The 54,644-nt window shown below is 65.9% G+C and carries 56 protein-coding genes and 1 other RNA gene (2 of these 57 only partly in view); 38 read left to right on the top strand and 19 right to left on the bottom strand.

What is annotated here, in order from left to right:
- From lpxA to IE100_RS11005, 9 genes are all read left to right on the top strand, one after another.
- Nucleotides 1-418: the 3' portion of an acyl-ACP--UDP-N-acetylglucosamine O-acyltransferase gene (gene lpxA, locus IE100_RS11045; protein ID WP_189374159.1), read on the top strand. The gene continues 359 nt to the left of window position 1, outside the view; 418 of the gene's 777 nt are visible here — the last part of the coding sequence; the start codon falls outside the window, past its left edge; the stop codon is at nt 416-418.
- Between the two features lie 2 nt (nt 419-420).
- A complete protein-coding gene (gene lpxB / locus IE100_RS11040; protein ID WP_189374157.1) occupies nt 421-1,590 on the top strand; it encodes a lipid-A-disaccharide synthase in 1,170 nt (389 codons plus the stop codon).
- Nucleotides 1,584-2,168: a ribonuclease HII gene (gene rnhB / locus IE100_RS11035; protein ID WP_189374155.1), complete on the top strand. Its 585-nt coding sequence runs from the start codon at nt 1,584-1,586 to the stop codon at nt 2,166-2,168. The genes lpxB and rnhB overlap by 7 nt, the downstream gene beginning before the upstream one ends.
- Nucleotides 2,169-2,178: 10 nt before the next feature.
- Nucleotides 2,179-2,664 (top strand): DNA-deoxyinosine glycosylase, encoded by a 486-nt coding sequence (locus tag IE100_RS11030; RefSeq protein ID WP_189374154.1) that lies wholly within the window; start codon nt 2,179-2,181, stop codon nt 2,662-2,664.
- Between the two features lie 42 nt (nt 2,665-2,706).
- Complete coding sequence (locus tag IE100_RS11025) at nt 2,707-2,922, top strand: hypothetical protein (protein WP_189374152.1); 216 nt, start codon at nt 2,707-2,709, stop codon at nt 2,920-2,922.
- A 74-nt stretch (nt 2,923-2,996) separates the two neighbouring features.
- On the top strand, nt 2,997-4,184 hold the full coding sequence (locus tag IE100_RS11020) for a molybdopterin molybdotransferase MoeA (RefSeq protein WP_189374150.1): 1,188 nt from the start codon (nt 2,997-2,999) through the stop codon (nt 4,182-4,184).
- Complete coding sequence (locus tag IE100_RS11015) at nt 4,181-4,525, top strand: 2Fe-2S iron-sulfur cluster-binding protein (RefSeq protein ID WP_189374148.1); 345 nt, start codon at nt 4,181-4,183, stop codon at nt 4,523-4,525. The genes IE100_RS11020 and IE100_RS11015 overlap by 4 nt, the downstream gene beginning before the upstream one ends.
- A 68-nt stretch (nt 4,526-4,593) precedes the next feature.
- Complete coding sequence (locus tag IE100_RS11010; protein WP_189374147.1) at nt 4,594-4,797, top strand: hypothetical protein; 204 nt, start codon at nt 4,594-4,596, stop codon at nt 4,795-4,797.
- Nucleotides 4,794-5,396: a 3'-5' exonuclease gene (locus tag IE100_RS11005; protein ID WP_229800343.1), complete on the top strand. Its 603-nt coding sequence runs from the start codon at nt 4,794-4,796 to the stop codon at nt 5,394-5,396. The genes IE100_RS11010 and IE100_RS11005 overlap by 4 nt, the downstream gene beginning before the upstream one ends.
- A gap of 4 nt (nt 5,397-5,400) precedes the next feature.
- On the opposite strand, the gene IE100_RS11000 is transcribed toward IE100_RS11005, so the two are convergent.
- The 4 genes from IE100_RS11000 to IE100_RS10985 form a co-directional block, all read right to left on the bottom strand.
- Nucleotides 5,401-7,098: a cation:proton antiporter domain-containing protein gene (locus tag IE100_RS11000; RefSeq protein WP_189374145.1), complete on the bottom strand. Its 1,698-nt coding sequence runs from the start codon at nt 7,096-7,098 to the stop codon at nt 5,401-5,403.
- A gap of 471 nt (nt 7,099-7,569) precedes the next feature.
- Nucleotides 7,570-7,934, bottom strand: a transfer-messenger RNA (tmRNA) gene (gene ssrA / locus IE100_RS10995).
- 58 nt (nt 7,935-7,992) lie between these two features.
- Nucleotides 7,993-9,579 (bottom strand): diguanylate cyclase, encoded by a 1,587-nt coding sequence (locus tag IE100_RS16555; protein ID WP_189374143.1) that lies wholly within the window; start codon nt 9,577-9,579, stop codon nt 7,993-7,995.
- A gap of 4 nt (nt 9,580-9,583) precedes the next feature.
- Nucleotides 9,584-11,128: a FecR family protein gene (locus tag IE100_RS10985; RefSeq protein ID WP_189374141.1), complete on the bottom strand. Its 1,545-nt coding sequence runs from the start codon at nt 11,126-11,128 to the stop codon at nt 9,584-9,586.
- Between the two features lie 233 nt (nt 11,129-11,361).
- Between IE100_RS10985 and IE100_RS10980 the strand changes: the two genes are divergently transcribed.
- Nucleotides 11,362-11,532, top strand: coding sequence for a DUF3330 domain-containing protein (locus IE100_RS10980; RefSeq protein WP_189374139.1), 171 nt, complete (start codon nt 11,362-11,364; stop codon nt 11,530-11,532).
- Nucleotides 11,533-11,602: 70 nt separating this feature from the next.
- On the opposite strand, the gene IE100_RS10975 is transcribed toward IE100_RS10980, so the two are convergent.
- Both IE100_RS10975 and ilvA read right to left on the bottom strand, forming a co-directional pair.
- Entirely contained in the window at nt 11,603-12,253 is a 651-nt protein-coding gene (locus IE100_RS10975) for an HAD family hydrolase (protein WP_189374137.1), read from the bottom strand.
- A gap of 72 nt (nt 12,254-12,325) precedes the next feature.
- Nucleotides 12,326-13,855 (bottom strand): threonine ammonia-lyase, biosynthetic, encoded by a 1,530-nt coding sequence (gene ilvA, locus IE100_RS10970; RefSeq protein ID WP_189374135.1) that lies wholly within the window; start codon nt 13,853-13,855, stop codon nt 12,326-12,328.
- A gap of 234 nt (nt 13,856-14,089) precedes the next feature.
- Here ilvA and IE100_RS10965 point away from each other — a divergent pair, with 234 nt between their 5' ends.
- From IE100_RS10965 to lipA, 4 genes are all read left to right on the top strand, one after another.
- The gene (locus IE100_RS10965) at nt 14,090-15,232 is read left to right on the top strand and encodes a D-alanyl-D-alanine carboxypeptidase family protein (RefSeq protein WP_189374133.1); all 1,143 of its coding nucleotides are present in this window, start codon (nt 14,090-14,092) and stop codon (nt 15,230-15,232) included.
- A 71-nt stretch (nt 15,233-15,303) separates the two neighbouring features.
- A complete protein-coding gene (locus tag IE100_RS10960) occupies nt 15,304-15,573 on the top strand; it encodes an HP0495 family protein (protein ID WP_189374132.1) in 270 nt (89 codons plus the stop codon).
- Nucleotides 15,574-15,576: 3 nt separating this feature from the next.
- Nucleotides 15,577-16,200, top strand: coding sequence for a lipoyl(octanoyl) transferase LipB (lipB, locus tag IE100_RS10955; RefSeq protein WP_189374130.1), 624 nt, complete (start codon nt 15,577-15,579; stop codon nt 16,198-16,200).
- Nucleotides 16,197-17,144 (top strand): lipoyl synthase, encoded by a 948-nt coding sequence (gene lipA / locus IE100_RS10950; RefSeq protein ID WP_189374129.1) that lies wholly within the window; start codon nt 16,197-16,199, stop codon nt 17,142-17,144. The genes lipB and lipA overlap by 4 nt, the downstream gene beginning before the upstream one ends.
- A 460-nt stretch (nt 17,145-17,604) precedes the next feature.
- Here lipA and IE100_RS10945 read toward each other — a convergent pair whose 3' ends face one another.
- Nucleotides 17,605-18,198, bottom strand: a complete 594-nt coding sequence (locus IE100_RS10945; RefSeq protein WP_189374127.1) for a TIGR02466 family protein — start codon at nt 18,196-18,198, stop codon at nt 17,605-17,607.
- Nucleotides 18,199-18,442: 244 nt separating this feature from the next.
- On the opposite strand from IE100_RS10945, the gene IE100_RS10940 reads away from it, so the two are divergent.
- The 4 genes from IE100_RS10940 (at nt 18,443) to IE100_RS10925 (ending at nt 24,885) form a co-directional block, all read left to right on the top strand.
- Nucleotides 18,443-20,404: an autotransporter family protein gene (locus IE100_RS10940; protein WP_189374125.1), complete on the top strand. Its 1,962-nt coding sequence runs from the start codon at nt 18,443-18,445 to the stop codon at nt 20,402-20,404.
- Nucleotides 20,405-20,469: 65 nt separating this feature from the next.
- Nucleotides 20,470-22,290: a hypothetical protein gene (locus IE100_RS10935; protein ID WP_189374123.1), complete on the top strand. Its 1,821-nt coding sequence runs from the start codon at nt 20,470-20,472 to the stop codon at nt 22,288-22,290.
- On the top strand, nt 22,287-24,026 hold the full coding sequence (locus IE100_RS10930) for a hypothetical protein (RefSeq protein ID WP_189374121.1): 1,740 nt from the start codon (nt 22,287-22,289) through the stop codon (nt 24,024-24,026). Before IE100_RS10935 ends, IE100_RS10930 begins: the two co-directional genes overlap by 4 nt.
- Nucleotides 24,019-24,885, top strand: coding sequence for an alpha/beta hydrolase (locus IE100_RS10925; protein ID WP_229800342.1), 867 nt, complete (start codon nt 24,019-24,021; stop codon nt 24,883-24,885). Before IE100_RS10930 ends, IE100_RS10925 begins: the two co-directional genes overlap by 8 nt.
- A 295-nt stretch (nt 24,886-25,180) precedes the next feature.
- Here the strand turns inward: IE100_RS10925 and IE100_RS10920 are convergent, their stop codons facing one another.
- On the bottom strand, nt 25,181-25,681 hold the full coding sequence (locus IE100_RS10920; protein ID WP_229800341.1) for a transporter substrate-binding domain-containing protein: 501 nt from the start codon (nt 25,679-25,681) through the stop codon (nt 25,181-25,183).
- 219 nt (nt 25,682-25,900) lie between these two features.
- Between IE100_RS10920 and IE100_RS10915 the strand changes: the two genes are divergently transcribed.
- The gene (locus IE100_RS10915; RefSeq protein WP_189374119.1) at nt 25,901-26,548 is read left to right on the top strand and encodes a hypothetical protein; all 648 of its coding nucleotides are present in this window, start codon (nt 25,901-25,903) and stop codon (nt 26,546-26,548) included.
- 42 nt (nt 26,549-26,590) lie between these two features.
- On the opposite strand, the gene IE100_RS10910 is transcribed toward IE100_RS10915, so the two are convergent.
- Both IE100_RS10910 and tyrS read right to left on the bottom strand, forming a co-directional pair.
- The gene (locus IE100_RS10910) at nt 26,591-29,110 is read right to left on the bottom strand and encodes an EAL domain-containing protein (protein ID WP_189374117.1); all 2,520 of its coding nucleotides are present in this window, start codon (nt 29,108-29,110) and stop codon (nt 26,591-26,593) included.
- 264 nt (nt 29,111-29,374) lie between these two features.
- Nucleotides 29,375-30,649, bottom strand: a complete 1,275-nt coding sequence (gene tyrS / locus IE100_RS10905) for a tyrosine--tRNA ligase (protein WP_189374115.1) — start codon at nt 30,647-30,649, stop codon at nt 29,375-29,377.
- Between the two features lie 197 nt (nt 30,650-30,846).
- Between tyrS and IE100_RS10900 the strand changes: the two genes are divergently transcribed.
- A complete protein-coding gene (locus IE100_RS10900; RefSeq protein ID WP_189374113.1) occupies nt 30,847-31,527 on the top strand; it encodes a cytochrome b/b6 domain-containing protein in 681 nt (226 codons plus the stop codon).
- A gap of 68 nt (nt 31,528-31,595) precedes the next feature.
- Here IE100_RS10900 and IE100_RS10895 read toward each other — a convergent pair whose 3' ends face one another.
- Nucleotides 31,596-32,024, bottom strand: a complete 429-nt coding sequence (locus tag IE100_RS10895) for a c-type cytochrome (protein ID WP_229800340.1) — start codon at nt 32,022-32,024, stop codon at nt 31,596-31,598.
- Between the two features lie 93 nt (nt 32,025-32,117).
- On the bottom strand, nt 32,118-32,549 hold the full coding sequence (locus tag IE100_RS10890; RefSeq protein WP_189374111.1) for a c-type cytochrome: 432 nt from the start codon (nt 32,547-32,549) through the stop codon (nt 32,118-32,120).
- A gap of 173 nt (nt 32,550-32,722) precedes the next feature.
- On the opposite strand from IE100_RS10890, the gene IE100_RS10885 reads away from it, so the two are divergent.
- The 6 genes from IE100_RS10885 to IE100_RS10860 are packed head-to-tail and all read left to right on the top strand — an operon-like array spanning nt 32,723 to nt 36,838.
- Nucleotides 32,723-33,157 (top strand): Fur family transcriptional regulator, encoded by a 435-nt coding sequence (locus IE100_RS10885; RefSeq protein WP_189374109.1) that lies wholly within the window; start codon nt 32,723-32,725, stop codon nt 33,155-33,157.
- Nucleotides 33,145-34,089, top strand: coding sequence for a CobW family GTP-binding protein (locus tag IE100_RS10880; protein WP_189374108.1), 945 nt, complete (start codon nt 33,145-33,147; stop codon nt 34,087-34,089). The genes IE100_RS10885 and IE100_RS10880 overlap by 13 nt, the downstream gene beginning before the upstream one ends.
- The gene (locus IE100_RS10875; protein WP_189374106.1) at nt 34,086-34,328 is read left to right on the top strand and encodes a hypothetical protein; all 243 of its coding nucleotides are present in this window, start codon (nt 34,086-34,088) and stop codon (nt 34,326-34,328) included. Before IE100_RS10880 ends, IE100_RS10875 begins: the two co-directional genes overlap by 4 nt.
- Entirely contained in the window at nt 34,325-35,065 is a 741-nt protein-coding gene (locus IE100_RS10870) for a metal ABC transporter ATP-binding protein (protein ID WP_189374105.1), read from the top strand. The genes IE100_RS10875 and IE100_RS10870 overlap by 4 nt, the downstream gene beginning before the upstream one ends.
- Before the next feature lie 50 nt (nt 35,066-35,115).
- The gene (locus tag IE100_RS10865; RefSeq protein ID WP_189374248.1) at nt 35,116-35,940 is read left to right on the top strand and encodes a metal ABC transporter permease; all 825 of its coding nucleotides are present in this window, start codon (nt 35,116-35,118) and stop codon (nt 35,938-35,940) included.
- 25 nt (nt 35,941-35,965) lie between these two features.
- Nucleotides 35,966-36,838 carry a metal ABC transporter substrate-binding protein gene (locus IE100_RS10860; protein WP_229800339.1) on the top strand — a complete coding sequence of 291 codons (873 nt, stop codon included), beginning with the start codon at nt 35,966-35,968 and terminating at the stop codon, nt 36,836-36,838.
- Here IE100_RS10860 and IE100_RS10855 read toward each other — a convergent pair.
- Nucleotides 36,822-37,493 carry a sulfite exporter TauE/SafE family protein gene (locus tag IE100_RS10855; protein ID WP_189374103.1) on the bottom strand — a complete coding sequence of 224 codons (672 nt, stop codon included), beginning with the start codon at nt 37,491-37,493 and terminating at the stop codon, nt 36,822-36,824. The two genes, IE100_RS10860 and IE100_RS10855, sit on opposite strands and share 17 nt — an antisense overlap.
- A gap of 299 nt (nt 37,494-37,792) precedes the next feature.
- On the opposite strand from IE100_RS10855, the gene IE100_RS10850 reads away from it, so the two are divergent.
- Complete coding sequence (locus IE100_RS10850) at nt 37,793-38,578, top strand: enoyl-CoA hydratase (protein ID WP_189374101.1); 786 nt, start codon at nt 37,793-37,795, stop codon at nt 38,576-38,578.
- A gap of 85 nt (nt 38,579-38,663) precedes the next feature.
- Here IE100_RS10850 and IE100_RS10845 read toward each other — a convergent pair whose 3' ends face one another.
- The 4 genes from IE100_RS10845 to IE100_RS10830 are packed head-to-tail and all read right to left on the bottom strand — an operon-like array spanning nt 38,664 to nt 40,820.
- On the bottom strand, nt 38,664-39,440 hold the full coding sequence (locus IE100_RS10845; protein ID WP_189374098.1) for a peptidylprolyl isomerase: 777 nt from the start codon (nt 39,438-39,440) through the stop codon (nt 38,664-38,666).
- Nucleotides 39,441-39,455: 15 nt separating this feature from the next.
- Complete coding sequence (locus tag IE100_RS10840) at nt 39,456-40,247, bottom strand: peptidylprolyl isomerase (protein WP_189374097.1); 792 nt, start codon at nt 40,245-40,247, stop codon at nt 39,456-39,458.
- Nucleotides 40,248-40,257: 10 nt separating this feature from the next.
- A complete protein-coding gene (locus IE100_RS10835; RefSeq protein ID WP_189352417.1) occupies nt 40,258-40,521 on the bottom strand; it encodes a BolA family protein in 264 nt (87 codons plus the stop codon).
- A complete protein-coding gene (locus IE100_RS10830; protein WP_189352416.1) occupies nt 40,518-40,820 on the bottom strand; it encodes a YciI family protein in 303 nt (100 codons plus the stop codon). Before IE100_RS10830 ends, IE100_RS10835 begins: the two co-directional genes overlap by 4 nt.
- 322 nt (nt 40,821-41,142) lie before the next feature.
- Between IE100_RS10830 and IE100_RS10825 the strand changes: the two genes are divergently transcribed.
- Nucleotides 41,143-42,078, top strand: a complete 936-nt coding sequence (locus IE100_RS10825; RefSeq protein WP_189374095.1) for a DHH family phosphoesterase — start codon at nt 41,143-41,145, stop codon at nt 42,076-42,078.
- On the opposite strand, the gene IE100_RS10820 is transcribed toward IE100_RS10825, so the two are convergent.
- Nucleotides 42,075-42,737 carry an HAD family hydrolase gene (locus IE100_RS10820; RefSeq protein ID WP_189374093.1) on the bottom strand — a complete coding sequence of 221 codons (663 nt, stop codon included), beginning with the start codon at nt 42,735-42,737 and terminating at the stop codon, nt 42,075-42,077. The genes IE100_RS10825 and IE100_RS10820 overlap by 4 nt on opposite strands.
- A gap of 124 nt (nt 42,738-42,861) precedes the next feature.
- On the opposite strand from IE100_RS10820, the gene IE100_RS10815 reads away from it, so the two are divergent.
- From IE100_RS10815 to IE100_RS10805, 3 genes are all read left to right on the top strand, one after another.
- The gene (locus IE100_RS10815; RefSeq protein ID WP_189374091.1) at nt 42,862-43,485 is read left to right on the top strand and encodes a nucleotide-binding protein; all 624 of its coding nucleotides are present in this window, start codon (nt 42,862-42,864) and stop codon (nt 43,483-43,485) included.
- A 206-nt stretch (nt 43,486-43,691) separates the two neighbouring features.
- The gene (locus IE100_RS10810) at nt 43,692-44,642 is read left to right on the top strand and encodes a GMP reductase (RefSeq protein WP_189374089.1); all 951 of its coding nucleotides are present in this window, start codon (nt 43,692-43,694) and stop codon (nt 44,640-44,642) included.
- 90 nt (nt 44,643-44,732) lie between these two features.
- Nucleotides 44,733-45,083 (top strand): VanZ family protein, encoded by a 351-nt coding sequence (locus tag IE100_RS10805; protein WP_229800338.1) that lies wholly within the window; start codon nt 44,733-44,735, stop codon nt 45,081-45,083.
- 40 nt (nt 45,084-45,123) lie between these two features.
- Here the strand turns inward: IE100_RS10805 and gntR are convergent, their stop codons facing one another.
- Nucleotides 45,124-46,146: an HTH-type transcriptional regulator GntR gene (gene gntR, locus IE100_RS10800; RefSeq protein ID WP_189374088.1), complete on the bottom strand. Its 1,023-nt coding sequence runs from the start codon at nt 46,144-46,146 to the stop codon at nt 45,124-45,126.
- A 198-nt stretch (nt 46,147-46,344) separates the two neighbouring features.
- On the opposite strand from gntR, the gene IE100_RS10795 reads away from it, so the two are divergent.
- From IE100_RS10795 to IE100_RS10765, 7 genes are all read left to right on the top strand, one after another.
- Complete coding sequence (locus IE100_RS10795; protein ID WP_229800337.1) at nt 46,345-46,857, top strand: gluconokinase; 513 nt, start codon at nt 46,345-46,347, stop codon at nt 46,855-46,857.
- A gap of 9 nt (nt 46,858-46,866) precedes the next feature.
- Nucleotides 46,867-47,385 carry a TRAP transporter small permease gene (locus IE100_RS10790; RefSeq protein ID WP_229800336.1) on the top strand — a complete coding sequence of 173 codons (519 nt, stop codon included), beginning with the start codon at nt 46,867-46,869 and terminating at the stop codon, nt 47,383-47,385.
- Nucleotides 47,386-47,395: 10 nt separating this feature from the next.
- A complete protein-coding gene (locus IE100_RS10785; protein ID WP_189374086.1) occupies nt 47,396-48,673 on the top strand; it encodes a TRAP transporter large permease in 1,278 nt (425 codons plus the stop codon).
- Between the two features lie 50 nt (nt 48,674-48,723).
- A complete protein-coding gene (locus tag IE100_RS10780; RefSeq protein ID WP_189374084.1) occupies nt 48,724-49,737 on the top strand; it encodes a TRAP transporter substrate-binding protein in 1,014 nt (337 codons plus the stop codon).
- A 378-nt stretch (nt 49,738-50,115) separates the two neighbouring features.
- Entirely contained in the window at nt 50,116-52,413 is a 2,298-nt protein-coding gene (locus IE100_RS10775; RefSeq protein WP_189374083.1) for a TonB-dependent receptor, read from the top strand.
- A 21-nt stretch (nt 52,414-52,434) separates the two neighbouring features.
- Entirely contained in the window at nt 52,435-53,838 is a 1,404-nt protein-coding gene (locus IE100_RS10770) for a Y4yA family PLP-dependent enzyme (protein WP_189374082.1), read from the top strand.
- A 4-nt stretch (nt 53,839-53,842) separates the two neighbouring features.
- A protein-coding gene (locus tag IE100_RS10765; protein WP_189374081.1) for a PLP-dependent cysteine synthase family protein crosses the window boundary here: on the top strand, nt 53,843-54,644 show its 5' portion. 239 nt of this gene lie beyond the right edge of the window; only the first 802 of its 1,041 coding nucleotides appear in the window; it begins with the start codon at nt 53,843-53,845; its stop codon lies beyond the right edge, outside the window.

Raw genomic sequence — 54,644 nt, 5'->3', positions numbered from 1 at the left:
CGACTGCCAGGTCGGCAACCACACCATCTTCGCCAACAACGCGACGCTGGCCGGCCACGTGCACATCGGCGACTGGGTGATCCTGGGCGGTTTCACCAGCGTGCACCAGTTCTGCCATATCGGCGCCCACGCGATGACCGCGTTCTCCAGCGCGGTGGCGCAGGACGTGCCGCCGTACGTGATGGCGCACGGCAACCGTGCGGTGCCGTCCGGCATCAATGCCGAGGGCCTCAAGCGCCGCGGCTTTACCGCCGAGCAGATCCGCAACATCCGCAACGCCTACAAGTCGCTGTATCGCAAGGGCCTGTCGTTTGACGAGGCCAAGGCCGAGATCACGGCGCAGGCGGCGGAAGGCAAGAGCGAGCTGGCGCTGTTCGTGCAATTCTTCGACACCGCGGGCCGGGGCATCATCCGTTAACCATGACTGACACGCTGTTTGCCCGTCCGGCCCGGCTCAGGGTCGCCATGGTGGCCGGCGAGGCCTCCGGCGACCTGCTCGGTGCCCACCTGATGGATGCGCTGAAAGCTGCGCATCCCGACATCGCCTTCGCCGGCATCGGCGGTCCGCGCATGCTGGCGCGCGGTTTCGTCAGCCAGGTGCCGCAGGAGCGGCTGGCGGTGCGCGGCTATGTCGAGGTGCTGTCGCGCCTGCCTGAGCTGCTGCGCATCCGTCGCCGCCTGCGCGACACCCTGCTGGCGGAAAAACCGGACGTGTTCATCGGCATCGACGCGCCGGACTTCAACCTGCAGCTGGAAAAATGGCTGAAGCAGGCCGGCATTCCCACCGTGCACTACGTCAGCCCGTCGGTGTGGGCGTGGCGCCCGGAACGGGTGGTGAAGATCGGCGAATCGGCGGATCAGGTGTTGTGCCTGTTCCCGATGGAAAAGCCGCTGTACGACGCGGCCGGCGTCAACGCCACCTTCGTCGGCCATCCGCTGGCCAGCGAAATTGCGCTAGCGCCGGACCGCGAGGCGATGCGCGACCGGCTCGGCCTGCCGCGTGACGTGCCGGTGTTTGCCTTGCTGCCGGGCAGCCGCAAGAGTGAGCTGGACTACATGGGTGGGCTGTACATCGAGACCGCGCGCCTGCTGTTGCAGCAGTTTCCCGATGCGCAATTCCTGGTGCCGCTGGCGACGCGGCCAACCCTGGACCAGTTCGACCGCCTGCTGACCGAGCACAAGGCGTGGGACCTGCCGATCCGCAAGCTGATCGGCCACGCGCAGATGGCGATGATCGCCGCCGACGTGGTGCTGGTCACCAGCGGCACCGCGACGCTGGAGGTGGCGCTGACCAAGCGCCCGATGGTGATCAGCTACAAGCTGTCGTGGCTGACCTACCAGCTGGTCAAGCGCAAGCTGAAGCTGCCCTACGTCGGGCTGCCCAACATCCTGGCCAAGCGCTTCGTGGTGCCCGAGCTGCTGCAGAAAGAAGCGACGCCGGCCAAGCTGGCCGCGGCGGTCGCCAACCTGTACCAGAACACCGAGGTGCGCGACGAGGTGGTCAGCACCTTCACCGAGCTGCACCGCTCGCTGCAGCAGGATTCGGCGCGTCTGGCGGCGCAGGCCATCCTCAAGTTGGCCGCATGCTGATCTGCGGCGTGGACGAGGCCGGGCGCGGGCCGCTGATCGGCTCGGTGTTCACCGCCGCAGTGATCCTCGATCCGGCGCGACCGATCGCCGGCCTCGCCGACTCCAAGAAGCTGAGCGAGGCCCGGCGCGAGGCGCTGGCGCTGGAGATCAAGGACAAGGCGCTGGCCTGGTGCATCGCCTCCGCCTCGGCCGCCGAGATCGACCAGCTGAACATCTTCCAGGCCACCATGCTGGCGATGGTGCGCGCCGTCGACGGTCTGGCGGTCACGCCGGGCAAGGTGCTGATCGACGGCAACAAGACTCCCAAGACGCTGACGCTGCCGGCGGAGGCCATCGTCAAGGGCGACGCCAAGGTGCAGGAAATCTCCGCCGCCTCGATCCTGGCCAAGACCGCGCGCGATGCGGAAATGATCGCGCTCGACCGCGAGCACCCGCAGTACGGCTTTGCCCGCCACAAGGGCTATCCCACCGCCGAGCACCTGAAGGCCTTGCAGGAACTGGGGGCGCTGGCCGAGCACCGGCGCAGCTTCGGCCCGGTACGCCTGCAACTGGCCGCGCAGCAGGGCAGCCTGTTCTAAGGTTGGCCGCATGCGCAAGAGCAGCTTCCCGCCGGTCGTCGACGCCGACACCCGCCTGCTGATCCTCGGCTCGCTGCCGGGCGATGCCTCGCTCGCGGCGGCGCAGTACTACGCGCACCCGCGCAACCAGTTCTGGCGGCTGCTGTCGGCGATCGGCGCGGTGGAGCTGACCGCGCTGCCCTATCCGCAGCGGCTGGCGGCGCTGCAGGCGCTGGGCGTCGGCTTGTGGGACGTGGTGGCCTCGGCGCGGAGGCGCGGCAGCCTCGACAGCGACATCCGCGACGTGGCGTTCAACCCGCTGTCCGAACTGCTGGCGACATTGCCGGCGCTGCAGGCGGTGGCTTTCAACGGCAAGACCGCCGCCCGGGCGGCGCCGACCCTGGCCGCCAGCGGCCTCGACATCCTGCTGCTGCCGTCGTCCAGCCCGGCGCTGACCACGCCGTTCGAGAAAAAACTTGCCGAGTGGCAGGTGCTTGGCCGGTATATCCTTCAATAATCAACCCGTTGCCGTGCGCGCGGCGGGGAGGGAGGAAGGGCCATGAATCACTACTGCATCTGGTTTGTCAGTCCCGATGACGCCGCCACCCGCCGTGCCGAGGTGACGCTGGACGGCACCATCCACAGCCATCGCGTGCTGGAGGAGATCGAGGCGCGCATCGCACGCGACTGCGGCCTCAGTACCATCCTGATCACCCACTGGCAGCGCTTCGAGGAGCCGCCGGCGACGCTGCCGCTGGGCCGCGCCGCCGCCTGATCCGCCAAGCGGCGGATGTCCGCCATGCCGCGTCTGTGAGAAGATGCGGCTTTCTCTTGCCCGGTTTTCCCATCATGCAAACAGTTGACCAAACCCGTGACTGGCTGCTCTCGCGTGCCCGTGTCGTCGCTGATATCGAGCAGGTGCCGCTGCTGGACGCCGCCGGCCGCGTGCTGGCGCGCGAACTGGTCTCGCCGCTGAACGTCCCCCCCCACGACAACAGCGCGATGGACGGCTACGCCGTGCGCGCCGCCGATGCGGCCAACGTTTTGCCGGTCAGCCAGCGCATACCCGCCGGTACGCTGCCGCAGGCACTGGCCGCCGCCAGCGCGGCGCGCATCTTTACCGGCGCGGTGATCCCGCCGCAGGCCGACGCGGTGGTGATGCAGGAGCAGGCCGAGCTGCAGGCTGACGGCGGCGTGCGCTTCACCGCGCCGGTAACGGCCGGGCAGAACATCCGCCGCCGCGGCGAGGACATCGCCGTCGGCCAGGTGGTGCTGGCCTGCGGCCAACGTTTGCGCGATGCCGACCTCGGCGTCGCCGCCGCCATCGGTCAGCCGCAGCTGGCGGTGTATCGCCGCCTGAAGGTGGCGGTGTTCTTCACCGGCGACGAGCTGGTGGAGCCGGGTGAGGCGGCACCGGCCGGCAAGATCTACAACTCCAACCGCTACTGGCTGGTGCCGGCGCTGCGCCAGCTCGGCTGCGAGGTGATCGATCTGGGCATCATCGCCGACCGGCTGGATGCCACCCGCGCCGCGCTGCGCGATGCCGCCGCGCGTGCCGACGTGGTGATGACCTGCGGCGGGGTGTCGGTGGGGGAGGAGGACCACGTCAAGGCGGCAGTGGAGGCCGAGGGCGAGCTGCAGCTGTGGAAGATCGCGATCAAGCCGGGCAAGCCGCTGGCCAGCGGCCGCATCGGCGATGCCGACTTCATCGGCCTGCCCGGCAACCCGGTGTCCGGCTACGTCACCTTTGTGGTGCTGGTGCGCGATTTCCTGCGCGCGCGCATGGGCGAAACGGTACAAGGTTGGCCGCAACCGCGCCTGCTGCCGGCCGCCTTCGACTGGCTCAAGCCGGACCAGAAGCGCGAGGAATTCCTGCGCGTGCGCATCGTGGAACAGGACGGCGTCCAGCAGCTGCAGCGCTTCGCCAACCAGGGCTCCGGCGTGCTGACCTCCTGCGCCTGGGCCGACGGCCTGGTGCGCCTGCAGCCGGGGCAGAGCGTGCAGCCGGGCGACCTGCTGCCGGTGTACCCGCTGTGACCACGCTGCAATTCCTGCGCGACGGGCAGCCGCTGGCCGAGGTCGACGCCTGTGCTGGCGACCTGCTGATCGACGTGGCGCGCTTTCACGAGGTGCCGCTGCACTGGCGCTGTGGGCAGGGCACCTGTGGCACCTGCGCGGTGCACATCGCGCATGCCGGCCAGCCGGCCACGGTCAAGGTTGGCCGCAAGGAGCGCAACGTGCTGTTGCGCGCCGGCTTGATCGATGCCGCGCAGGCGGCGGCCGATACCTGGCCGGACACGACGCAGACGGTGCGGCTGGCCTGCCATCTGCTGGTCACGGACGAGCCGTGGCAGGTCACCTTGCCGCAAGATAGTTAAGCCGTTCCCGCCAAAGCCGCGTACAATGCGCGGCTATTTTTATGTTGACGATTCAAGAGGATACGGCGATGGCCAAGAAGAAAGACCACGATCTGGACGACGAAACCCTGGCGCTGCTGGCCTGGTGCGAGGAGGTCGAAGGCTTCCTGGTCGCCGGTGGTGCCACCCTGGCGCAGGCGCAGGAACACATCGAGGAGCAGGCCGAGTGGTTCACCGACCAGTTCTACGACGGCCTGACTCCGGAAGAAGCCGCCAAGGCGGCGCTGGCATGATCGAACGTGTGGCCGTGATCGACTTCGAAACCACCGGCATCACGCCGGGGCGGGAAGGGCGGGCCACGGAAATCGGCATCGTGATGCTGGAGGGCGGCGTCATCGTCGACCGTTTCCAGAGCCTGATGAATGCCGGCGTGCGCGTGCCGCCGATGATCGAGCAGCTGACCGGCATCAGCAACGCCATGCTGCGCGCGGCGCCGCCGGCGGCGGGCGTGATGCGCGATGCGGCCAACTTCGTCGGCCGTACCCCGCTGGTGGCGCACAATGCCAGCTTCGACCGCAAGTTCTGGGATTTCGAGCTGGCGCAATGCGATCTGGCGCGGACGCAGGACTTCGCCTGCACCCTGCTGCTGTCGCGCCGGCTGCTGCCGCAGGCACCGGATCACAAGCTAGGCACGCTGACGCGCTGGGCCGCGCTGCCGGCCACCGGCCGCGCCCACCGCGCGCTGGCCGATGCCGAGATGGCGGCCAACCTGCTGCTGCACCTCGGCCAGACCATGGCGCGCAGTTGCCGCCAGCCGGTGACGCATGCGCTGCTGTGCAAGCTGCAGGCCGTCACCGCGGCCAAGGTGCCGCAGTTCCTGCAGCAGCACTGAGTCCTCAGTGCAGCACCGGCCGGAAGCGCCCGGCAATGTGCTGCGCCATGCCGTCGGCCAGCACCTGTTTTTCCAGGAACACATGGCCGCGGTGCTCGCTCTCCAGCAGCATGCCTTCCTCCTCGTTGCCGGTGCGCAGGATGACCTCGATCGCCGGGTTCAGGGTGCGGGCGATCTGGATCATCTGCCGGGTCTTGAAGATGTCCGGTGAGGTCACCACCAGCATGCTGGCGCGGGCGACATGCGCCTGGATCAGCACCGCCGCCTCGGCGGCGTCACCGCATACCGCCGGAATGTGGCTGGCGCGCAGCAGTTCGATCAGCTCGCGGTTCTCGTCGGCCACCACGTACGGGATCGCCAGCCGGTCGAGCTGGCTGGCGATGCGCTGCCCCACCTGACCGTAGCCCACCAGCACCACCTGGCCCGTGAGCAGCGCCTGGTCGACCGACATCGGCAGCTCGGCCAGCGGGTCGTCGCGCCGTTCCAGCTTCTGCGCCAGCGGCGAGTGCCGGCGCAGCCAGTTCTGCAGCGGCGCGATGCTGCCGAACAGCGCGGCGTTGAGCGCGATCGAGATCAGCGCGCCGGCCAGGATCAGGCTTTGCCCGGCCGCCGACAGCAGGCCCAGGCTCATGCCGAGGCCGGCCAGGATGAAGGAAAACTCGCCGATCTGCGCCAGGCTGACGCCAACCGTCAGCGCGGTATTCAGCGGGTAGCGGAACAGCAGCACCAGCGCGATGGCGGCGACCGTCTTGCCCAGCATGATGATGGCGACCACTGCCAGCACCTTCAGCGGCTCCTGCAACAGGATCGCCGGATCGAACAGCATGCCCACCGACACGAAGAACAGTACCGAGAAGGCGTCGCGCAGCGGCAGCGACTCGTCGGCGGCGCGGTGGCTGAACTCCGACTCGCGCATCATCATGCCGGCAAAGAAGGCGCCCAGCGCGAACGACACGTCGAACAGCTTGGCCGAGCCCAGCGCCACGCACAGCGCCGCGGCGATCACGCACAGCGTGAACAGCTCGCGCGAGCCGGTGCGGGCCACCAGCCACAGCAGGCGCGGAAACAGGCGGCGGCCGACGATCAGCATCAGCGCGATGAAGGCCGCGACCTTGGCCAGCGTGATCAGCAGCGTCATGCCCACGCCGTTGCCGGCGCCGCTCGCGGCCTCGCCGCCGAGCAGGCCACTCAGCGGCGGCAGCAGCACCAGCACCAGCACCATGGCGAGGTCTTCCACGATCAGCCAGCCGACGGCGATGCGGCCGTTGACGCTGTCCAGCACCCCCCGGTCCTCCAGCGCCCGCAGCAGCACCACGGTACTGGCCACCGACAGGCACAAGCCGAACACCAGTGCCTCGCCCGCCGGCCAGCCCCACCACAGCGCGGTCGCCGCCCCCAGCGCGGTGGCCACCGCGATCTGCACGACGGCGCCCGGCACCGAGATACGCTTCACCGCCATCAGGTCCGATAGCGAGAAGTGCAGGCCGACGCCAAACATCAGCAACATCACGCCGATCTCGGACAATTGACCGGCCAGCGCCACATCGGCGACAAAACCGGGCGTGGAAGGGCCGATCAGCACCCCGGCCAGCAAATAGCCGACCAGCGGCGGCATGGCCAGGCGCGTGGCGGCATAGCCGAACAGCATGGCCAGGCCCAGCCCGGCGGCGATAGTGGAGATCAGGGAGATATCGTGCGGCATCGCTTTCCTTTTACGAATCGAACAGTCAATTACAAGAGCCGTTAACCCGGTGTAGTCCGGGAAAGGCCTGTTGGCCAGCGCGGATGTGGCCCTGTTGGCTGTTCTTGGTTTGCGTGGGTTGATTGTTGATTGACTGTGTCAGGCTGACAAGTTCCTGAAATATCGTGAAATTATCGTGCTAATCATGAAAAAACAGGTTTTCTGGCGACATATATCGCGTTATGGCTTGTTTTGACGGTTTATGAAGATGGAGAGCAAAACGGGCAGGGTGGGGGGGCGTCGTGGCGACGACTCCGGGTGCGACGGCAAGGCCTGATGGCGGCAGGCTTGGTCGTGACAAAGGCGGCGCAAAACGGAAGTGGAAATAAGGCGAGATTACAGCCGGTACTGATGTCCGCAGCTGCAAAAAAGGTGGATGGAAAATGAAAACCGCCTGAATTTCTTTCGAAAAATCAGGCGGTTACGAGTTGGTGGTGGAGGCGGCGGGAATCGAACCCGCGTCCGGAAATCCTACACAGAGAGTTCTACATACTTAGTCGTGTCATTTGGATTTAACCTCCACTACGCCGACGGACAGGCTGAGCTTTGGCGAGTTACCTTTTGGTTCGCATTGTGCCAAGTAACCCGACACAACACTAGCAGATGTAGAGTGACACTACAGGGTTTTGACGCCCCCGGCCCATCTGCGAACCGTTGTAGTGTCTAGCCGGCCGTTAGGCTGCTAGAGCGTAGTTTTCGTCGTTTGCGACTAAATAAATTCAGTGTTTTACGGGAAGTCTGAGATCCCGGTATGCCCTCTTCTGCTTCGCAACCCCCGTCGAAACCAGGTCGCCCCCACATCTGAAGAACTTCAGTATACCTGAAGGTATAGCCACGCGCCAGTAGTGGCTTGATTCAATTCGCGATTTCGGCGCAGTCACGGCCCTTGTGCTTGGCTTGGTACAGCGCCTTGTCGGCTTTTTCGAAAAGGCTGCGCACGGTGTCGCTGGCCTGCGGCACTTGTGACAGCACGCCGATGCTGCACGAGGCGCGGCCAACAGGGCTTTGCTGGTGGGGAATCTGCAGCAGCAGCAGTTGCTGGCGCAGGGTGGCGGCAATGTCCAGCGCCTGCTCGCGGCTGGCGCCGGGCAGCAGGATGGCGAACTCCTCGCCGCCGATGCGCGCGGCGAGGTCGTGGCTGTTGCGGGTGGCCTGTTCGACGACGGCGGCGATCTTTTTCAGCACGTCGTCACCGGCGGCGTGGCCGTAGTGGTCGTTGTAGCGCTTGAAGTAGTCCACATCGATGATGAGCAGGGCCAGCGGTTTGCGCGCCAGTTGCGCCTGTTGCAGGGTGAAGATGAAGCGGTCGTCGAAGTGGTGGCGGTTGGCAAGACCGGTCAGCTTGTCGGTGAGGGCGAGGCGCTTGAAGTGGCTCTGCTGCAGGAAGTAGTCGGTCACCGTGGCCAGTAGGAGCAGCGTGATCAGCGAAGCCAGCGGCAGGTACAACTGCTGCAGTTGCAGCAGCAATACGCCGCCGGCCAGCAGGGCGGCACTGTAGATGGCGGCCGCATGGATGCTTTTTTCGCGGTAGCGCCACCGCAGCAGGCATTGCCACAGCAGGGTCAGCCCGAGCAGTAGCGGCGGCAGGTAGGCAGCGTCCAGCGGTCTGACCAGGCTCCGGTTTTGCAACGCCTGGGTGGTGGCGGCGTTGATGACGACGCCGCTGGTTGCCGGCCAGTCTGGCTGCATCGGCGTCAGGTGGCTGTCGCCGAGGCCGGAGGCGGTGGCGCCGATGAGCACGGTCTTGTCGGCGAGCGCTGCGATGGGGCCGTTGTGGTTGAGGATGTCGACAAAGGAGAGGCTGGGAAAGCCGAGCTTGCCGTCCAGATGGGGCAGCAGCCGTTCGTCGCGGCGCTGCCAACGGTTGTTGAGCACCGGCGTGTCCAGCTGCATGGGCGGTGGCGGCAGACCGGCCAGCAGGGCGGTAAACGCCGGCCAGCGTGGCTGGCCCAGGCCGCTGGCGAGGTAGGTACGCCGGATCAGGCCGTCCTGGTCCAGCGGGTAGTCCATCATGCCGATGCCCTTGGCGGCCTCGGCGAACATCCGTAGCGGCAGGGTTTCCACCAGCTGGTTGTTGCTGACCTCGGGGACGGCGGGCAGGAATACCTTGCCGTTGCGGCGCAGGGCCTCAACCAGCGCCTGGTCGGATTCGGGGTTGGCCGAGGGTTCGGCCAGCACCAGGTCCAGGCCGACGGCGCGGGCATTGCCCAGCTTGTCGAGGGCGCCGGCCAGCAGCTCGCGCGGCCACGGCCAGCGCCCCAGTTCGGCCAGGCTTTTCTCGTCGATGGCGACGATGACGATATCGTTACTGGCCTCTTGCGCCAGCAGCTGCCCGAGCCGGTCCTGGAACCAGAGATCGAGGCGGTTGGGCAGCAGGCTGGCCAGCACGACCAGTACCGGCAGGATGAAGGCGGGCAGGCGCCTGGGCGTGTGCGGACGCATGGGTTCAGTCTATCAACAGGATGTCATCCGGCTCTTGTGCCAGATAGCCATCGGGGGTGGTGACGCGATAACTGACCCGGTAGCGGCCGGGGAACAGACGCTCCGCCAGCTGCCAGCGCGGGGTGTCGCCATCCAGTTGCAGCGGTGCCTGCGGCTGGTCGAGCTGGGTCAGCCGCAGCTGGTAGCGGGCGTTGGCCAGCGGGTAGGGGCGGGCGCTGAGCGGGGTGCCGCGGTAGTGGCTGGCCCGCCACCAGCCGGTGTCGGCCTGCAGGCGGTAGGTCTGGCTGTAGGGGCCGGCCTGCTGGCTGGCGTCCAGGCGGGCGATCTGCCAGAACCAGTGGCCGCCCTCCGGCAGGGTGAGGCGGTTGTCCTGCCGCGAGAAGTCGTGCAGCCGCGGCTGGCTGAACGCCGCGTCCCGCGCCAGCCGCAGCCGGTAGCGGCTGCCGGCGTCGCCGCTGACCACAAAGCGCACGTCAAGGCCGCGCAGGCGGGCGTCCGGTGCCGGGCTGACGACCAGCGGCGGGGTCGGGAAGGCGTGCACGCGGAAATTCTGGCTGGCAACGCGGCCCTGCAGGCCGTTGTCCAGCTCGCTGCGCGCCAGCAGCCGGTACTCGCCGTTGTCCAGCGCCGGGTAGCTGCGATTGGTGGTGGCCGTCGTGTCGCCGACGATGCGGCGTTCCGGGGCGGTGCGCAGCAGTTGCAGGGGATAGCGGCTGACGCCGGCCACCGTCGGCCAGTGCAGGATGGCGGGCGAGAACGCCTGCGTGCCGTCCAGCTGACCCAGTTCTGGTGGCGGCGGCAGCGCCGTGCTCCTGCCCGGCACCTCGCCGCGGCGGGTGACGCTGCCGAAGCCGCCGCCGATGTGTTCGCTGTGGCCGGCGGCGCTGACCTCCACCAGTCCCTCGCTCACCTCGGTAGCGGAGCGGCTGTCGCCGTCGACATTGACTCGGAAGATGGTGCCGCGCACCGCGGTAATCGCGCTGGGGGTCTGGATGGTGTGGCGGTTGGGCATCAGCGGGTTCTTGCTGACATGGCTGTCGACGCTGCCGCGCTCGATATTCAGCCAGGTGGCGTTGGCGCCGGTGCTCGGGTAGTGCACCGCCTGCTGGATGGTGAAGCGCGCATTGGCGCCGATGCTGACCAGGCTGCCGTCTTCCAGCAGCAGTTTCAGCTGGCTGTTGGGGCCGGTGCTGATGGTGTGGCCGGCCTGCAGCGGATAGCTGTTGCCGTTGACCAGCGCCGTTTGCTGCTTGCCGTCGCCGAGGCTGGCGCTGCCGATCAGGTCGGTGACCGTGGCCTTGCCGGTGTGCTGCCGCAGCCACTGCGTCGGGATGCGCACCACGCTGCCGGGCGTCAGCACGTAGGGATCGCGGATGACGTTTTTCTGCTGTAGCGCCGGGACGTGGGCAATCGAGCGCAGGTGCTGGCGGGCGATGCTCCACAGCGTGTCGCCACGCTGCACGCTGTAGCGCCACTCCTCGGCGTCGGTGGCCTGGGCCAGGTGGGGGAGGCACAGCAAAAGCGGCAGCAGGGTCGGTAGATAACGCATGGGTCGGGTTGGTAGGCTGTTTTTATCAACTTGGCATTATAAGTGCTTGAAGCGTGCCGTGGTGGATATCGCTGCGCGACACAGTGACGGCTGGCCGGGGCGGCGCGCTTCGCGCAGGCCGGTAGACGGTCGTTTCGCGGCTAAGCTATTGACGGCATTGCGATAATCGATTTCCCGGACCGTGCCGGCTGGCCTAGCGTTAAAACAGGGTTGTTGTTGGCGGGGAGTGTGTCATGGATACCGTACTGGATTGCAGCGTCTGTCTGGACAGCCTGCCGCCCGATAGCGGCGAGTGCGAGGTGACCGACTATGTGGCGCACTACTGCGGGCTGGCCTGCTATGTGCGCTGGCACCAGCATGAAGTGCCGGGCGAGCCGCCGCCGGTGGTGGAATTGCCCGGCTGAGACGCCGTACGGAGGGTGAGGGGAAAAGGTTGGCCGCCATGCCGCAGGGCGTTGCGGCCAACCTTGCTGTTCAGGGTAGGTGGGACAGCAGCGCCAGCGGCTGGTCGATGGTGATGTCGGCCTGCCAGCTGTCGGTGTCGTCGCTGTCGGCGATGTAGCCCCAGTTGACCAGCACCGTTTTCATGCCGACCGCCCGGCCGGCCTGGATGTCACGCTCGGCGTCGCCGACGTAGAGGCAGTGCTCCGGCGCGATGTCGATCTGCTGCGCCGCGTGCAGCATCGGCGCCGGGTTCGGCTTGGCGACGCCGACGGTGTCGCCGCTGACCACCACCGCCGGTGGCACCGCGAACGGCAGCGCCGGCACCAGCCGGTCGGTGAAGCGCATCGGCTTGTTGGTGACGATGCCCCACTTCAGGCCGCGGGCGTCGATCTCGCGCAGCAGCGCGTTGATGTCGTCAAACAGCACCGTCTCGTCGGCAAAGCTGTGCTCGTACAGGTCCAGGAAGCGCAGGCGGTATTCCTCGAAGCGCGGGTGGCTCTTGTCGATGCCGAAGCCGAGGCTGACCAGGCCGCGCGCGCCGTGGCTGGCGATCGGGCGCACCGCGGCGTACGGCTGCGGCGGCAGGCCTTCTTCGGCCAGCAGGCGGTTGAGGGCGGCGCCCAGGTCGCGGGCGGTGTCGGCCAGGGTGCCGTCAAGGTCAAACAGTACGGCCTTGATCATGATTGCTGCAATCTCCGGTAATGGCTTGCGGCCAACCCTGGGGCAAGGTTGGCCGCAAGCGGGCGGGGCGGTTCAGCGGACGGTCTTGCCGAGGAACAGCTTGTACGCCGGGTTGTTGGTTTCTTCCACGCACGGGTAGCCGAGGCTGTCGAGGAATTGCTGGAACGCGGCATTGTCCTCGCTGGGCACCTGGATGCCGACCAGCACGCGGGCGTAGTCGGCGCCGTGGTTGCGGTAGTGGAACAGGCTGATGTTCCAGTTGGTGTGCATCGCCTCCAGGAAGCGCATCAGCGCGCCTGGGCGCTCCGGGAACTCGAAGCGGAACACGCGCTCGTCCTTCAGTTGCGGCGCGTGGCCGCCGACCAGGTGGCGGATGTGCAGCTTGGCCAGCTCGTTGTCGGTGAGGTCCAGCCCGTCCAGTTCGTTGCTCTGCAGGTCGGCCACGATGCGGCCAACGTCTTCCTTGCCGCTGATCTGCACGCCGACGAACACGTGGGCGATGCTCGGATCGGCAAAGCGATAGTTGAACTCGGTGATGTTACGGTTGCCGACCACGCTGCAGAACTTCTTGAAGCTGCCCGGCTTCTCCGGGATGGTGACCGCGATCACCGCCTCGCGCCGCTCGCCCAGCTCGGAGCGCTCCGACACGTGGCGCAGGCGGTCGAAGTTCATGTTGGCGCCGCAGTTGATGGCGACAAAGGTCTTACCGCTACAGCCTTCGCGCTCGATGTAGGTCTTGACCGCCGCCACCGCCAGCGCGCCGGCCGGTTCGGTGATGGAGCGGGTGTCCTCGAAGATGTCCTTGATCGCGGCGCAGATGGCGTCGGTATCGACCAGCATGATCTCGTCCAGCAGCTCGCGGCAGATGCGGAAGGTTTCCTCGCCCACCAGCTTCACCGCCACGCCGTCGGCGAACAGGCCGACGTCCTTCAGCTCGACACGGTGGCCGGCCTCGATCGACTGCCTCATGGCGTCGGAATCGACCGGCTGCACGCCGATGATCTTGATTTCCGGCTTCAGGCGCTTGATGTAGCTGGCCACGCCGGCGGCCAGACCGCCACCGCCGATGGCGACGAACACCGCGTCGATCGGGCCGGGGTGCTGGCGCAGGATTTCCATGCCGATGGTGCCCTGGCCGGCGATCACGTCCGGATCGTCGAACGGCGGGATGTAGGTCATGCCGTTTTCGGCCACCAGTTTCATGGTGTGCTGGTAGGCGTCGCTGAACGATTCGCCGGCCAGCACCACCTTGCCGCCGCGGCGGGTGACGCCGTCGATTTTCACCTGCGGGGTGGTGACCGGCATCACGATGGTGGCTTCACAGCCGATGCGCTGCGCCGACAGCGCCACGCCCTGCGCGTGGTTGCCGGCGCTGGCGGTAATTACGCCGCGGGCCAGCTGCTCCGGCGTCAGCTTGGACATCTTGTTGTAGGCGCCACGCAGCTTGAACGAGAACACCGGCTGCAAGTCTTCGCGCTTGAGCAGGATGGTGTTGCCGGTGCGGCGGCTGAGGTTGGCCGCCACGTCCAGCGGGCTCTCGATGGCCACGTCGTAGACGTTGGAAGTAAGAATGCGTTCTAGATAGTCCTTGGGATGCGGCATGGTGATCGGTGTCCGGATGATGTCTTTTTTTGTGAATCACCAGATTAACAGGAACCAAGTGCCAGCGAAAAGCGCCGTAAGGCAAAGATTGCTGCATTGCGGCGGCGGTCGGCGCGGCGCGCGGGCTTGTTTTGTAAAGAAAAACCTGCGCGGCGGCGCGAATGAAGCGCGGGCTTGGGTGTATAATCCCCGCCTGCTTTGCCTTGAACCCACCCTAATCGTGTTTTGCCTCTGATGAAAAAGATTACCTCTGCACTGCTTGTAGCCGCCCTGTCTCTCTCCACGCTGGCCCAGGCCAGCACCGCTTTTGTGCCGCCGGTTCCGGAAATCGCGGGCAAGGCGTATTTTCTGATGGACTATCAGAGTGGCCAGATCATCGCGGCCCGCGATCCGGACCTGCGTGTCGATCCTGCCTCGCTGACCAAGCTGATGACGGCCTATCTCACCTTCAAGGCGCTGAAGGAAAAACGCCTGACGCTGGAGCAGACGCTGACCGTGTCGCAGGTGGGCTGGAAGCAGGAAGGCTCGCGCATGTTCCTCGACCCGAAAGTGCCGGTGACGGTCGACAACCTGATCAAGGGCATGATCGTGCAGTCCGGCAACGACGCCTGCGTGACGCTGGCCGAGGCCATTGCCGGCTCCGAAGAGGTGTTCGCGCAGATGATGACCGCCGAGGCCAAGCGCCTGGGCATGAAGGCCAGCAACTTCAAGAATTCCACCGGCCTGCCGGACCCCGAGCACTTTACCTCGGTGCGCGACCTGGCGACGCTGTCGGCCGCGATCATCCGTGATTTCCCGCAGTACTATCCGACCTATTCGATCAAGTCGTTTACCTATAACAACATCACCCAGCCTAACCGCAACCTGCTGCTGTACCGCGATCCGAACGTGGACGGCATGAAGACCGGCCACACCGAAGCCGCCGGCTACAACCTGATCGCCTCCAGCCGCCGCGACGGTCGCCGCGTGCTGTCGGTGGTGGTCGGCACCGCCAGCCCGGAAGCGCGCGCGGTGGAAAGCTCGAAATTGCTCAACTACGGCTTGCAGTTTTTCGAAACGCCCAAATTGTATACTGCCGGACAAGCCGTCTCGACACTGCCGGTCTACAAGGGTGCCGCCTCGACGCTGGCCATCGGCTTTGACCGCGACGTGCACATCACCGTCGCCAAGGGCGCAACCAGCCGCCTGAAGGCGGAGATGAAGACGCTGCAGCCGGTGATCGCACCGATCAAGCAGGGCCAGGAAGTCGGCAAACTGACCGTGTCGCTGGACGGCAAGGTGCTGCTGGAGCGCCCGGTACAGGCCCTGAAGGCGGTGGAAGAGGGCGGCTTCTTCAGCCGCCTGTGGGACAGCATCAAGTTGTGGCTGGGCTGGTAAGCCGCCACGCAAGCTTGGCCGCAGCGGATCGCGGCCAAGCTTGAATCTCAGGAATAGTCGAGTACAGAGCAATGAGTGAAGAGCAGAAAGAGTTGATGGAGTTTCCGTGCCGCTTCCCGATCAAGGTGATGGGCGAGCAGCATCCGGACTTCCACCCCACCATTTTCGAAGTGGTGCGCGTGCACGCGCCGGATCTGGACATCACCGACATCGTGGCGCGTGACAGCTCCAGCGGCCGTTACGTGTCGCTGACCGTCACCGTGACCGCGGTCTCGCGCGAGCAGCTGGACGACATCTACCGCGCGCTGTCCAGCCACGCCCTCGTCAAGTTTGCGCTGTAAGTCATGAGCCGCCTCGTCAAACAGCTGGGTCTGGTCGACTACACGCCGACCTGGCAGGCCATGCAGGCCTTCACCGACAGCCGCACGCCGGCGACGCCGGACGAGCTGTGGTGCGTCGAGCACCCGCCGGTGTACACCCTGGGTCTGGCCGGCAAGCCGGAGCACCTGATCATGCCCAGCAGCATCGAGGTGGTGAAGTGCGATCGCGGCGGCCAGGTCACCTATCACGGCCCCGGCCAGCTGGTGGTCTACCTGCTGATCGACTTCAAGCGCATGGGCATCGGCGTGCGCGAGCTGGTGCGCCGCATCGAACAGGCGATCATCGACATGCTGGGCGAGCTGGGCATCGCCGCCTACGGCGACGTCAACGCGCCCGGCGTCTATGTCGCGGGCGAGAAGATCGCGTCGCTGGGCCTGCGCATCAAGAACGGTGCCGTCTACCACGGGCTGAGCCTGAACGTGGACATGGACCTGACGCCCTTCCTGTGGATCAACCCTTGCGGCTATGCCGGCCTCAAGGTCACGCAAATCAAAGAACAAGGCGTTGCGCTGACCGTTGCGCAAGCCGCCGAACGGCTGCTGCCGCAGCTGGAGCGACACCTGACGGTGATGAAGGAGACAGCATGAAACTGGAAAACCAGGTTGGCGTAAAACACAAGGGCGCTGACAAGACGGCACGCATTCCGATCAAGATCGTGCCGCTGGACGAAAAGCTCAAAAAGCCGGAGTGGATTCGCGCCAAGCTGCCGAACGGCCAGCGCTTCAACGAGATCAAGCAGATCCTGCGCGAGCAGAAGCTGCACACCGTCTGTGAAGAGGCGACCTGCCCGAACATCGGCGAGTGCTTCAGCAAGGGCACCGCCACCTTCATGATCATGGGCGACATCTGCACCCGCCGCTGCCCGTTCTGTGACGTCGGCCACGGCCGCCCGAACCCGCTGGACGCGCAGGAACCGATCCACCTCGCCGAAACCGTGGCCGCGCTCAAGCTGCGCTACGTGGTGATCACCTCGGTCGACCGCGACGATCTGCGCGACGGCGGTGCCCAGCACTTTGCCGATTGCATTACTGAGGTGCGCAAGCAGTCGCCGGGCACCCAGATCGAGGTGCTGGTGCCGGACTTCCGCGGCCGTCTCGACATCGCGCTGGACATCCTCAGCGCCACCGCGCCGGACGTGATGAACCACAACCTGGAAACCGCACCGCGCCTGTACAAGCAGGCCCGTCCCGGCTCCGACTACCAGCACTCGCTGACGCTGCTGAAGGAGTACAAGGCGCGCAATCCGGAAGTGCGCACCAAGTCCGGCATCATGGTCGGCCTCGGCGAAACCGATGAAGAAGTGTACGAAGTGATGGCCGACATGCGCGCCCACGATATCGACATGATCACCATCGGCCAGTACCTGCAGCCGACCGACGGCCACCTGCCGGTGCTGCGCTACGTGCACCCGGACGTGTTCAAGCAGTACGAAACCCGTGCCTACGAAATGGGCTTCAAGCACGCCGCCGTCGGCGCCATGGTGCGTTCCAGCTATCACGCTGACGTGCAGGCGCACGAGGCTGGCGTGTAAGGTGACACTTCCAACGCTTGAGTGTACTGAACAACGATAATTTGTACTCTACATTGCGACTGGCCGATACAGATCATTAATGCATCTTTAATAGTGTTTTTTGGGCGCTGGCTGTCAGGTTTTCTAAAAAGCCGACCTTTTGGTCGGCTTTTTATTTTGCATGAAGTGTTGCTACGCATGTGGAGCAACGCCAGGGCTGCTTGTGCGGATTTTCGTCGATACGAATCCTGCTAGGTAGCGCGGCGTGATTTTCGGACAGGCTCATGTACTGACGAGCAGGACAAGCCAGTCTTCGACGTTGGGCAAATATTGGTGCGGATTTCCGGTGGGCCCTGGCATTGGCGGATCCGATAACGCTTCATCAAGCGAGATGGCTATCTGCCGCAACAGGCTAGCCGCCAGCTTAAGTGAGAACCCATGTGGCCTTGGAGATACCGGAAACGATAATGTCGGCTGCGGCTCAAGGACCCAAGATGGCATTGATCGGAATGGAGATGCGCGACTCGCTGCCGGCATGGGCTTCGGTGCCATGTTCCAGCCAGTTGGGGAACACCAGTAGCTGGCCGGCTTCCGGGGCAATGGAAATCTCGCTGCCGGCGTTGGGGCGCAAGCTGCCTTGCCACGGTGACAGCAGCGCGCCGGGGCGCGGGTCGCGCAGCACGATGGGTCCGCTGCCGGCGGGGACCTTCAGGTAGTAACAGGCGCTGAGCAGGGCACCGGCGTGATTGTGAAAGGTGTTGTAGCCGCCGGCGTCATGCACATTGGCCCAGGCTTTCAGCTGATAGCGGTGCAGTGGCGGGCCCATTTCGTTGAAGATGAAATCGAAAACGCTCCGTACCGCCTGTGCCAGCGGCAGAAAATGGGGGGCGTCAAACAGTGTCTGTGCACTGTTCCAGCCCATGCGGTTGGAGCGTCCCTCCGCAACCGGATGCTGCTGCCGCCACGATTCGATCTGTGCCGTCCATTGCGGCACGTGTTCGTTCAGGGCTGACAGGCTGACCGACCAGACCCGGGTCGGAAACAGCTCCATGTGGGCAAGATTGAGTTGTTGCATCGAGGTATTTTTCAATGTTTGTTTATAAAATGTGCTGGATAACAGCAGTTTTGCTGTGAGGGCTGTGTGCCGACAGTTTGGGCAATTGGCGGCGTAACGCCTGTATTGACAGCCTTTTGCCCCCGATTTTCGGGTGCGAAAAACCACAGTCTGGATAATAAGGCGGCCGTTGCTATGACATTTTATTTTCAAGTTGTCCTTATGTAATCACAATGTCGCCACCCGTACCAGACTAGGAATCGCTATGCCTACCCCATTCTCCACCCGTCCTGCCTGCGGCCAACCTGCCAGCAAGCAAAAACCGCTGGTGCTGGCCACCGCCGCCGCCTTCTTCGCCTTGGCCGCCGGTTCGGCGCAGGCGACTCCTTGCACCACCTCCGTCACCACCGAGACGACTACGGCGGAGACGGTATGCAGCGACCTGACCGTTAGCTCTGCCGGTGCCATCGATGTGAGCGGCAATACGGCCGTTACCATCAGTACGGGCAACGAGTTTTCTACTTCCATTGACAACAGTGGCCGCATTACCGGTAGCACGGCGATCTACTTGCAGGATGATTCAAGCTCTCATGAGACCCAGATTTACAACCGCAGCAGCGGCGTGATTGTGGGGCAGAGCTATGCCGTGAACCGTGCCGGCGGCTTGGAAGCGCAGGACATCAGTATCTATAACCAGGGCCAGATCGCCGGCTCCATCGTCGCCACCGACCTGCTCAACTACAACGGCGGGGTGGTGACGCTCAAGAATGGCGCCGACAGGAATGACCTGCGTAACAGCGGTACTGCCGGCGGCGCACAGCTGAGCGGCACCTTCAGCCAGGAGTCCGGTGCCACGCTGCGGGTCGCCATCGTCTCCACCAGTGACGAGGGCAGCTACAGCTACCTGCAGGCGGCCAACGTTAACCTGAACGGCACGCTGGATGTGGACGTGAAGGCCAACAGCGGCCTGAGCCTGAGCTCGGGCCTCAGCTCCTTCGGCATCATCCACGCGACGAATACCTTCAACGGCACCTTCTCGCAGATCACCGACAACAGCGCGCTGTTCAACTTCGAACAGCGGGTGGTCTCCAACACCCTGTACATCGATGCCGTGCGCGCGCTGACGGTCGAGCAGGCGGCGCGTGACAACAGCAATACCCCGGGGCTGGGCGCGGCACAGGTGCTGGATTCGGGTGCCGCCGGTCTGCAAGAAGTGGTCGATGCGCTGGGCCAGCTGGCTACCGCGCAGGAAGTGTCCGACGCGGTGTCGCAGACCCTGCCGCTGCATACCGGTGCTTCCATCGCCGCGACGCAGGATGCGCTGGCCAGCGTCAACCAGATCGTGCAGGCCCGTATCGAAGGCAGTACCGGTCTGTCGGCCGGTGACCAGGCGTTCAGCGATCGCCATGTGTGGGTCAAACCGTTCGGCTCCTGGGCGGAGCAGGAAAACCGTGACGGCGTGGCCGGCTATGATGCGCGCACCCGTGGCCTGACGGTGGGGATCGACGGCGCCCTGTCGCCGCAGCTGCGCCTGGGTGGCGCGCTGGCCTATGCCAATATCGACATCGACGGCAAGTCCACGGTCGCGAAGCAGAGCAGCGAAGTGGATGTCTATCAGCTGGTCGGCTACGGCAGCTACAGTCTGGACGAGCGCACCAACCTGAATTTCCAGGTGGATATTGGCCAGGGCAACTCGCAGGGCGAACGCCGGATCGCGTTCACCCAGTCCACGGCCTCTTCCGACTATGACAGCTTCACCGCGCATGCCGGCCTGGGTATCGGCCGCAACTATGTGCTGGATGAGCGCACTAGCATCACACCATCGCTGCGTGCCGACTACACCTGGATCAAGGATCAGGCCTACAGCGAAACCGGTGCCGGCGCACTGAACCTGCAGGTGCAAAGCCGCAAGTCGGATGCGCTGGTACTGGCGCTGGAAGGCAAGCTGATCAGGGATCTTGGCAACGGCACCCAGCTGCAGGCCAACCTCGGCGTCGGTTACGATACGCTCAACGAGCGCTCGTCCATCGTGTCGGCCTTTGCCGGCGCGCCCAATGCGGCGTTTGTCACCTACGGAGCGGAACCCAGCCCGTGGCAGGTGCGTGGCGGTTTCGGCCTGACCCACAAAACTGCCAGCGGGATGGAAATCACCGGCCGTTACGATGCGCTGTACAAGAGCGACTTCCTGAACCAGACCGTGTCGGTCAAACTGCGCTGGATGTTCTAAGCCAGCCGCATGCATGACTGACCATGGCAGTGGCTCGCGCCACTGCCATTTTTTATGTTTTTTTCATGACCTACATTCTCAAGTTGCAGCCTGTCCGTTCGCCGGTTTACCGCTACGGGCTGTCCCAGCCGGTACAGGCTCTCCGCTTCCGCTCTGCGGCGCTGGCGCCAGACTCCGACTGGCTGGCGGCCGACCGCTGGCTGGCGGAGACATTCCGGCTGGCGGTTACGCCCGCTGCCATGGACCCCTTGTGGTCTGAGGACGAACAGCGCGTGGCGCAGTGGGCCTGGCGCGTGTTGCAGTTGGCCGCACAGCTGCAGCGGCTGGCGCGCATCCCGGTATTCACGCCGGGGGTGATCACGCGGCTGCTGCCGGTGGCGCCTGATGGCTGGGAGGTAGAGGCGGCGATTGCGCAAGTGACGTATTTCCCGGCGGCGGATGTCACACGCTGTTACGAAGCCGCCGCCATCGTGCTGAGCGGCTACCTCGCCAACCCCGGCCACTTTGCCGCCAGCGAAGTGTTGTACCGGCAATTAGAGGCGACCCTGATCGGGCCGTTGTGCCGGCACAATCCGACTGACGACACCACCTTGTCGCTGCTGGCCGCCGCCACTGCGGCCAAACTGCCGTGGCAGCATCTGGGGCAGGGCTGCTACCAGATCGGCTGGGGCTGTCATGCACGACGGCTGCAACAGGGCGGGCTGGAGACGGATTCGATGCTCGGCATCCAGGTCAGCGGCAACAAGGTGCTGACCCGGCGCTGGCTGGCCAGTGCCGGTATGCCGGTACCGGAGCAGCGGCTGGTGGCGACGGAGGCCGATGCGGCGCTGGCATGGCGCGACATGGCGGCACCGCTGGTGTTCAAGCCGGCAAGCGGCGAGGGCGGGCAGGGGGTGAGCGTCGGCGTGGCGAGCGAGGCTGACGCCCGCCAGGCCTTCCGGCTGGCGGCAACCGTGGCCGGCGAGGTGATTGTCGAACGTCAGGTCGCCGGCGATACCCATCACCTGCAGGTGGTGGATGGCGAACTGCTGTTCGTGATGCGCCGCCGGCCGGCGGCGCTGGTTGCCGATGGTCACCATGATCTCGCGCACTGTCTGGCTGCGGAGAATCGCCGGCGACAGGGGGAGATGCTGTGGTGGCGCCTGCCGCCGCTGCCGAAGGATCAGGCCGCAAGCGCTTGCCTCGCCCGGCAGGGCTATGGCTGGCACAGCATCCCGCCCGCCGGCACGGCGCTCTACCTGCGCGACATCCCCAGCAATATCGACGGTGCGCAGGACGAGGATGTGACCCGGCTGGTGCATCCGGACAACATCGCGCTGGCCTGCCGTGCCGCCCGCCGGCTGGGGCTGGCGATGGCCGGGGTGGATATCATTTCGCCTGACATCCGGCGGCCGTGGCATGAAAACGGCGCGGTGATCAACGAGGTCAATCATGCGCCGCAGCTGGGCGCCGGCACGTGGTACCGGCGCTATCTGACCTCCATGTTGCGGCAGCTGTGGCCTGCTGGCGGCCGCATCCCGGTCGAGGTTTATATCGGCGCCGCGGCCGCGCTGGCAGCGGCACGCCAGCGGCAGGCAGCGTGGACGGCACAGGGCGTCAGCTGCTTTATCTGTTGCGATGACTTCTGTCTCGATGCGCACGGCCAGCCACTGGCGATGACGGGAGACGCAGCTCACCGGCTGCAGGCGCTGCTGCTGGAGCGGCGGGTGCAGGCCGTGCTGCTGGTGAGCAATGGCCACTGGCTGGCAGCCGGGCTGCCGCTCGACCGCATTTCGCGGCTGGAGGTGGTGGCCGAGGCTCCGTGCGGCCAGCCGCCGGCGGAGGCCGGGTATTGGCTGGCGCTGCTGCAAGCGTACCTGCCACCCGCAAAAGAGGCGCAGCGATGACGACCTTGCCTTCCCTTGCTGACAGTACGCTCCGGCAACCACAACAGGTGTTGAGCATCCGCCTCGGCCCGCTGCCGGCCGACATGAGTTGGCCTTTACTCGATGCCTGGCTGCATGCCTGGCTGGAGTCGCCGTTGGTCGAGCCCGCGCGGCCGGACACACCGCACGACCCGGTCGAGGCGCAGCTGCAGCGTCTTGCCTGGCGCATTGCCGTCGCCACGCCGGCGCTGTTGCGCGGCTGCGGCATACCGCTGCTGGCCGACGGCAAGGTGCTGGCCATGGTGCCACCGCAGGATGCGGCAGCACCATGGCAGTGCGACATCGCCTTTGCACAACTGGATGGCGTAGCGGCCACGCTGCTGCTGCAGGCCTGTGATTGCTGTGTCCGCTGGCTGCAGGCGGTGGCATGGCAGGCGGCGGGCAGTGATCCGCTGTCCGCGTTTTTCCAGTCGCTGGCGCAGGACATCCTGCCGCGGCTTCTGCCGCACGCCATCGCCGCGCCGTCGAGCATGGCTCTGCTGCAGGCTGCGGCCAACCTTGGCATCCCGTGGCGGCACGAGGGCAACGGCGTGTTCCAGCTGGGCTGGGGCGTGCATCTGCGGCACGCCTTCACCAGCCGGCTGGATAGCGACTCCTCGATCGGCATCCGCGCGGCTGGCAACAAGCAGCTGGCCGCGCAGTGGTTGCGGCAGGCGGGGCTGCCCACGGCGGTGCAGCGGCTGGTCGGCAATGGCGAACAGGCCAGCGCCGCGGCGCAGGAGCTGGGCTGGCCGCTGGTGGTGAAACCGCTGGCGCGCGATCGTGGCGAAGGGGTCAGCACCGGGATCGGCAACCACTCGCAGCTGCAACTGGCGCTGGACAAGGCTGCGCATTATGGCTGGCCGCTGCTGCTGGAGCAGCAGGCCCCCGGCGTCTGCCATCGCATTCTGGTGGTCGGCGGCCGGGTGATGTATGTGGTCAAGCGCCTGCCGGTGGCGGTGCAAGGCGATGGCGTGCGCAGCATCCAGGCGCTGATCGACGCGGCCAACTCGCAGCAGCTGGCCCTGCCGCCGTGGCGGCGCGCGCCGCCGTTGCGGGCCGACGACGACACCCGTGCCTGCCTGCGCGAGGCGGGATTGCAGCTGGCGTCGGTGCCGGCGGCGGGGGCGTGGATAGCCTTGCGCGCGATCGAATCGTCGGCCGATGGAGGCCGCGACGAAGACATGCTGGCTGCCGCCCACCCGGGTAATCTGGCGCTGGCGCTGCGTGCGGCGGCGCTGTTTGGTCTGGAGGTGGCCGGCATCGACATGATCACGCCTGATATCGGCCAGCCCTGGCATGTGAACGGTGCGATCATCAACGAGGTCAATGCCGCGCCGGCGCTGGGTGCCAGCCAGAGTTCGCGCGACGCGATGCCGCTGCTGATGCAGCAGCTGTTCCCGACAGGAGGGCGTATCCCGGTCGAACTGTTCGTCGGCGGCGCCATGGCCGAGGCGGCGGCACGGCAGCGCCGCGACGAGCTGCAGCGTGCCGGGGTGGCGTGCTACTTCACCACCGCGCAGCACAGCGAGGACACCACCGGACAGCGCCATCCGCTGGCATGCAGCAGCCTGTACCAGCGCTGCCTGGTACTCTTGAACGACCGCAGCGTTGGCGCGCTGACAATCGCCATCACGCCGGCACAGTGGCGACAGGAAGAGCTGCCGCTGGATCGGGTGGCGCGGGTGCAGCAGTGTGGGGATGCTGAACATGAATAGACGGCGAAAGACTTTACTCCGGCTGGCTGGCGGTGGCCTGCTGCTGGGGCTGCTGGCAGGCTGCGTGCATATTCCGGATGCGGCAGAGCGTAACGGCCAGGCGCTGCAACTGGCGGCGGCCCGTGGCTGGCAGCCGCTCAGCCTGCGTACCGGCAGCTTTAGCCTGCGGGCCTATCTGCCGGCCAGTGTTCCCGCTACCGGTACGCTGACGGTGTATCTGGAGGGCGACGGTCTGGCGTGGTTATCGGCGGATACGCCATCGCTGGATCCGACGCCGCTTACGCCACTCTCGCTGCTGCTGGCGCTGCAGGATCCGGAACCGGCGGCGTATCTGGCGCGGCCATGCCAGTACGAAGGGGTCGGTAGCGAGCTTTGTGCACAAAAATACTGGACCAGTCACCGCTTTGCGCCGGAAGTGGTGCAGGCGAGTAATCAGGCGCTCGATCAACTCAAGCAGCGCTTTCAGGCGCAGCGGCTGGTTCTGATCGGCTATTCCGGTGGCGGGACGCTGGCCAGCCTGCTGGCCGCGCGGCGCCAGGACGTGGCCGGGCTGATTACCCTTGCGGCCAACCTTGATCACCAGGCGTGGACCGCGGCCAAGCATCTGTCGCCGCTGGCGGGCTCGCTCAACCCGGCCGATAGCTGGCAACGTCTGCAGCATGTGCCGCAGCGCCACTATGTCGGTGCCGCCGACCGGCAGGTCGGGAGCGGGCCGGTGCTGTCCTACGCCGCGCATTTCCCGGGGACAAAACGGCCGGAGGTGGTGCTGGTTCCGGGATTTGACCACTACTGCTGCTGGCAGCAGCGGTGGCCGGCGCTGAAACAGGAGGCGCTGTCCTCCTGGCCGGTTTCGCCGTAGACGCCGGCGTTCGCGACTTGCTGCCGCGTCCGGGGTGCCCGGGCGCGCCGCTGCTTGGCCGCGACAAACTGATTTCAATTAGGCGGCCAGTGGTTGCGGCCCTTGTGTGTTTTGACGCATTTTTGTTGCGGCATGGCGCCGATTTTGCCGCTTTCATTCCGCTTGGCCGGCGTGCTGACGACGGCAAGCAAGGCTGTGCGGTGTCGGCGGGCGGCAAAACAAAACCCGCACCGATGCGGTGCGGTTTGCGGGGCCCGGGCGCGGCGCTGGCGTGCCGGCGACTACGGGGTGGCGCTTACTTGAACGGGTTGATGTCGTTGCTGAAGTATTTGCCCTGAATCTTCTTGTAGGTACCGTCGGCCAGGATCTTCTTCAGCGCCACGTTGATCTTGGCCAGCAGCTCCTTGTTGCCCTTTTGTACCGCGATGCCGCAACCCTGATAGTACTTCGGGTCGTTGAAGATGGGGCCGACAAAGGCGTAGCCCTTGCCCTTCGCGGTTTTCAGGAAGTCTTCCTCACCCACGGTCGATTCCAGGAACACGGCATCCAGCCGCTGGCTGCTCAGGTCGAGGAAGGCATCGGTGATCTTGCCGTAGATCTTGATGCTGGCGCCTTTCGGCTTCATCTTGTCGCTGCCTTCCTGCTCTTGTACCGCGCTGCGCAGCACGCCGATGTTCTTGCCCTTGTACCAGGCGTCGTTGATCTGGGTGCCGGCCTTGGCCAGCAAGCGGCCGGGGACGTTGAAGTACCTGTCGCTGAAATCGACCACCTTGGCGCGATCGGCGGTAATGCTCATCTAGGCGATGGCCACTTCGAATTTTTTCGCCTGCAACGCCGGAATGATGCCGTCGAAGTCCATTGCCTAGTCGCGATGAGTGATGTAAAACGGCTGGTAAAATCGGCTTCAAGTACAATCAAGCATTGGAAGCCACATAAGGTTGGCCGCAACCCTCCGACAACGGCGCCAGTGGGCGCCGTTGTTGTTTTCGATTCCGCAATACAAGGACACCATCGCATGAACCATGACGCCCAGCCCGCTGCCGTCAGTAACGAACAATGGCGTCACGCCAAGGCGCTGCAACAGCAGCTGGATGCGCTGCTGGGCGAGGCGTTCGGCGCGGCCAAGCTGTGCTACAAGCTGGGCAGTGTCGAGGAAAGCGTGCAGCAAGTGCCGGCGCTGGGACGGGTGGCGCTGGCCAGCAGCCTGCCGCTGATCGTGCGCAACAAGAAAAAGAAGGAATTCATCGGCGGCTGGCTCAACTACCAGATCAGCCTTGCCGGCGACGGCGTGCCGCTGCGGCAGGATGGCACGCTGGCGGGCGCGGTGCTGCACGTGGCGCACTGGGCCTGCGAGTTTGCCTTCGAGTACGACGCCTTTGTCGGCTTCCCGGCCAGCGCGTGGCAGCCGTGGGAAAACCGCGGCAACCGCCTGCTGTGGTGGGAAGAGAGCGAATCCCACTTCGGCGCGGAGTGGACCTATACGCTGCAGCTGTCGGCGCTGGACGGCAGCGAGGCCTTGCTGGCGGCGGTGGTGCGGCCGGCGCTGGCGCTGCTGCAGGGCAAGCCGCTGGACGAGGCGCTACCGGCCGGTGTGCCGGGCTTGCTGCGCTATCACGATGTTGAGATCGACGGCGAGCGGGAACTGCGCGTCAGCCTGGGCTGATGCGGCCAACCTTGGGCGTCCGCCCGCCAGCCTGGCCGCCGCTCAGGCGGGCGGGGTCTCGGCACCGGCATTCCTGCCGGCAGCGGGTGCTGCCGGGGCGGCATCGTTCCGGGCCTGGCCTGGTGTCGCGCAGGCACGGCGGAAGTCGTGCCGCAGCTCGCAGTCGCAGTTGAACGGCTGCGGCCTGGCTACGGCGTAGCCCTGCGCGTAGTCGACGCCGATCTCGGCCAGCGCCTGCAGGATGGCCGGTGTTTCCACGAATTCGGCAATGGTGCGTTTGCCCATCACGTGGCCGATGTGGTTGATGGCCTCGACCATGGCGCGGTCGATTGGGTCGTCGAGCATGTCCTTGACGAAGCCGCCGTCGATCTTCAGGTAGTCCACCGGCAGGTGCTTCAGGTAGGTGAACGAGGACATGCCGGCGCCGAAGTCATCCAGCGAGAAGCGGCAGCCCAGGCTCTGCAGCTCGGTGATGAAGTGGATGGCGCTGGCGAGGTTGGCGATGGCGCTGGTCTCGGTGATCTCGAAGCAGATCATGCGCGGCGGAATCGCGTGCAGGCGGAACTGCTCGCGCAGGAAGTCCAGGAACGCCTGGTCGCCGATGGTGGTGCCGGACAGGTTGATGGCGCAGGTGCCGATCGGCGTCACCTTGCGGCAGCGTAGCCGCGCGGCGAGGGTGGTGAACGCGTGCTGCACCACCCAGCGGTCGATCAGCGGCATCAGGCCGTAGCGCTCTGCCGCCGGGATGAAACTGATCGGCGGCACCAGGCGGCCGACCTCGTCGTGCAGGCGCAGCAGCAACTCGACATGGCTGCCGCCGTCGCTGTGGTCGCCCAGCGGCGCGATCTCCTGCGCGTACAGGCACAGCCGCTGTTCTTCCAGCGCCAGGTGGATGCGCTGCACCCAGGCCATTTCGCCGAAGCGCAGCGACAGTTCCGAATCGTCCGGATGGTAGAGCTGCACCCGGTTGCGTCCCTTTTCCTTGGCCATGTAGCAGGCGACGTCGGCGGCGCGCAGCGCCTCGGCCAGCGTGGTGCGCGCACCGGCGATATGCACCAAGCCGATGCTGACGCTGACGTTGAACGGACGACCGCCCCATCCGAAGTGCAGGTCCTGCACCGTCTGGCGCAGGCTTTCGGCAATCTGCAGCGCGGCGTCGACCGGGCAGTGCTGCAGCAGGATACCGAACTCGTCGCCGCCGAGGCGGGCGAGGGTATCGCTGTCGCGCAGCCGCTGCAGCAGCCGCCGGCAGATCTGGCGCAGCAGCTCGTCGCCGGCGGCGTGGCCACAGGTGTCGTTGACCACCTTGAACTGGTCGAGGTCGAGGAACATCAGCGCGTGCTGCTGCGGGCCGTCGTGCTGGCGGTCGAGATCGGCCAGCGCCTGTTCCAGCCGGTATTCGAACTCGCGGCGGTTGGCCAGTCCGGTCAGCGCGTCGTGCGAGGCCTGCCACGACAGGTTGGCGATGTACTGCCGCTCCTGCGTCATGTCGTGCAGCACCAGCACCGCCCCGCTGATGCGCCCGGCGCTGTGGATCGGCGCCGCCACCAGTGCCACCGACACCGCGCTGCCGTCCAGGCGTACCAGCAGCTGGGTGCTGCTGCCGTGGCCGAGGTCGCCGGCCAGGATCTGTTCGAGCAGCACCAGCCCTTCCTGCTGGGTGTCCTCGTCGACGAGGCGGAACAGCGAGCCCAGCGGCAGCCCCTCTGCCTGCGCCACCGTCCACGCGGTCAGCTGCTCCGCCGCCGGGTTCATGTAGGCGGTCAGGCCGTCGGCGTCGGTGGTGATCACCGCGTCGCCGATGGAGGCGAGGGTGACCTGCGCGCGCTCCTTCTCCGCCTGCAGTGCGCGTTCGAAGGACTGGCGCTGGCCCAGCAGCTTGTGGGTGCGCAGCAGCACCAGCAGGATCAGCAGCGCGGCGCTGGCGAGGTTGGCGGCCAGCAGCAAGCGCTGGATGAGGCGCGAGCCTTCGCCGAGGGTGTCGGAAAAGGCTTTCTCCACCGGGGTGAGACGGTCGTTGATGGCGTAGATTTCCGCCTTCCAGTCGGCGATGTCGCGCGCGCTGGCCACGCCGCCCCTGATCTGGAAGTGCATCTGCTCTGCCAGTTCGGTCAGCACCTGCACGTTGCGGTCGCCGAACTCCCAGTGCGCGATCGCCTGCTGCAGGTGGCTGAACTGGCGGAAGTTCTGGTACAGCCAGATCAGGCCGGCAATGTCCTGCGGGTGGTTGCCGCCCTGCAGGAAACCGGCGCGGGCCAGCGCCAGGTCCGGCACCGGCTGTTCCAGTGCCATGCGGGCGGTGCGGTCGCCGAGCGGGATGGCGATGGCGGTCTGGTACTGGTGGAAGTGGCGTTCGTCGTGGCTGTCGGCGTACAGGCTGAGATAGTAGATGGCGTCTTTTTGTCCTTTGGACCACAGGCTCTCGCCGCTGACGTAGGCGCGCACCGCGGACTGGATTTCCAGGCTGACCCCGCCCAGGGCCGCCAGCAGCAGGGCAACGGCAATGAACGGCCAGACCAGGCCGGGCAGCTGCGTGGTATTGCGATTGCGGTGTTGTGTCATGCCCTTGCTCACCCCGGCAAATGGCGGGCAGCGTTGCCGCTGTCCGCGGTGGTTCAGGTCAGGCCTTGTCGCTGCGGTGTTGGTGCTGCGCGGGCCGGCGGTGCCGGCGCGGCAACCATTGTTTTGCTAATGTCATCCCGGATCATAGATAGCCTTGCTTGCGCTGAATAGTGAATTTTTCTGCGCCGGTGGCAGAAATGAAAACAGCCATGCAAAGGCATGGCTGTCGGCGGCAGGCTGGCGGCCAACGTTGGCCGCAACGGTTTATTGCCAGCAGAGCAGGGTGTGGTGTTTCTTGCCGCGCTTGAGCAGGCTGTAGCGGCCGAACAGGCGCTCGCCGTCGCCGATCTGGTGTTCGAGGCTGTCGATCTTGTTGCCGTTGACGCTGACGGCGCCGCTCTGGATGAAGGTGCGGGCCTCGGACTTGGACTTGGCCAGGCCGCCAGCCACCAGCGCGTCAATCAGGCCGCTGCTGTCGCGCGGCAGCTGGACGCTGGGCATGCCGTCCTGCGCCAGCTGCGCGAGGTCGGATGCGGTCAGGTCGGTCACGCTGCCGGAGAACAGGCTGGCGCTGATGCGCTGCGCGGCTTCCACCGCCGCCTGGCCGTGCACCAGCGCGGTCACCTGTTCCGCCAGGATGCGCTGTGCCTGCGGCTTGCTGCCGCTGGCCTTGTCCTGTTCCTCGATGGCGGCGATCTCGGCCACCGACAGGAAGGAGAAGTAGCGCAGGAACTTGTACACGTCGGCGTCGGCGGTATTGAGCCAGAACTGGTAGAACGCGTACGGGCTGGTCTTGCTCGCGTCCAGCCAGATCGCACCGCCTTCGGTCTTGCCGAACTTGGTGCCGTCGGCCTTGGTCACCAGCGGCAGGGTCAGGCCGAACACGTGTTGCTGGTTGATGCGGCGGGTGAGGTCGGTGCCGGCGGTGATGTTGCCCCACTGGTCGGAGCCGCCGATCTGCAGCTTGCAGCCGTGGCGGCGGTTCAGCTCGGTGAAGTCGTAGCCCTGCAGCAGGCTGTAGCTGAACTCGGTGTAGCTGATGCCCTGGTCTTCGCGGCTGATGCGCTGCTGCACCGATTCCTTCTTGATCATCTGGTTGACCGAGAAGTGCTTGCCGATGTCGCGCAGGAACTCCAGCGCGCCCATGCCGCCAAACCAGTCGTAGTTGTTGGCCATGATGGCGGCGTTGTCGCCTTCGAAGCTCAGGAACGGCGACACCTGGCCGCGGATCTTGTCGACCCAGCCGGCGATCACGTCCGGGGTGTTCAGCTTGCGCTCGGTGGCCTTGAAGCTCGGGTCGCCGATCATGCCGGTAGCGCCGCCGACGAGGGCGATCGGGCGGTGGCCGGCCTGCTGGAAGCGGCGCAGTACCAGTACCGGTACCAGATGGCCGAGGTGGAGGCTGTCGGCGGTCGGGTCGAAGCCGCAATACAAGGTCACACTTTCCTTAGCCAGCAGTTCGTCGAGTGCCGCCGCGTCGGTTTGCTGGGCGATCAGGCCGCGAGCTTGCAGTTCCTGGATAAGGCTGGATTGGTGCATGTATTTCTTCTCCACATGAGCAGGACGCGGGCCGTGGGCCGCGCGTTGACGATTGCGCCTGTTGGCGTTGCAACAAAAGATGGCGATTTTAACCGAAAATGACGCTTCGTAACGTGCGCTCTGGCGGTGAACCGGCTTCGGGTGCACAAGGCCGGGCTTCGCCACCGGCCGCCCAAACAGGAAAGGATGCAGCAAACATGAGCAGGATGATCAAGGTGTGGGATGCGCCGACGCGGCTGTTTCACTGGACGATGGTGCCGGTGTTTGCCGGGCTGTGGTTTACCGCCGAGCAGGGCGGCGACTGGATGGAGTGGCATCTGCGCCTTGGCATGCTGATGCTGGTGCTGGTGCTGTTCCGCGTGCTGTGGGGGCTGTGTGGCAGCCAGACGGCGCGCTTCAGCGATTTTCTTGCCGGGCCGGCACGCATCCGCGCCTATCTGGCCGGGCAGCTGCCGGTGACGGCGCAGCCGGGGCACAACCCGCTGGGCGGCTGGATGGTGCTGGCGCTGCTGCTGGCGCTGTTGCTGCAGGCCGGGCTGGGGCTGTTTGCCGCCGACGTCAACAGCTACCTCTATGACGGCCCGCTGAAGGCATTGCTGGGCAATGACGAGCTGGCCGAACAGGTCACCGGCTGGCACAAGGACTGGTTCGACGTACTGCTGTTGCTGGCGGCGGTGCACGTGCTGGCGGTGGTGTTCTACAAGGTTGGCCGCAACACCGATCTGGTGCGCCCGATGTTCAGCGGAGTGAAGGCGCTGCCGGATGAGGCCGCGCCCTTGCGCTTTGCGTCGCCGTGGCTGGCGCTGGTATTGCTGCTGCTGGTGGCGCTGCTGGTGTTCGGTGGTGTGCCGTGGCTGGCGGCCAGCGTGGCCGCCTGAGCCGTCTTGCGGAAATGAAAACCGCCAGCCGGATATGGATTCGGCTGGCGGTTCTTGTTTCCGGCGGCTTAGCGCATCGGGCCGCGGAAGCTGTCGTGACAGGCCTTGCAGCTGGCGGCCACGGCGCCGTAGTCGCGACGGATGGCGGCGAGGTCGTCGCCGCGCGCGGATTTCTGCAGCTGGCCAACCGCGAGCAGGAACTTGTCCTGTTCCGCCTTCCATTTGGCCGGTTCGCTCCAGATCGCCGGCTTGGCGCGGCTGACGTCGTCGATGGTGCCCGGCTTGAACTGGCCGAACGGCGCCGCGGCGACGGTCTTCAGTGCGTCGGCGTGCTGGATGAACGCATCCTTGCGATAGCCGCTGCCGCGCAGCATCACGCCCATCGGTTCGAAGCTGCGCAGTACCTGTTTGAAGGCTTTCTGGCGGTCTTCGCCGGGGCCGGCCTGACTAGTGGTGGCAAGGAGGGCGAGGGTGGCAAGCAGGAGGATTTTTTTCATGATCTTGATGCGGGTGGGAGACGGACTTTAGGATGCCGCGCGCCAGAAAAGTTCAGCCCCGCCCGGGGCTGAACACGACGGCAATGGCCGGACTCAATCGTTGCGGAAGTTGTCGTGACAGGCCTTGCAGGTCTTCTGGGTGGCGCCGAACTGGGCCTTGATCGCGGCGAGGTCGCCGCCGGCGGCGGTCTGCTTCAGCTTGGCGGTCTCGGTCTTGTGCCTGTCGATGGCGGCTTTCCAGTCTTGCGGCTTGCTCCAGATCTCGGCGCGGGCGCCGGTCTTGCCCTGGTCGCTGCCGGCCGGGAAGTGCTGCCACGGCTGCTGCGCCAGCGCGTCCAGGTGCGCGGCCAGCTTGGCGAATTCATCCTTGCTGTACGGCGTCTCACCCTTCACGGTCTTGGCCATGGTGCCGACGGTTTGCTTGTACTGCTTGAAGATTTCCTGACGCTGGGTCACCGGGTCGGCGGCAAACGCCGGGCTCAGCAGCACGGTACAGGACAACACGGTGAGCAGTAGCTGTTTCATCTGCAGGCTCCTTGCGGATTGGGGTGGGCAATCGAGGCCGACAGCTTAGCACACCGCATTGCAGCATCGAAGCGGCGGGCGGTTAACAGTTGTTAATGGTGTTGTTATATAGTAACATTTAAGAGTTGCTGCTATTTGTCCCCTTATTCCTTATTAACTCCCGGTGACTTGTCATGGATAAAGCTGGCTTTATTGCCGCGGCCGACCTGCAGTGCCAGCGACAGGGCGTGAAGCTGACCGCGCTGCGCCGTCAGGTGCTGGAGCTGGTGCTGGCGCACGAAGGCGTGGTCAAGGCCTATCAGGTGCTGGCCGACCTGCAGCGCGAGCGCGGCATTGCCGCGCCGCCGACGGTGTACCGGGCGCTGGATTTCCTGGTGGAAGCCGGCCTGCTGCACAAGGTCGACGCGCTCAACGGCTATATCGTGTGCAGTCATGTCGGCTGCTGCCACGAAGGGCTGATCCTGGTGTGCACCGCCTGTGGCCGCGTCAACGAGCTGGAGGCGGCGCCGGCGCTGGACACGCTGCGACAGCAGGCGGCGGCGCAGGGCTTTGCCATCGCGCAACAAAATCTATTACTGACCGGACTGTGCCAGGCATGTCGAGTATGAAAAAAACCACCGTCAACGTGCTCACCGGCTTTCTCGGGGTGGGCAAGACCACGGCGCTGCGCCACCTGATCGCGCAGCGGCCGCAACATGAAAAATGGGCGATCATCGTCAACGAGTTCGGCGAGATCGGCATCGACGGCGCGGTGCTGGACAACGGCGAGCTGCCGGTGGCCGAGATCGCCGGCGGCTGCCTGTGCTGCGTCGCCGGGCCGCAGATGACGGTCACCGTCGCCAACCTGCTGCGCCGCGAGCGGCCAGACCGGCTGATCATCGAGGCCAGCGGCCTCGCCCACGCCGCCGGGCTGATCGACGAATTGCGCGCCGAGCCGCTGGGCAACGCGCTGCAGGTCGGTGCGGTGATGACGCTGGTCGATCCGCGCCAGTTCGCCAACAACGACTACTTCCGCCAGCCGCTGTACCGCGACCAGGTGATGATCGCCGACGTGCTGCTGGCCACCAAGTGCGACCTCGCCGACGCGCCAACGTTGGCCGCCTACCGCGACAAGGCCGCCGCGCTGTTTCCGCCCAAGTCGCTGATCGCCGAGATCAGCGACGGCGCCGCCGATCCGGCGTGGCTGGACGCCGCGGTGCAGAACAAGTCGCGCTACCGGCCGGCGGTGCGCCCGGGCGACGCCTCCGGCTGGCAGTCGCAGGGCTGGACCTTCGCGCCGGACGCGGAGTTCTCCGGCGAGGCGCTGACCGAGCTGTTCGACAGCCTGCCGCAACGGGTCGACGGCCTGGTGCGCGCCAAGGGCGTGTTCCGCGTGCTGGACACCTGGCTGTGGCTGAACTGGACCGAAGGGCAGTGGGCGGCCAACCAGGTAGCGTGGCGCCGCGACAGCCGCTTCGAGGTGATCGGCAGCCGTATCGACGCCGACGCGCTGGAAGCCGCCATCCAGGCCTGCGTGCTGCCGGCCGGGAACGGGGCATGAGCGGCATGACACACCCCCATCCGCACGAGCACTCCGCGCACGAACAGCATACGCACGATCACGCGCACGGCGCCGCGCATGCGCACTCCCATCCGCACCCGCACGCCGCCGGCGAGACCTCGCACCTGCCGCGCTGGCGCCTGCTGTCGCTGTCCGCCGGCCAGCGCCTGCTGCTGGCCGCGCTGCCGCTGCTCGCGCTGTGGTTGCTGGTGCACTGGGCACTGCAGGAGGTGGCATGATCCGGCTGGAAAACCTGACGGTGTCCTACCGTCGCCACCCCGCCGTGCACCACGTCAGCGGCAGCTTTGCCGATGGCCAGGCCACGGCGATCTTCGGCCCCAACGGCGCCGGCAAGAGCACCCTGCTGAAAACCATCATGGGCGCGCTGAAGCCGGATGCGGGTCGCGTGCTGATGCGCGGCGTGGCGCGCCGCGATCTGGCCTACCTGCCGCAGCAGTCGGAAATCGACCGCTCGCTGCCGGTGTCGGTGATCGATCTGGTGTCCAGCGGCCACTGGCAGCGCAGCGGCCTGTTCGGCAAGGTTGGCCGCAACGATGACGACGCGTCGTGGAACGCGCTGGTGACCGTCGGTCTGGAAGACTTCGCCACCCGCCCGATTTCCGCGCTGTCCAGCGGCCAGTTCCAGCGCGTGCTGTTCGCCCGCATCCTGGTGCAGGACGCGCCGCTGATTCTGCTCGACGAGCCGTTCAACGCCGTCGACGCCACCACCACCGCCGACCTGCTGCGGCTGGTCGAGCGCTGGAAGGCGGAAGGGCGCACCGTGATCGCGGTGCTGCACGACGAGCAACAGGTGCGCGAGCACTTCCCGCAGACGCTGCTGATGGCACGCGAGGTGATCGCCTGGGGCGACACCGCCGAGGTGCTGACCGCGGACAAGCTGCGCCGCGCCAGCGATACCGCCGCGCACTGGTCGGCCAATGCCCCGGTGTGCCGCGTGGATGGAGTAAGACCGTGACCGATTTCCTGTACCAATGGGTGCTGGCGCCCTTTGTCGAATTCGCCTTCATGCGCCGCGCGCTGGTGGCCTGCCTGGCGCTGGCGCTGGGCAGCGCGCCGGTCGGCCTGTTCCTGGTGATGCGGCGCATGAGCCTGGTCGGCGACGCGATGAGCCACGCGGTGCTGCCCGGCGCCGCGGTCGGCTTCCTGATCGCCGGCCTGAGCCTGCCGGCGATGAGCCTGGGTGGTTTTGTCGCCGGCGTGCTGGTGGCCGGTTTTGCCGGGCTGGCGACGCGTTTCACCGAGATCAAGGAAGACGCGAGCTTTGCCGCCTTCTACCTGCTGTCGCTGGCCATCGGCGTGCTGCTGGTGTCCGGCAGCGGCAGCAATGTCGACCTGATGCACCTCTTGTTCGGCTCGGTGCTGGCGGTGGACGACGCCGCGCTGCTGCTGGTGGCCAGCGTCGCCAGCGTGACCCTGCTGACGCTGGCGGTGATCTATCGCCCGCTGCTGCTGGAAAGCCTGGACCCGGTGTTCCTGCGCGCGGTCGGCGGCCACGGCAGCGTGTGGCACCTGCTGTTCCTGCTGCTGGTGGTGCTGAATCTGGTGTCGGGCTTCCAGGCGCTGGGCACGCTGATGTCGGTGGGGCTGATGATGCTGCCGGCGATCTGCTCGCGACTGTGGGCGGCCAGCGTCGGCGGCATGCTGCTGGCGGCGTTCCTGATCGCCGCGCTGGCGGGCATGGGCGGGCTGCTGCTGTCCTATCACGTCGAGCTGCCGTCCGGGCCGTGCATCATCCTGCTGGCCGGCCTGTTCTATATCGTTTCGCTGTTTGTTGCCCCGCAGGGCGGCGTGTTGCCCCGCCTGCTGCGGCAACGTCATTTGGAGAGTTGAGCGCGTGAACGTACGGAAAATTATTGTGAGCAGCCTGCTGCTGTCGCCGCTGGCGGCGTGGGCCAACCTGCCGGTGGTGGCCAGCTTCAGCATCATGGCCGACATCACCCGCGAAGTCGGCGGCGAGCGCGTCAGCGTGGTGTCGCTGGTCGGCGCCGACCAGGACGCCCACGTGTTCCAGCCCAAGCCGGCCGACGTCAAGAAGCTGGCCGAGGCCAAGGTGTTCGTGGTCAACGGCCTCGGCTTCGAGGGCTGGATCAACCGTCTGAACAAGTCGGCCAACTTCAAGGGCGTGACCGTGACCGCCGCTAACGGCCTCAAGCCGCTGGCGGTGGCGGAAGACGAGCACGGCCACGACGAGCATGGTCACGACCACGGTCGTGCCGATCCGCACGCCTGGCACAACCCGCAGCACGTGCTGCGCTATGTCGACAATATCGCCGCCGGTCTCAGCCGCGCCGATGCCGCCGGCGCCAGCTACTATCGCGAACGCGCCGCCGCCTACAAGGCGCGGCTGCAGGAGCTGGACAGCTGGGCCGGCAAGCAGTTTGCCGCGGTGCCGGCGGCGCGGCGCAAGGTGCTGACCTCGCACGATGCCTTTGCCTATCTCGGCCAGCGCTACGCGATCCGCTTCATGGCGCCGCAAGGGGTGAGCACCGATGCCGAGGCCTCGGCCAAGTCGGTGGCGCAGCTGATCCGGCAGGTGAAAAAGGAACAGGTGAAGGCGGTGTTCATCGAGAACATGTCCGACCGGCGCCTGATCGACCAGCTGGCGAAAGAGGCCGGCGTCAAGGTCGGCGGCAAGCTGTACTCCGATGCACTGTCCAGCCAGCCCGGCGCGCGCAGCTATCTGGAGATGTTCCGCAGCAATGTGACCGCGCTCAGCCAGTCGATGTAAGCAGCTGCCACAGGTGCCAGCCACCGAGTGCCATCACGGCCAGTCCCGCCACCAGGCGGACTGGCCGTTGCTGTTTCAGCTGCTGCAGCCTGCTGGCAAACAGCCCCATCAGCAGCAGGTTGGGCAGGGTGCCGAGGCCGAAGGCCAGCATCACCAGCGCACCCTGTCCGGCACCGCCGGAGGCCAGCGCGGCGATGCTGGCGGTGTAGACCAGGCCGCAGGGCAGCCAGCCCCAGATCGCGCCGGCCAGCAGCGCCTGGCGGGCGGTGCGCACCGGCAGGTAGCGGCGGGTCAGCGGCTGCAGGCGCCGCCACAGCGGCCGGCCCAGGTGCTCGATGCGGGTGATGGCGGCGGACAGGCCGGCCAGGTACAGGCCGAGCAGGATCAGCAGCAGGTTGGCCGCAATGAACAGCGCGGTCTGCAGCGGCTGGTACGCCGCCTGGTTCAGCCCCCACTGCGCGAGGCCGCCGAGCAGCGCGCCGGCGCAGACGTAGCTGCCGATGCGGCCAACGTTGTAGCACAAGAGGTGCCACAGTGGCGCCGCTTGCGACTTGCCCAGCGAAATGGCGGTGACGATGCCGCCGCACATGCCGAGACAGTGCACGCCGCCGAGCAGGCCGGCAAGAAACAGGGACAGCAGACTGATTTCCAGCATGGGTGACAACGCGGGCAAAAATGATGGCCGCTAGTGTAGCAGCCGGGCCCGGTCGCGGCGCGGAACTTGTCGCCGCCGGCCATTTGTAAACGCTGTTTATTGAATGGCCGGCGGCACATCGCGCCGCCGTTTGGCCGGCCGGGAAGGGCTTGCAAAATCAGCGACATAGTCCATGGTTAAAGCTAGCAAAGCCGCGCCAATGCTCGAAAAGTAGCTGTTTTTCCCGGTGAATCCACGCTGAATAACGCTGTTGGATATTGCGCCCCAGCCGGGCGTTGCCGAGGCTGGAGGAGTGCCACATGACCCAAAAAATCATTGTCGAACGTCTTGGGCAATCAGCAATTGTCACGATCAACAATCCGCCGGCCAATGTGTGGACGATAGAGTCGTTGCAGGAGTTGGCCCGGGCGATGGACGCGCTGACGGCCGACGCCGCCATCCGCGCGGTGGTGCTGACCGGTGCCGGCGAGCGCTACTTCTCGGCCGGCGCCGATCTCGCGCTGTTCGGCGAGGGCGCGGCCGCGCACGCCGGCAAGGTGGCGGACGCGTTTGCGCTGGCGTTTGACGCAGTGCGCCACTACCCGGGTGTGACGGTGGCGGCGGTGAACGGTTTCGCGCTGGGCGGCGGGCTGGAGTGCGCGCTGGCCTGCGACTACATCGTGGCCGAGCGTGGTGCCAGTCTCGGGCTGCCGGAGGCGCGTGTCGGGCTGATACCCTGTGCCGGCGGCACCAAGGCGCTGACCGACCGCGTCGGCGTGCCGTGGGCGAAGCGCCTCATCCTCGGCGGCGAGTTCGTCACCGCCGACAAGGCGCTGGCCATCGGGCTGGTGGAAGAAGTGGTGGAAAGCGGACTGGCCAAGATCGTGGCGCTGAGCCTGGCGGCACGGGTGCGCGAGCAGTCGCCGCAGGCGATCCACGCGGCACGGCGGCTGATCGAGGCCAGCCCGTCGCAAACGTTGGCCGCACAACTGGCGGCGGAAAAGGCGGCCTTCCTGGCGCTGATCGGCAGTGCGGAACAGCTGGAGGGCGTGCGCGCCTTCAACGAAAAGCGCGAGCCGGGCTGGGCGGCGCAGGACGACGACTGAACGTCATCCCGCCCGTCTGCCCATGAAAAAACCGGCCAGCGGCCGGTTTTTTCATGGCGGAAGCACGCGGGCTTACTGAGCCTTCTTACTGGACCTTGGCGCTGGCCTTCAGCGACTTGATCAGTGCCTCGACGCGCTGCGACTGGATGCGTTGCTCCAGTTGCGGACGCAGGGCTTCCAGCGGCGGCGCCGCTTCCACTTTCACGTCGTTCAGCTTGATGACGTGGAAGCCGAAATCGGTCTTCACCGGGATCGCGGTCACCTGGCCCTTGGCCAGTTTCACCATCGCCTCGGAGAACGGCGCCACGAAGGTGCCCGGCTCGTTCCAGCCCAGGTTGCCGCCGTTGTCCTTGGAGCCCGGATCCAGCGATTTTTCCTTGGCCAGCTGCGCGAACGGCTTGCCTTTTTTCAGCGCCTCGATCACGGACTTGGCTTCGGCTTCGGTCTTCACCAGGATGTGGCTGGCGTCAAAGCTCTTGCGCTCCGGGAACTCGGCCTTCACCTTGTCGTACTCGGCGCGGGCCTGGGCGTCGGTCACCGGGTTGGTGCGCAGGTGTTCCTTGATCAGGCGGTTGGCCAGTGCCATCGCCTTGGCGTTCTCGATTTCGGCGAGGTAGTCGGCGGACTTGTCCAGGCCCTTCTTCACGGCTTCCTGACGCAGGATTTCAGCGGTGATCAGCTGATCCTTGACCATTTGCGCCATTTCCGGCGTCGATTTCTGGCCTTGCGCTTCCATCATGCGGGTGATGGCATCGATACGCTGCTGGCTGATGGCAACGCCATTGACCGAAGTGGCGAACGCGCAAGCGGTGGCGGTCAGCAGGCTGACGGCAATCAGGGTCTTTTTCAAAGGGAAGTTCATCGGGGTTTCCAGTGGTTATTGAATGTTGGCTTTCTGACGCAATTCGCCGATCGCGTCACTAATCGCTTTGTCCTGCAGATCGCGGGCGATCTGCGGCTTGATGGTATCAAAGGGCAGCGGCTTCGCGTCGCGGATGTCCTCTACCTTGAACAGGTGCCAGCCGAGGCCGGAGCGCAGCGGCTGGGCGCTGAACTTGCCTTTGGGAATCGCTTGGAGCGCGGCGGCCAGCGGCGGTTCCATGGACGCCAGATTTCCCCAGCCCAGGTCGCCGCCACGTTCACGGCTAGGCTGGTGGGTGGACTTGCTGGCGGCCAGGGTTTCGAACTTGGCGCCTTTTTTCAGCTCGGCCAGCACGCTGTTGGCGTCGGCTTCGCTGTTGACGATGATCTGGCGGACTTTCACTTCCTTCACGCCATTAAAGCGCTCGCTGTACTGCTGGTAGGCCGCCTTCAGCGCGCTGTCCGACACCGGGCTGGTGCTGAGGCGCTGCTGGAAGAAGGCCTGCTGCAGCAGTTCGGTGCGCGCTTCGGCCAGCTGTTGCTGGAATTCCGGCTTCTTGTCGAGGCCGGCCTTGGTGGCGGCCTGCACGATCAGCTCGCGATTGATCAGGCGCTGGCGCACTTCTTCGCGCAGGGCCGGGCTGTCTTTCAGCTGGCCGCCGCTGTTGCCGATGACCTGTTTCACCGCCTGATCCAGGGTGCTGCTGTCGATGGTGGAGCCGTTGACGGTGGCGACCGGCGCGGCCAGGCTCGGGGTGCTGCCGACGGCAGCCAGCAGCAGGGCCGCGAGAGTGAGTGATTTCTTCATGGGATGGATTTCAGAGATCGTCCGGAGTAAGGGTTTTGAGTGCCAGGGCGTGAATGCCCTGCTGCATCAGGTCGCCGAGCGCATCGTACACCATGCGTTGCCGCTCGATGCGCGACTTGCCGCTGAAACAGGCGCTGACGATCAGCACATTGTAGTGGCCGCCGCTTTTGGCGCCGGCGTGGCCGGCATGGGACGCGCTGTCGTCCTCGATGTCGAGGTGTTCCGGCGCCAGTGCCGCCAGGCGCTGGCGCATGGTTTCGATGATGGCGCTCATGCCGGCAGCACCTTGCGGAACGGCTTGACGCTGACGCTGGCATAGACGCCGGCGGCGACATAGGGGTCGGCCTTCGCCCATTGCTCGGCCGCGGCCAGCGAGTCGAATTCGGCGACGATCAGGCTGCCGCTGAAGCCGGCCGGGCCGGGGTCGTTGCTGTCGATGGCCGGGAACGGACCCGCCAGCAGCAGCCGGCCGTCGTTCTGCAGTGCCTGCAGCCGGGCCAGGTGTTCCGGCCGTGCCGCCAGGCGGTTGTCGAGGGAATTGGGGGCGTCGGTGCCTGTGATTGCGTACAGCATGGTGCCTTTCTGTGTCTCTCAAAAGCGGTCTGGCCGGTGGCAGACCTGCTGCGGCTGCGGTGAAGGCGGGCCGCGGTTCTGCACTGGCCGGCACCGGAATCACTGCGCGCTATCTGCTGAAATGGCGGCCGTGACCGCGATTTCAAGCGGCAAGGCCGGGGGGCGGAGCAATATGTCAGGATTATGCGGTGCCGGGTAGTGGCTGACAAGCCGGCAGGGCTATCACGCCCCTGCCGACTGCGGTACAGTTGCCGACGGCATTGATCGTGACAAGTGGCAGCACGATCGACTCATCATCCATGGAAACAGGGCAGGGAAAGACATGACAACAGGACAGTTTCGTCTGGTGACGCGCAGCGATTTCGATGGTCTGGTCTGCGCGGTGTTGCTCAACGAACTCGGGCTGATCGACGACATCAAGTTCGTGCACCCGAAAGACATGCAGGACGGCAAGGTGGACATCACCGAGCGCGACATCACCACCAACCTGCCGTACGTCGAGGCCGCGCATCTGGCCTTCGACCACCACCTGTCCGAAACCCTGCGCAACGCCTCCGGCAAGCAGAACCACATCATCGACGCCGCGGCGCCGTCCGCCGCGCGCGTGGTGTACAACTACTACGGCGGCAAGCAGCGCTTCCCGATGATCTCCGACGACATGATGGCGGCGGTGGACAAGGCCGACGCCGCGCAGTTTTCGCGCGGCGAGATCCTCGATCCGAGCGGTTGGGTGCTGCTCAACTTCCTGATGGATGCCCGCACCGGGCTGGGCCGCTTCCGCGAATTCCGCATCAGCAACTACGCGCTGATGATGGACCTGATCAAGTACTGCCGCGACCACAGCATCGACGAGATCCTGCGGCTGCCGGATGTGCGCGAGCGGGTCGAGCTGTACTTCGAGCACGAGGCAGCGGCCAAGGCGCAGATCCAGCGCTGCGCCCGTGTCGAGGGCAAGGTGGTGGTGCTGGACCTGCGCAGCGAGACGCTGATCCACCCGATCAACCGCTTCATGATCTACGCGCTGTACCCGCAGGCCAACATCTCCATCCACGTGCTGTGGGGGCTGAACCAGCAGAACACGGTGTTTGCCACCGGCAAGTCCATTCTCGACCGCAGCAACCGCACCAGCGTCGGCGAGCTGATGCTGAAGTACGGCGGCGGTGGCCACGAAGCCGCAGGTACCTGCCAGGTCGACAACGACCAGGCCGAGCGCGTGCTGGCCGAACTGGTGGCGCAGATCAACGCCAACGAGGGCTAAGCGTCCCGCAGCTGTTGCAGCAGTGCCCGCGCGGCAAACAGGTCCTCGCATACCGCCAGGGCCTGTTTTGCTATCGCGGCGGGCGGTTGCACGATGTCCGGCACGATGATCACCCGCATGTTGGCCGCCAGCGCGGCGCTGGCGCCGTGTACCGAGTCTTCCAGCACGATGCAGCGTGCCGGTTCCACCTGCAGCCGCTCTGCCGCCGCCAGGTAGATGTCCGGTGCCGGCTTGCTGTTGGCGACGTCGCTGGCGCTGACCACGTGCCGGAAGTAGGGCGCCAGCTGGCTGCGTTGCAGTTTCAGCTGCGCCAGCGGCCCCTCGGTGGCGGTGCCGACGGCGCAGGGAATGGCCTGCTGCCGCAGCCAGTCCAGCAGCGCCGTGATGCCGGGCTTGAGCGGAATGTCGCCGTGCTGCAGCTGCCGCTGGTAGTACCTCCGGTTCAGCAGCGCCAGTGCCGGCATGTGCGCGGACAGCTCGGGGTGCTGTTGCAGGTGGCGCAGGCAGTGCTGGTGGCTGAGGCCGACTAGCTGGTGCAGGGTGTCCTCGCCGATGCAGGTGCCCAGCTCGCTGGCGGCGTCGCGCCAGGCCTGGGCACAGAGCTGCTCGGTGTCGATCATCAGTCCGTCCATGTCCAGCAAAATGGCGTCGTATGGCATGGTGTGCTTATCCTTGTGTGGCGGGTGGGGTGGCAAAGCCGCGTGGCCTGCTGTCTTTTATCATAAAATGTCCGGCGGGTAGTGGCACCGCCGTGGGCGGCAGGCAAACACAGCGAAAGGTGTTATGGCGTATTCGATACTGGTGGCAAACCCCAAGGGCGGTAGCGGCAAGTCGACGCTGTCGACCAATCTCGCCGGTTTTTACGCGTCGCAGGCGACTAGGGTGATGCTGGGCGACATCGACAAGCAGCAGTCGTCGCTGAGCTGGCTGGCGCAGCGGCCACCGGCGGCGCCGGCGATCCAGGGCTGGCAGATGACCGAGGGCCTGGCCAAGCCGCCGAAGGACACCCAGGTGGTGATCCTCGACAGCCCTGCCGGGCTGGACGGCAAGCGGCTGCGCGCGCTGGTGAAGAAGGTCGACCGCGTCATCGTGCCGATCCAGCCGTCGCCGTTCGACATGTGGGCCAGCAGCGAATTCTTTGACGCCTTGCTGGCGGAGAAGGCGGTGCGCAAGGAAAAGACCTTCGTCGGCGTGGTCGGCATGCGGGTCGATCCACGCACCCGCTCCGCGCGCGAGCTGGAAAGCTTCCTGTCGCGCTACCAGGTGCCGGTACTGGGCTGGATCCGCGATACCCAGTTCTACGTGCAGGCCGCCGGCGCCGGGCTGACCCTGTTCGACCTGCCGCCGGCACGGGTGCGGCGCGACATCGAGGCGTGGCGCCCGATCCTGTCCTGGCTCGACAATTAGCGCTTGACGCCCCGATTTTGCGCTGCGTATAGTCAGAACCGTTTGCCCTGCGCCCATCAGCGCCGCAGGGCGGGAAAATTGCAAGCGAAAGCCGCCCGGCTTTCGCTTTTTATTTGGGGACGCCCAAAATCTGCACCGCTATCCGGAACGGCGGTGCGGCACCATTCCGCGAATGGTTTCCCGAATGCAATCTGGAGTGACAGCTGATGATCCACACCGAACTCAATTACGGCGATGTCTATCTCGTTCCGAAAAAAACCGTCGTCGACAGCCGCAAGGAGTGCGACACCTCGGTGCAGTTCGGCCCGCACCGTTTCGCGATGCCGCTCTATGCGGCCAACATGAAGAGCGTGGTCGACGCCGAAACCTGCGAATACTTCGCGCGCCGCAACTGGTTCTACACCATGCACCGCTTCGATGTCGACGCCGTGGCCTTCGTGCGCGACATGCAGGCTCGGGGCCTGTTCGCCTCGATCAGCGTCGGCGTCAACGGCGACACCCGGCAGCAGCTGGTGGCGCTCAAGGCCGCCGGGCTGAGCCCGGAATACATCACCCTCGACGTGGCCAACGGCTGGTGCGTGAAGGCGGAGCAGATGATCCGCTTCATCAAGCGCGAGTTCCCGGCCAGCTTCCTGATCGGCGGCAACATCGCCACCGCCGAGGCGGCGCGCGATCTCGAAGCGTGGGGATGCGACGCGATCAAGGCCGGCATCGCCGGCGGCCGGGTGTGCATCACCAAGAACAAGACCGGCTTCCACCGCCCGATGGTGGCCACCGTGCGCGACTGCGCCGCCGCGGTGTCGGTGCCGGTGATCGCCGACGGCGGCATCGTCGAGCACGGCGACGTGGCCAAGGCGCTGGCCTGCGGCGCGAGCATGGTGATGGCCGGCTCGCTGTTTGCCGGCTACGACGAATCGGCGGGCGAGATCGTCGAGATCGACGGCAAGCGCTACAAGGAATACTTCGGCAGCGCCTCGCAGTTCAACAAGGGCGAGTACAAGAACGTGGAAGGCAAGAAGATCCTGGTCGAGTACAAGGGCAGCATCGCCCGCCTGCTGCTGGAGCTGCAGGAAGACCTGCAGTCGTCGGTCAGCTACGCCGGCGGCCGCGAGCTGTCCGCGCTGCGCACGGTGCAGATGATCGCCGTCGCGCACTAGGGCGGTGAGGGGGCCGGTCTGCCCGTTGGCAGGCCGGTCCGGTTCTGGCCGCGCGGCGACGGGCGGCAATCGAGATAAGGTGAGGCCGTGTTGTCGCTCCCGTTACGCCGCAGTCTGGCCGCCGCCGGCTGGTGGCTGTTTTCCGTTTATCTGTTGTTGCTGAAGCCGGCCGGTGCGCCGTCGGCGATTCCCCATTTCGACAAGCTGGGCCACGCGCTGCTGTTCGCGGTGTGGGCGTGGCTGCTGGCGCGCAGCCTTGCCGCCCGCCAGCGGCCGCCGTTGCGGCCAACCTTGTGGCTGTGCCTGGGCTGGGCGCTGCTGTCCGAGCTGGCGCAGGGCAGCCTGACGCTGACCCGCAGCGCGGAGGCGGGGGACGTGGTGGCCGACATGGCCGGCGCGCTGATCGGCCTTTACCTGTGGCGGCGGGGCAAGGGTCGGTGACGCTTGCGGCCAAGGTTGGCCGCAAGGCAAGGCGGGCCGCTCAGGTGCTGTCGCGCGCCAGCAGCCGGTAGCCGAGGTCGACCCGGGTCGCCGCCGGCGCCTTGCCCGCCATCAGCTGCAGCAGCATGGCGGCCGCGGCCTTGCCGATGTCGTAACGCGGGGTGTCGACCGTGGTCAGCGACGGATTGCTCCACGCCGAGGCGTCCAGGCCGTTGAAGCCGGCAATCGCCAGCTGCTGCGGGATGGCGATGTGGCGGCGCTGGCACTGGAACAGCACGCCCAGCGCCAGGTCGTCGTTATTGCAGAACACCGCGTCGCAGTCCGGCGCCTGCAGCAGCAGGCGGTCCAGCAGCCGCGAACCGAGCCCGACCGAGGACGGGCTGGCCTCGGCCAGTTCGCGGTGCGGCTGGTACAGGCCGGCCTCGCGCAGCGCGGCACGGTAGCCCTCGCCGCGCTTGAGGGTGCGCGGGTCCAGCTGTGCCGCCAGAAAGGCGATGCGGCGATAGCCCTTGTCCAGCAGGAAGCGGGTGAGGGCGTAGCCGCTGTCGTACTGCGAGAAGCCGACGCAGGGGCTGTCGCCCTGTTCCGCCAGCTCCATCATGTGCACGGTGGGAATGGCGGCGGCCTGCAGCAGTGTCTGTGCCGCCGGGGTGTGGTCGAAGCCGGTGATCAGGATGCCGTCCGGGTTGTACTCCAGATAGGTGCGCAGCAGCTTTTCCTCGGCCTGCGGCGAATAGCGGGTGTCGCCGATCAGCATCTGGTAGCCGGCCGGTTGCAGGGTGTCGTGGATGGCGGCGAGGGTGTCGACAAACACGGTGTTGGACAGCGACGGCACCAGCACCACCACGCTGTGCGACTTGGCCGACGCCAGCGCGCGCGCGGCGCGGTTGGGGACGTAGCCCAGCAGCTGCACGGCGTCATCGATGCGCTGGCGCAGCGCTTCCGAGACCAGCTCCGGCTTGTTCAGCGCGCGGGAAATGGTGATGGCACTGACACCGATATGGTTGGCAACATCGCTCAAGGTGGTCCGGCTCTGGCCGGTGCGGGGTTTGCGTTCGCTCATGGGCTGCCATTGTAAGGGGGAGGGCGGCTTGCATCGCCGGATTCGATGTTGCGCTGCACGATCAAAACTGCTTTACCTTGCCGAATGTTAGCGCTAACCTTCGAGCAACCTTAGCACCCGGTGCCGCTTTGCTCAAGCACCGGACACCAGTGGCCGCGCGATGCGGCTTTTCATTCACCTGAATATGTTAACGCTAACATGAATAAAGCACCGATGATTGTGGTGATGGGCGTATGCGGTTGCGGCAAGAGCGAGATCGGTCGCCGCCTGGCCGCGGCGCTGGACACCGGCTTTGTCGAAGGCGACGACTTCCACCCGCCGCACAATGTGGCGCGGATGGAGGCGGGCACGCCGCTGACCGATGCCGACCGCCAGCTGTGGCTGGAGACGCTGCGCGACAAGCTGGCCGCCGCCGCGCACGCCGGCCGCGGGCTGGTGTTGTCCTGTTCGGCGCTGAAACGGCGCTACCGCGACCTGCTGCGCGAGGGCGAGGCCGCCGCCGTGTTCGTGCACCTGCACGGCAGTCGCGCGCTGATCGAGGCGCGGATGCAGGCACGGCAGGGCCATTTCATGCCGCTGGGCCTGATCGACAGCCAGTTTGCCGATCTGCAGCCGCCGGCGGCGGACGAGCGCGCCATTGCCGGCGACATTACCCTGCCGCCGGACGAGCTGGTCCGGCACATCCTGCAGCAGCTGGCTGCACTGTCATGAGGAGTAATCATGGATAACTGCCTGTCCCGTCTCGAACGGCTTGTTGAATGGCTGATGGCCCTGGCGCTGGCGGTGATGGTGGCGCTGGTGTTCGGCAACGTGGTGCTGCGCTACGTGTTCGATTCCGGCATCGCCGCCGCCGAGGAAGTGTCGCGGCTGATGTTCGTATGGCTGGTGTTTCTCGGCGCCATTCTCGCGGTGCGGCAGAACTCGCACCTCGGCGTGGAAATGGTGCAGGCGCGGCTGTCGCCGGCGTGGCGCCGCGGCTGTGCCGTGCTCAGCCATCTGCTGATGCTGTATGCGCTGTGGCTGTTCCTGCAAGGCAGCTGGAACCAGACCCTGATCGGGCTGGAAACCTACTCCACCGTACTCGGCTTCCCGATGGCGCTGTTCGCCGGCGCCGGGCTGCTGTGTGCCGTGGCCATGCTGCTGCTGATTGCGGCCAACCTTTACCGCATCGTCCGCCGTCACCCGCAAGCCCAAATCCCCGGCAGCCCGGACACCCACTCCTCCGGCCAGGACCTGTAAGGAATACACCATGACGATCGTGATTTTTCTGGCCGTGCTGTTTGCCTGCATGGCACTGGGCATGCCGGTGGCCTTTGCCCTGATGCTGACCGGCATCGCGCTGATGTTCCACCTCGACTTCTTCGACGCGCAGCTGGTGGCGCAGAACCTGCTGTCCGGCGCCGACAACTTTCCGCTGATGGCGGTGCCGTTCTTCATCCTCGCCGGCGAGCTGATGAACGCCGGCGGCATCTCGCGCCGCATCATCAATCTGGCGGTGGCCTTTGTCGGCCACATCCCCGGTGGCCTCGGCTTTGTCGCCATCGCCGCCTCGGTGTTGCTGGCCAGCCTGTCCGGCTCCGCCATCGCCGATACCGCGGCGCTGGCCACGCTGCTGATACCGATGATGCGCGACCACGGCTACCCGGTGGACCGCGCCTCCGGCCTGATCGCCTCCGGCGGCATCATCGCGCCGATCATCCCGCCCAGCATGCCGTTCATCATCTTCGGCGTGACCACCAACACCTCGATTACTGCGCTGTTCCTCGCCGGCATCGTGCCGGGGCTGCTGATGGGCGTCGGCCTGGTGCTGACCTGGCTGCTGGTGTCGCGCGGCATGAATGTCACGCCGCAACCGAAGCAGAGCTGGGCGCAGCGTCGCTACGCGCTGCGCGACGGGATCTGGGCGCTGATGCTGCCGGTGATCATCATCGGCGGCCTGAAGTTCGGCATCTTCACCCCGACCGAGGCGGCGGTGGTGGCGGCGATGTATTCGCTGCTGGTCAGCCTGCTGGTGTACCGCGAGCTGAAGCTGCCGGCGCTGCAGCCGGTATTCGTGCACGCCGCGCGCACCACCGCCACGGTGATGTTCCTGTGCGCCGCCGCGCTGGTGTCGTCGTACATGATCACGCTGGCCGATCTGCCGGCACAGATCGCCGAGATGCTGGGGCCGCTGATGGAGCAGCCGCGCCTGCTGATGGCCGCCATGATGGTGCTGCTGCTGGTGGTCGGCATCGTGATGGACCTGACCCCGACCATCCTGGTGCTGGGGCCGGTGATGATGCCGCTGGTGCAGCAGGCCGGCATCGACAGCACCTACTTTGGCGTGATGTTCGTGCTGGTCGGCTCCATCGGCCTGATCACGCCGCCGGTGTGCACCGTGCTCAACGTGGTGTGCGGCGTGGCCAAGATTTCGCTGGAAAGCGCCACCCGCGGCGTGTGGCCGTTCCTGCTGACCTACCTGCTGCTGCTCAGCCTGCTGGTGGCGGTGCCGGAAGTGGTCACCGTTCCCGCCCAGTTCTTCCGCTGAGCGCAAGCCAGCCCGATTACAGCTGTAACAACACAACCGAGGAGAGACTCATGAAAACACTGTTCAAACCGCTGCTGGCCTGCCTGATCACCGCCGGTGCCCTGGCCGCGCCGCAGGCGCTCGCCGCCGACATCAAGCCGCGCATCATCCGCTTTGGCTACGGCCTGGCGGAAGACAGCAACCAGGGCCGCGCGGTGAAGCTGTTTGCCGACGAAGTGGCCAAACGCTCCGGCGGCAAGCTGAAGGTGAAGGGCTTCGGCTCCGCCAGCCTCGGCAACGACGTGCAGATGCAGAACGCGCTGATCGGCGGCGCGCAGGAAATGATGGTCGGCTCCACCGCCACGCTGGTGGGGGTGGAAAAGGACTTCGGCGTCTACGACCTGCCGTTCCTGTTCGCCAACGAGAAGGAGGCCGATACCGTGCTGGACGGCCCGTTCGGGCAGAAGCTGATCGGCAGGCTGCCGGCCAAGGGCCTGGTCGGCCTGACCTACTGGGAAAACGGCTTTCGCAACGTGACCAACACCAAGCGCCCGATCACCCGCTTCGAGGACTTCCAGGGCATCAAGCTGCGCGTGATGCAGAACCCGGTGTACATCGACATGTTCAACAGCTTCGGCGCCAATGCCGTGCCGCTGGCCTTCGCCGAGCTGTTCACCGCGCTGGAAACCCGCGCCGTGGACGGCCAGGAAAACCCGGTCAACACCATCCAGTCCAGCAAGTTCTACGAAGTGCAGAAGTACCTGTCGGTGACCAAGCACGTGTACAGCCCATGGGTGATGACCGCCAGCAAGAAGTGGTGGGACGGCCTGTCCCGCGACGAGCAGAAGATCCTGCAGGACGCCGCGGTGGTGTCGCGCGCCTTCGAACGCAAAGATTCCCGCGCCGAGGCGATGCGCAGCGTGAAATTCCTGACCCAGCAGGGCATGAAGATCAACATGGTCAGCGACGCCGAGCTGAAGCGCATGCGCGACAAGGCCAAGCCGGCCTTCGACAAGTTTGCGGCCAACGGCGGCGCCGAGGTGCTGAAGGACCTGCAGGGGGCGCTGGGGCAGTTGCGCAAGTAAGTTCCCGTCTTCCCGTGGTGGCGCCGGCGTGCGCCGCCACGCCGCCTTTCCCCGCGCCGGCATCTGCCGGCGCTTCGTTTTGCCCACGCCCGCTCAAAGGTTGGCCGCAAGCACTGGCACGGGCAGCCGCCGCTGCTGCCGTCTGCCGGCGGCCGTGGCGGTGCATGGCTGGTGCCGCAGTGCGCATTCGCGCCGCTAGCGGCTCTCATCCCGTCTGCACGATTTCTCCCTCATCACCCTCCGTTCCCCGACATGGAATGAGTGCCGGCTGGCCGTGCCGGGCGCTTGTCGACGTGCCTGCTTCTCCGCGGGCGACTGGTTTCTGTCGCCGCTCCCTCGTTGGATCGTCTTTCTTTGCTGATAGCAGTTTTAATCGAAATGCATTCGCTGTTGCGAATCATTTTCATTTGTATTATTGTTATAAAAATTCATCCGCAGTTAAAGATCTCGCTTAACAAAAACAGGAAATCGCTCGCCATGCAGCCCCAGTCTCCCTTGTCTTTTGCCCATTCAAGCCCTTCGGTCGTCCCGACATCGTCCCTGCTCAAGCCGCTGGCTTTTGCCACGCGCCTGGCCCTCTCCGGGATGCTGGTGGCCGGGTTGGCTGGCCATGCCTACGCCGAAGAAGTCGCCGAGCTGCCGGCGGTGCAGGTCAGCGCGGACCTGTCCAGGGTGCTTTCCCGGCCTTATGCCGGCGGCCAGGTTGCCCGTGGAGGGCGCTTGGGCATGCTGGGTAATGCGGATGCGATGAAGTCGCCGTTCAGCATCAGCAGCTATACCTCGCAGGCGATACAGGACCAGCAGGCGGCAACGGTGGCCGATGTGCTGGCCAAGGATGCGTCCGTCCGCGCCAGCCAGACCGGAGGCGTGGTCGATTCGTTCTTCATCCGGGGGTTTCCGATTGGGGAGGGGAACCTGGGGGAAGTCGCACTCGATGGACTCTATGGTGTCGCCCCCAACTACCGGGTGTTCACCGAGTACGCCGAACGGGTCGAGGTGATCAAGGGGCCGGCCGCACTGCTGTACGGCATGTCGCCGAACAGTGGCGTCGGCGGCGTGATCAACGTGGTGCCAAAGCGGGCGCTCGCCCAGGACCTGACCCGGTTCACCGCCGACTACGCGTCGGATACGCAGGGGGGCGGGCATCTCGATGTCAGCCGGCGCTTCGGCACGGATGAGCAGTTCGGCGTGCGTTTCAACGGCAGCCACCACCAGGGTGATACAGCCGTGGACAAGCAGTCCCGCAAGGCGGATGTCGGAGCCTTGTCGCTCGACTATCAGGGCGAGCGCTTCAAGGCGACGCTGGACCTGATCAGTCAGCAGGAGGAGTTCGACGCGCCATCGCGGCCGTTTCTGGTCGCCGCCGGCGTCGCCGTGCCGTCGGCTCCGGACGGCCAGAACAACGTGACCCAGCAGTGGGCGTGGTCGAAGATCAACGACCGCTCGGCTATGTTGCGCACCGAATACGAGCTGAGCGACAAGCTGGCGCTGTTTGCCAATGTCGGCGCCGCCCACACGGAGGTGTCGCGCCTGTCCGATCAGACGCCGACGATCCTGAACGCCGCGGGCGATACCACGGCGACGCCGATGCACTTCAAGTTCGACATCGAGCGCTTCACGGCCGACGCGGGCGCGCGTGCCCGCTTCGATACCGGCCCGGTGCGTCATGCGGTCACCTTGCAAGCCAGCACCTACCGCGATCAGCTAGCGCGGGGTTCCACGAGCGGCACGGCCGTGCTGTCGAACATCTACTCGCCGGTAGATAGCCCGAGCCAGAACGTGAGCGCACCGTCCTTGGTGCCGAAGGTGTCCGAAACCACGCTGTCCGGCGTCGCCTTGGCCGACACGCTTTCCCTGCTCGACGAGCGTCTGCAGCTGATGGTGGGCATGCGCCGGCAGCAGGTCGAATCGGACAACTTCAACGCGACTACCGGCGCCGTGACGTCCTCCTACGACAAGAGTGCGGTGACGCCGTTGTTCGGCATCGTCTTCAAGCCATGGGAAAAGGTCTCTCTTTACGCCAACCGTATCGAAGGGCTGAGCAAGGGGGACATCGCACCGGCGACGGCATCCAACTCGGGGGAGGTGTTCGCACCGTACAAGTCGAAGCAGTACGAGGTCGGCGTGAAGATCGATCATGGTGGCCTGATGACCACGGTGAGCGCTTTCCAGATCACGAAGCCGAGCGGCCAGCTCACCAACGGCGTGTTCGCGGTTGACGCCGAGCAGCGCAACCGTGGTCTGGAACTCAATGTCGCCGGCGAAGTGGCGAAGTCGGTGCGGCTGTTTGCTGGCGTCACCGTGCTCGACGCCGAGCTGACCCAGACCAACAGCAGCACTACCCGCGGCAAAGAGCCGGTTGGCGTTCCATCGGTGCAGGCCAACCTGAATGCCGAGTGGGATACGCCGTGGCTGTCGGGGCTTACGCTGACGGGCGGCGTGGCCTATACGGGCAAGCAATACGTCAACCAGGCCAATACGCAAAGCCTGCCGTCTTGGACCAAGGTCGACGTCGGCACGCGCTATCGCACCAAGATCGACGGCAAGCCCACCACGTTCCGGGCCGGCGTTCAGAACGTGTTCAACCGCGATTACTGGTCGGGTGTGGCCTCCTACAGCACCCTCTCGCAAGGGGCGCCTCGCACGCTGCAGCTGTCCGCCACGGTGGACTTCTAAACCGGGTAGGGGAGGTCGACTATGCAAAGCAATACCCAACTCCCTGAAGCCGACACCAGGTGCCTGAAGGCGTGGGCGCCCGGTGCGCTCCGGCCCATCCTGGATCCGGCCGTCGCGGAAGTCGTGTACTCCTCGCCGCAGTCGCTGTTGGACATGGTCGGACGCTATGGCTCACCGCTCAATATCGTTTGGCCGCACATCCTGAAACAGAACGTCGAGGCGTTGCGCAGGGTGTTGCGTGCGCATCAGGTGCGCTACGACGTGTTTTACGGGGCCAAGGTCAATAAGTCGCAGGCGTTGGTGCGCGCCGCGGTGGAGGCCGGTATCGGTGTGGATGTGTCCAGCGTCTACGAGATGCGGGACGCCCTGCGTGCCGGTGTGGACCCAGCCAGACTGTGCGCTACCGGCCCGGCCAAGACCCGCGAATTCCACGCCGAGCTCATCGCCAACGCGGCGTTGATCTCGGTGGATTCGGCCGAGGAGCTGACGGATCTGGAAGCGTGCCTGCACAGGGCCGCCCATGGGAGCGTGGCGCGAGTGCTGCTGCGCTACCGGCCTGCAGCCTCGTCGGCAAGCCGCTTCGGCATGGGAGGGGATGAGCTGTTGCAGTGCCTGCGGCAGCTTTCAGAGCAGAAGCACCGGGTTGCCTTCGAGGGATTCCATTTTCATCTGGGTGGTTATGGTTTTGAGCCGCGTGCGCAGGCGGTGCGAGAACTGACCCGCTACGTCGAGACGGCGCGCGAGTTGGGGCTCGATCCGAAAATCATCGACATCGGCGGTGGCCTGCCGATCCGCTATGTCGATGCCGATGTCTACGAGGCATTCCTGCGTGCGCAGAGCGGCGACGACTACCGCACCGGCAAGGTGCCCGAGTCGTTTTACCCATACGGCGGGCGCATGGATGCCTGCGAGTGGCTGGACAAGCTGCTGGCGGCGCCTTGCGTGGATGGCTTGTCGATCGCCGGATACCTCAACACCCAGCAGCTGACTCTGGCGCTCGAACCGGGGCGCAGCCTGGCCGACCAGAGCGCCGTGTCGGTGTTCAGGGTCACCCGTGTCAAGCAACTGGCAAGCGGCAGACCGGTGGTCTTCGTCGAAGGCAGCAGCTTCAGTGCCTGCGAAACCTGGTTCGCTTCCGAATTCCTGGTCGATCCGGTCCTGATTTCCCGTGCCGCGGAGGAAAGAGCGGTGCGGGCCTACATCGCGGGCCACAGCTGCCTGGACGACGACGTGATCACCAACCGCCTGGTCGCTTTCAACACGATGCCGCAAGCCGGCGACCTCCTGGTGTACGCCAACACCGCCGGCTACCAGATGGACCTGCTGGAAAACGAGTTTCACCGCCACCCGATGCCGCGCCGCGTCGCCGTGATCTACGACGCGGCCGGTGCGCCGGTGGTTTCCCCTGACGATCGAATGGAGTAACGAGATGATTCTGAATAAAGTGACCGATCTGATCGGCAATACCCCGGTTCTGAGCATTTCCATTCCTGCCAAACATTCCAAGCTGCTGCTCAAGATCGAGAAGAACAACCCCGGTGGCAGCATCAAGGACCGCATGGCGCGCAATATGGTGATTGCGGCGCTCAAGGCGGGCCGCCTCAAGCCGGGTGGTGTGGTGGTGGAGTCCTCCTCCGGCAACACCGGCTGCGGACTGGCAATCGCCGCCATCGAATTCGGCCTGCGCTTTATCGCGGTGGTGGATCACCACGCCGCGCAGGACAAGATCGCGGTGATGCGCGCGCTCGGCGCCGAGATCCGCTACGTCGAAGGCAACTTCCGCGAGGACGAGGTGGCGGTGGTGGAGCGCCAGCGCCTGGCGGCCGAGCTTGCCAGCCAGATCCCCGGCGCGGTGTTCATGAACCAGTCGGACAATGCGGCCAACGCTGGCGGCTATTCCGACTTTGTGCGCGAGGTGATCGAAGAGGTGGGCGGCGTGGACGCCTACGTCGGCTGCGTCGGTACCGGTGGTTCGATGACCGGCATCGCGCGTGGCCTGAAAGTGCACAACCCGCACACCAAGACCATCGCGGTCGAGCCGGCCGGCTCCATCGTGTTCGGTCAGCCTGGCCATCCTTATTACCAATCCGGTACCGGCACGCCGGCCGGCGACACCGTCGGCCTGGTGCTCGACTACAGCTGCATCGATCTCGGCGTGCAGGTGTCCGATACGCAAGCGTTCGAAACCGCGCGCTTCATCGCCCAGCGTACCGGGCTGCTGGTGGGAGGCT

This window comes from Vogesella alkaliphila, assembly GCF_014652475.1.
GTDB lineage: Bacteria > Pseudomonadota > Gammaproteobacteria > Burkholderiales > Chromobacteriaceae > Vogesella > Vogesella alkaliphila.
Note: the sequence above shows the minus strand (reverse complement) of the source record. Positions and strands in the feature narration are given on the sequence as shown.

Excerpts from the sequence above, each read along its gene's own strand:
- lpxB (WP_189374157.1), top strand. The coding sequence starts at position 421 with ATGACTGACACGCTGTTTGCCCGTCCGGCCCGGCTCAGGGTCGCCATG.
- rnhB (WP_189374155.1), top strand. The coding sequence starts at position 1,584 with ATGCTGATCTGCGGCGTGGACGAGGCCGGGCGCGGGCCGCTGATCGGC.
- IE100_RS11030 (WP_189374154.1), top strand. The coding sequence starts at position 2,179 with ATGCGCAAGAGCAGCTTCCCGCCGGTCGTCGACGCCGACACCCGCCTG.
- IE100_RS11025 (WP_189374152.1), top strand. The coding sequence starts at position 2,707 with ATGAATCACTACTGCATCTGGTTTGTCAGTCCCGATGACGCCGCCACC.
- IE100_RS11020 (WP_189374150.1), top strand. The coding sequence starts at position 2,997 with ATGCAAACAGTTGACCAAACCCGTGACTGGCTGCTCTCGCGTGCCCGT.
- IE100_RS11010 (WP_189374147.1), top strand. The coding sequence starts at position 4,594 with ATGGCCAAGAAGAAAGACCACGATCTGGACGACGAAACCCTGGCGCTG.
- IE100_RS11005 (WP_229800343.1), top strand. The coding sequence starts at position 4,794 with ATGATCGAACGTGTGGCCGTGATCGACTTCGAAACCACCGGCATCACG.
- IE100_RS11000 (WP_189374145.1), bottom strand. The coding sequence starts at position 7,098 with ATGCCGCACGATATCTCCCTGATCTCCACTATCGCCGCCGGGCTGGGC.
- IE100_RS16555 (WP_189374143.1), bottom strand. The coding sequence starts at position 9,579 with ATGCGTCCGCACACGCCCAGGCGCCTGCCCGCCTTCATCCTGCCGGTA.
- IE100_RS10985 (WP_189374141.1), bottom strand. The coding sequence starts at position 11,128 with ATGCGTTATCTACCGACCCTGCTGCCGCTTTTGCTGTGCCTCCCCCAC.
- IE100_RS10980 (WP_189374139.1), top strand. The coding sequence starts at position 11,362 with ATGGATACCGTACTGGATTGCAGCGTCTGTCTGGACAGCCTGCCGCCC.
- IE100_RS10975 (WP_189374137.1), bottom strand. The coding sequence starts at position 12,253 with ATGATCAAGGCCGTACTGTTTGACCTTGACGGCACCCTGGCCGACACC.
- ilvA (WP_189374135.1), bottom strand. The coding sequence starts at position 13,855 with ATGCCGCATCCCAAGGACTATCTAGAACGCATTCTTACTTCCAACGTC.
- IE100_RS10965 (WP_189374133.1), top strand. The coding sequence starts at position 14,090 with ATGAAAAAGATTACCTCTGCACTGCTTGTAGCCGCCCTGTCTCTCTCC.
- IE100_RS10960 (WP_189374132.1), top strand. The coding sequence starts at position 15,304 with ATGAGTGAAGAGCAGAAAGAGTTGATGGAGTTTCCGTGCCGCTTCCCG.
- lipB (WP_189374130.1), top strand. The coding sequence starts at position 15,577 with ATGAGCCGCCTCGTCAAACAGCTGGGTCTGGTCGACTACACGCCGACC.
- lipA (WP_189374129.1), top strand. The coding sequence starts at position 16,197 with ATGAAACTGGAAAACCAGGTTGGCGTAAAACACAAGGGCGCTGACAAG.
- IE100_RS10945 (WP_189374127.1), bottom strand. The coding sequence starts at position 18,198 with ATGCAACAACTCAATCTTGCCCACATGGAGCTGTTTCCGACCCGGGTC.
- IE100_RS10940 (WP_189374125.1), top strand. The coding sequence starts at position 18,443 with ATGCCTACCCCATTCTCCACCCGTCCTGCCTGCGGCCAACCTGCCAGC.
- IE100_RS10935 (WP_189374123.1), top strand. The coding sequence starts at position 20,470 with ATGACCTACATTCTCAAGTTGCAGCCTGTCCGTTCGCCGGTTTACCGC.
- IE100_RS10930 (WP_189374121.1), top strand. The coding sequence starts at position 22,287 with ATGACGACCTTGCCTTCCCTTGCTGACAGTACGCTCCGGCAACCACAA.
- IE100_RS10925 (WP_229800342.1), top strand. The coding sequence starts at position 24,019 with ATGAATAGACGGCGAAAGACTTTACTCCGGCTGGCTGGCGGTGGCCTG.
- IE100_RS10920 (WP_229800341.1), bottom strand. The coding sequence starts at position 25,681 with ATGAGCATTACCGCCGATCGCGCCAAGGTGGTCGATTTCAGCGACAGG.
- IE100_RS10915 (WP_189374119.1), top strand. The coding sequence starts at position 25,901 with ATGAACCATGACGCCCAGCCCGCTGCCGTCAGTAACGAACAATGGCGT.
- IE100_RS10910 (WP_189374117.1), bottom strand. The coding sequence starts at position 29,110 with ATGACACAACACCGCAATCGCAATACCACGCAGCTGCCCGGCCTGGTC.
- tyrS (WP_189374115.1), bottom strand. The coding sequence starts at position 30,649 with ATGCACCAATCCAGCCTTATCCAGGAACTGCAAGCTCGCGGCCTGATC.
- IE100_RS10900 (WP_189374113.1), top strand. The coding sequence starts at position 30,847 with ATGAGCAGGATGATCAAGGTGTGGGATGCGCCGACGCGGCTGTTTCAC.
- IE100_RS10895 (WP_229800340.1), bottom strand. The coding sequence starts at position 32,024 with ATGAAAAAAATCCTCCTGCTTGCCACCCTCGCCCTCCTTGCCACCACT.
- IE100_RS10890 (WP_189374111.1), bottom strand. The coding sequence starts at position 32,549 with ATGAAACAGCTACTGCTCACCGTGTTGTCCTGTACCGTGCTGCTGAGC.
- IE100_RS10885 (WP_189374109.1), top strand. The coding sequence starts at position 32,723 with ATGGATAAAGCTGGCTTTATTGCCGCGGCCGACCTGCAGTGCCAGCGA.
- IE100_RS10880 (WP_189374108.1), top strand. The coding sequence starts at position 33,145 with ATGTCGAGTATGAAAAAAACCACCGTCAACGTGCTCACCGGCTTTCTC.
- IE100_RS10875 (WP_189374106.1), top strand. The coding sequence starts at position 34,086 with ATGAGCGGCATGACACACCCCCATCCGCACGAGCACTCCGCGCACGAA.
- IE100_RS10870 (WP_189374105.1), top strand. The coding sequence starts at position 34,325 with ATGATCCGGCTGGAAAACCTGACGGTGTCCTACCGTCGCCACCCCGCC.
- IE100_RS10865 (WP_189374248.1), top strand. The coding sequence starts at position 35,116 with ATGCGCCGCGCGCTGGTGGCCTGCCTGGCGCTGGCGCTGGGCAGCGCG.
- IE100_RS10855 (WP_189374103.1), bottom strand. The coding sequence starts at position 37,493 with ATGCTGGAAATCAGTCTGCTGTCCCTGTTTCTTGCCGGCCTGCTCGGC.
- IE100_RS10850 (WP_189374101.1), top strand. The coding sequence starts at position 37,793 with ATGACCCAAAAAATCATTGTCGAACGTCTTGGGCAATCAGCAATTGTC.
- IE100_RS10845 (WP_189374098.1), bottom strand. The coding sequence starts at position 39,440 with ATGAACTTCCCTTTGAAAAAGACCCTGATTGCCGTCAGCCTGCTGACC.
- IE100_RS10840 (WP_189374097.1), bottom strand. The coding sequence starts at position 40,247 with ATGAAGAAATCACTCACTCTCGCGGCCCTGCTGCTGGCTGCCGTCGGC.
- IE100_RS10835 (WP_189352417.1), bottom strand. The coding sequence starts at position 40,521 with ATGAGCGCCATCATCGAAACCATGCGCCAGCGCCTGGCGGCACTGGCG.
- IE100_RS10830 (WP_189352416.1), bottom strand. The coding sequence starts at position 40,820 with ATGCTGTACGCAATCACAGGCACCGACGCCCCCAATTCCCTCGACAAC.
- IE100_RS10825 (WP_189374095.1), top strand. The coding sequence starts at position 41,143 with ATGACAACAGGACAGTTTCGTCTGGTGACGCGCAGCGATTTCGATGGT.
- IE100_RS10820 (WP_189374093.1), bottom strand. The coding sequence starts at position 42,737 with ATGCCATACGACGCCATTTTGCTGGACATGGACGGACTGATGATCGAC.
- IE100_RS10815 (WP_189374091.1), top strand. The coding sequence starts at position 42,862 with ATGGCGTATTCGATACTGGTGGCAAACCCCAAGGGCGGTAGCGGCAAG.
- IE100_RS10810 (WP_189374089.1), top strand. The coding sequence starts at position 43,692 with ATGATCCACACCGAACTCAATTACGGCGATGTCTATCTCGTTCCGAAA.
- gntR (WP_189374088.1), bottom strand. The coding sequence starts at position 46,146 with ATGAGCGAACGCAAACCCCGCACCGGCCAGAGCCGGACCACCTTGAGC.
- IE100_RS10795 (WP_229800337.1), top strand. The coding sequence starts at position 46,345 with ATGAATAAAGCACCGATGATTGTGGTGATGGGCGTATGCGGTTGCGGC.
- IE100_RS10790 (WP_229800336.1), top strand. The coding sequence starts at position 46,867 with ATGGATAACTGCCTGTCCCGTCTCGAACGGCTTGTTGAATGGCTGATG.
- IE100_RS10785 (WP_189374086.1), top strand. The coding sequence starts at position 47,396 with ATGACGATCGTGATTTTTCTGGCCGTGCTGTTTGCCTGCATGGCACTG.
- IE100_RS10780 (WP_189374084.1), top strand. The coding sequence starts at position 48,724 with ATGAAAACACTGTTCAAACCGCTGCTGGCCTGCCTGATCACCGCCGGT.
- IE100_RS10775 (WP_189374083.1), top strand. The coding sequence starts at position 50,116 with ATGCATTCGCTGTTGCGAATCATTTTCATTTGTATTATTGTTATAAAA.
- IE100_RS10770 (WP_189374082.1), top strand. The coding sequence starts at position 52,435 with ATGCAAAGCAATACCCAACTCCCTGAAGCCGACACCAGGTGCCTGAAG.